This is a genomic window from Mesorhizobium sp. P2_F8, from assembly GCF_056403655.1.
On the sequence record NZ_JBFUFB010000001.1, the window covers coordinates 560,365 to 618,035 of the forward strand.

Genomic DNA, 57,671 nt, shown 5'->3' on the forward strand with positions numbered 1-57,671 from the left:
GGTCGGGCCGGTGTCGGATTGATGCCGTAGAGCGCGGCACCCGGCCGGGCGAGATCATAGTGAAAGCGCTGCCCAAGAAAGATGCCGGATGAATTGGTGAACGAGGCCGGCGCCTCGGGCAACAGTGCGCGCAGCCGCTCGAACGCCAGTCGCTGCCGCTCGTTGGCCGGATGCTCCGGCTCGTCGGCGCAGGCCAGATGGCTCATCACAAAACGGACGTCGATCCCATCGAAGGCACCGGGATCGGCGGCAACGCGCTCGACATCCCGGGGCGCCATGCCGAGCCGCGACATGCCGCTATCGACCTGGATCGCCGCCGGCAGCCTTCGGCCGGCGCGGCCAGCCGCCGCACGCCAGGCCGCCAGTTGTCCGGGGCTGTTGACGACGGCGGAAAGGTTTGCCGCCACGGCGTCCGGCTCGGCACCGGGCGGAATGCCGTTCAGCACGAAGATGTCGGAACCCGGCCCGAGCGAGCGGCGCAAGGCGATGCCTTCGCCCAGAAGCGCGACGAAGAAGATATCGCAACCTTCGCCGGCGAGTGCCGCCGCCACCCGGCTCGCGCCGAGGCCGTAGCCGTCGGCCTTGACCACGCCGGCGCAGCGCACGCTGCCCAGGTGCGCTTTCAACCGCCGGTAGTTTTCACGGATCGCGCCAAGGTCGATGGTCAGGATGGCGCCCGCCACCGCTTCGCCTGTGGCAGCGATGTCCTCGGGCAGCGACCTCTTGGGGGCGTCGTTCATGGCGACCCTTCTCGTGGCGGATAGTGCATGTCGCCCAAAAGTGGTCCCGGTTTCGGGAGAACGACATGCATAAAACAACGGCCTGAAGCGTATCGCTTGAATCCGTTCAAACGCGACGCGCTTTAGACATCAATAGGACCGCCAGGCCGGCGCGGCAACTGTCGTCGTTTCGTGTCGAGGCTATTGCGTCAGATGCCGGAACGCCGCCACTACTTCCTCGTAGACATGGCGCTTGAACGGCACGATCAGGTCGGGCAGGTCCTGCATCGGTCGCCATGCCCATTTGTCGAATTCGGCGGTGTGGCCGCCCGGCGGCGGATTGATCTGGATCTCGCCGACATCGCCGTGAAAGCGGAAGGCGAACCATTTCTGCGTCTGGCCGCGATACCTGCCCTTGAAGGCGATGCCGACGAGGTGGTCCGGCAAATCGTAATTGATCCAGTCCGGCGCCTCGGCGAGCAGCGAGACGCCACGCATGCCGGTCTCTTCGTAGAGCTCGCGCTCGGCCGCCTGCAACGGCTCCTCGCCCTTGTCGATGCCGCCCTGTGGCATCTGCCAGAGCTGTGTCGTGCCGGCGAATTCGCTGTCCGGTTCGGCAATGCGATGCCCGACCCAGACCAGGCCGTCGGCGTTGAGGATCATCAGCCCGACACAGGGACGATAAGGCAGCGTTTCGCGATCAACTGTCTTCTTAGCCATCTTGCCCTCGTGCCGGCCGTTGCTGGAAATTCGATACTTGGGAGGATCGCTAGCCTTTTTGCGGATCGATGGCCACCGCCGAAATCGGCACGATCTCGATGCCGCGCTTCTTGGCCTCGGTGACCCAGGTCGACACCGTGTCGACCGTCAGGTCGAAGGCCGAGCCTATGCCGACGGCAAAGCCTTTGGCGCGCGCGGTGGCTTCCAGCCCGTCGAGTTTCTTCAGGATGGCGCCGCGATCCTGCACGGCATCGATCGCCGTGTCGCCGGAGACGAAGGGCACGCCGTCCTTCAACGCCAGGTCCGGCGCCAGGCTACGTGCCGACGAGCCATCGTCGATATAGGCCAGGCCCCGCTTGCCGAGTTCGGCCATGAACGGCTCCATCGCCGTAGCATCGGCGGAAAAACGCGCGCCCATGTAGTTCATGACAGCGGTGTAGTTTGTCGTCCGCGACAGCGCCCAGTGCAGGTTCTTCAAATTCTCATCCGCGCTCGCCGCCACCGTCAGCGTGTTGCGGCCGGGGTTGATGTTCGGATAGTCGAACGGTTCGAGCGGCACCTGCATGACGATCTCGTGGCCACCCTGCCGCGCCGCCTGCATCCAGCGGCCGATGCTGTTGCCTTGCGGCGCGAAGGCCAGCGTCACCTCCGCCGGCAGCTTGGCGATGGCCGCCTGGGTGCCTGTCTGCGAAACCGCAAGCCCGCCGATGACGATCGCCACCCGTGCACCACGCGCGCCCGACCACGGCCGCGCATAGACGTCGAACGGGCGCCGGCCATCGGCTGCCCGGGCAGGCAATGGCCCGGTCTCGCTGGCTTCGATCAGCGCCTTGTCGGGAATATGGGCGATCTTCAGGTTCTGGCCCATGGTTGACGGGTCGCGAATGACGATCCCCGCCTTGGGCGGACCGTCGCCCTCCTCCGTCTGCACATGGATGATCTGCGGCCCGTCGGTTTTGGCGGGCGCTGCCGGCTTGGCTGCGGCCACCGGGGCCAATGCGGCCGGCGCGGCAGCAGGCTCGGCCGCCGCCGTCACTTTCGGCGTCGAAACGGCGACCTCTTGCGGCTTGCGGAACGGCTTTTCCCTAAGCGCGATCGCACCGGAGACGCCTACCACCGCCAGAACGACCACGGTTGCCGCGATCGCGCCGGCGCTGACCTTGCCGGCCGCGCGCGGCGATCGGACGGTCTGTCCAAGCGGGCGTTCGATGTCCTTGCCTATGTCAGCCAAGCTGCATCCCCGGGGCGCATGCTCCGAAGACGAAACCCCTTCGAAATGACATGCGCGAATTCATCAATCCTGGCGCACCCCTGGCGCCCGCACCCCAGGGCCTCGCCTTGCCCCGAATCAAACTGCCGGAACCTTTCGGTTCCGGCAGCATCGCATTGCTTCCATCAGGCGGCCAGACCTGTTGTCGGCCCCTGGCATCGGACCCAAAAGTGGAATCCGGTTTTGGGAAAATCCGATGCCAAAACAAAAAACTGGAGCGGCGCTTGCGCCGCTCCAGAGCTTTACTGGTTGAGAACGGCCTTTTCCGGATTGGGCGGGAAAGCCGGATCGGTCTTCTGGCCGCGCAGCAACTGCTCGGCATAGATGAGCTGCAGATCGTCCTTCGGATCCGGCGGCACATAGGCTGCCGAGCCTGAACCGGTCGAACTCTCGTCGGCGCCCTTGATATGGCCCTTGAGGTCGGATTCGCCGCGCGTCAGGTCCCTGCCCTGAAGTTCCGGCGGCAGCGGCTGGTCGACCTTGATGTCGGGCGTGATGCCCTTGCCCTGGATCGACTTGCCGGACGGCGTGTAATAGAGCGCCGTCGTCAGCCGCAGCGCACCGTTTTCGCCGAGCGGAATGATGGTCTGCACCGAGCCCTTGCCGAAGGACTGCGTGCCGACCACCGTGACGCGGCGCAGATCCTGCAACGCGCCGGCGACGATTTCCGACGCACTGGCCGAGCCACCATTGACCAGCACGATCATCGGCTTGCCGTTGATGTCGTCGACCTGCTTGGGCTTGGCGTCGAAACGGGTGACGTCCTTCGGATCGCGACCGCGCGTCGAGACGATCTCGCCGCGGTTGAGGAAGGCATCGGAGACGCTCACCGCCTGGTCGAGCAGGCCGCCCGGATTGAGGCGCAGATCGAGCACATAGCCCTTGAGCTTGTCGTTCGGCACCTGCTTCTTGATGGTGTCGATGGCATTCTCGAGGTCGTCATAGGTCTTTTCGGTGAAGGAGGTGATCTTCATGTAGCCGATGTCGTTTTCGACCCGGAACTTGACCGCCTTGACCTTGATGATATCGCGCACGACCGTCAGTTCGATCGGCTTGTCGGCGCCCTGGCGCAGGATGGTGAGCTTGATCGGCGTGTTGACCAAGCCGCGCATCTTCTCGACCGCGTCGTTGAGGGTGAGGCCGCGAACCTCCTCGCCGTCGATCTTGGCGATATAGTCGCCGGCCAGCACGCCTGCCTTGGCGGCCGGCGTGTCGTCGATCGGCGTGATCACCTTGACCAGGTCGTTTTCCATGGTGACCTCGATGCCGAGGCCGCCGAACTCACCCTTGGTCTGCACGCGCATGTCCTGCGCCTGCTCGGCGTTCATGTAGGAGGAGTGCGGGTCAAGCGAGGCAAGCATGCCGTTGATGGCGTTCTCGACCAGCGACTTGTCGTCGGGCGGCGTCACATATTGCGCCCGCACCCGCTCGAAGATATCGCCGAAGATGGCCAGTTGCTTGTAGGTCTCCGACCCTGCAGCGTTCGCCGCCGAGCCGGGTGTGCCATAAACAAGGCTCATGGCGGACGCGCCCATCAGCGCACCGGCAAACAGAAGCGACAGTTTCCGCATCATTTCACGTCCTTCCAGAAAAACGGTCCGCCCACCATGGGGCCGGATCGACGGGTTTTCCATCCTTGCGGAACTCGACATAGAGTTCCGGTGTGGCATTTACATTCTTCGAAACCGAGGTGCTCGCCACCCGGGCCTCTCCCATCGCGCCGACCGGCTCTCCTGCGAGCACTGATTGGCCAGTCGCGACGCTGATTCTGCTCATCCCCGCCAAAACGACATGATAACCGTCGCCTGCGTTCAGGATCAAGAGTTGACCATACGAGCGAAACGGCCCCGCATAAAGCACATTCCCATCCGCCGGCGCGGTGACGATGGCTCCCGATTGTGTCGCAACCATGTCGCCAAGCATCACCGCCCCGTTACCGTCCTCGGCGCCGAATCGTCGTTTGATGCGGCCGGTCACCGGCAATGCGATCTGCCCCTGCAGTGCCGAAAAGGGTGCCGCTGCGGCAAGTCGATTGCCTTCCGGTACAGGCAGGGACGCCAATTCCGCTGGGGTCTCCGCCGGCGCTGACGTCTTGTCGCCGTCCGCCGTCTTCTGCTCGGCGGCCTTGGCCGCATCGGCCGCCTTGCGGCTCTTGTCGGCTTCGAGCGAGGCGATCAAGTCCTTCAGGCTGCCGGCCTTGGCCGCCAGCGCTTCCGACCGCTGCTTTTCCGCGGCCATTTGCGTTTGCGTGTCGGCTTCGAGCTTCTGCTTGGCCTCCAGCAGCATGCCGAGCCGCTTCTTTTCCGCTGTCTGGTCGCCAACCGCCGCCGTCAACCGCGCCCGCTCGGCCTCGATCGAAGCCGTCACGCGCGACTGCTCCTTGAGATCGGCCAGCAGGCTATCGGTCTGTTGGCGCAGTTCCGGCACCACGGCGCCGAGCAGGATAGCGCTACGCACTGACGACAGCGCGTCCTCGGGCTTGACCAGGATCGCCGGCGGCGGATTGAGCCCCATGCGCTGCAGGGCGCCCAGCACTTCGGCCAGCACGTCGCGACGTGCCGCAAGCGATGTCCGGATCTTCTGTTCCTGGCCCTTCAGCCCTTCCAGCTTGGCGCCGATATCCTCGATGTCCTGGCCGAGTTTCTGTTCGGTCATGGCCGACTGGATCAAGGCGGCGGTGATCGAGGCATGGTCCTTCTTGATCGTCGCGATGTCGGCGGCGAGCTTGGCCAGGCGCTCGGACGACAGCGTGATCTCCTTCGAGACCTGTTCGTATTCGGCGCGGCTCTGGTCCGGATCGGGGGCAAGGTCGAGCGTGTTCTCAGCCCGCACCGCATGCAACGACAGCACGAGCACCGCTGCCGCGATGCCGCAGCGCGCGCACCATGAGGCCGTCCCTGATGATTTCCCGTCTTCAGACATTGAAGCCCGACTCTATGCGTGGCTTCGTTAACGAACAATCAACCATGTTCGAAAGCCCCCCTAAACCATGTGCGAGAGCCTCAATTGGCGCAGTCTGGTGGCGCATTGGGGCGGAAATCCGTATGGTCGCGCCAAACCACCGGTTACGAACGATGATAGGGATGGCCGGAAAGGATGGTCGCCGCCCGGTACAGCTGCTCCCCCAGCATCACGCGGACCAGTTGGTGCGGCCAGGTCAGCAATCCGAACGACATCACCAATTCTGCCTGATCGCGCAGCGGCTGATCGTGCCCGTCGGCGCCGCCGATGGCGATGACCAGCGCCTTGCGGCCGCCATCACGCAGCCGGCCGATGCGCCCTGCAAAGTCTTCGGAGGAAAAATTCTTGCCGCGTTCGTCGAGCAAGATCAGTGCGGTGCCGGGCTGCAACTGCCCCTGCAGCTTCTGGCCTTCGTCGCGCCGGCGCTCGTTGGCGGTCTGCGCGCGCCCCTCGGCGATTTCGGCCACGCCGGCAAACTCTAGCCCCACCGCTGGGCCGCTTTTGGCAAAGCGCTCGAAATAGCGGTCGGCGAGCTGCTTCTCGGGGCCAGCTTTCATCCGGCCCACGGCATGAACTGATACCTTCATCCTCGCCCCTATAAGCCGCCAATGCATGCCATGACATGCATCAAAAAAAGGCGGCTTAGTGGATAGTCCCTTCCTCGAGGTCCGGCGCCTGCCACATCTTTTCGAGATTGTAGAATTCGCGGACTTCGGGACGGAAGACATGGACGATGATGTCGCCTGAATCGATCAGGACCCAGTCGGCGCCTGCCAGCCCCTCGACGCGCGCCGTGCCGAGACCGGCATCCTTGAGCGCCTTGAGCAGGTGATCGGCGACAGCCGAGACATGACGGTGCGATCGACCCGACGCGACGACCATGTAGTCGCCGAGACTCGATTTCCCCTGAATGTCGATTGAGACGATGTTTTCGGCCTTGGAGTCTTCCAGACTGGCAAGGACTGTCTTGATGGCGCGGGACACGGCGTCGTTTACGCTGATCCCGGCCGGCGAAGGCATGATATCGGCCTTCTTCCGCAGTGCTGTTCTCAGTGTATTTCCTTTCGCAGCAAGAACAACCAAATCACCCCCAAAAGCAGGTGACACCGCTTAAATAGGCAGAGTTCCGTTGCAGTTTCAAGACGGCGCCCTGTCGCGCACGAACGTATTGTCGGTCCCGCGGTTCCACCGCATGCCGAAAAAGATCGGAACCCATGGCGCCTGCGTGGGTTATCGGGTCGCCCACCAACCGGATTTTCCCCATGCCTATCGACCCGCAGAACACCCTTCTCACCGTCCAGGCCGGCCTTGCGCAACTCAGCACGCTGATCGTTTCCTACGCCTTCTCGGCCATCGGTGCCGTCATCCTCCTGGTTGTCGGCTATATCGTTGCCGGCCTTGCCGAGCGTTCCATCTCCGCTGGCCTCGGCCACATCCATGGCTTCGACGCGACGTTGCGGCATTTCTTCTCCAAGATCGTCCGCTATGCCATCCTGATCCTCGTCACCATCATGGTGCTCGGCCAGTTCGGCGTGCAGACGGCGTCGATCATTGCCGCCATCGGGGCCATCGGCCTTGCTATCGGCCTCGCGCTGCAAGGCACGCTGCAGAATATCGCGGCCGGCATCATGCTCCTGGCGCTGCGACCGTTCCGTATCGGCGAATCCGTCGAGGTCGGTTCGATTGCCGGCTCGATCGAGGAGATCGGCCTGTTCGCGACGAGGCTCAGGACCGCCGACGGCGTCTACATCCTGGCGCCCAATTCGACGCTGTGGAACCAGCCGGTGCGCAACTACACTCGCAACGGCGTCCGCCGCGGCGACATCACGCTCTCGATCGGCTCCTGGAACGACATCGACCGCGCCCAGAAGACGCTGCTTGCCATCGCCACCACCGAGCGCCGGGTCAAGCGCGAGCCGGCGCCGATCGCTTTCGTCGCGACATTGGGTGAAAGCACGGTCTCCATCGCCTTGCGCTACTGGACATCGGCCGCGGATTTCTTTGCCACCCAGGCCGATCTCACCAAGCGTGCCAAGCAGGAATTCGACGCGGAAGGCATATCGATCCCGCTGCCGCCACCCGAAGCGCCGGCGCCGGAAGCCCGCCGGCAATGAAGCATGATCCCGAAGGCGGCTTTCGGTTTCGGAAAAGATCATGCTCTAGCCAATCAGTTGCCCCGGTTCCGGGGCTGCTCGTCCGGTCCGAAGGCGAGTTCGACCGGCAACGGCGCCTGCGCTGTCATCGGCGCGAAACTGCCGGTCTCGGCGGCAGGGACGGCCCGAGTCGTCACCACGCGCAAAAGCACGAACAGGCAGAAGGCGCAGGCGATGACGATCGCCACGTAGATGAAGGCCTGCGTCCCGAAGACGGCCGACAACGCGGTCACGATGCCGGGCACGATGAAGCCCGAAAGCGACCAGGCAAACAACAGCGAGCTGGACAGCGCCACCAGGTCATCCTTGCCGGCGCGGTCGGCGGCATGCGCACTGGCCAGCGAATAGATCGATTCCGAGGCGCCATCCCAGACGATGTAGATCACCACAAGAGTCGTCAGCGCGCCGCCATCGAACCCGAGCGCGAGCAGGCCGGCGACCATGGCGAGCGCGGCCGCGGCGATCAGCACATAGCGGCGGTCGGTCCGGTCGGAAATCCAGCCGAGCGGGATCTGCAGGATCAGGGTGCCGACCGGCATTGCCGAAAGCAGCAGGGCGACGTCGGCCTGGCTGTAGCCCTTGGCGGTGGCATGGATCGGCGCGAAGCCGGCGATCGACATCGACAGGCCGCCGACGGCAAGCATGCCGGCGACGCCGACAGGCGAAATCCGCCAGGCCCGGCCGAGCGCCACCGAGGCCGCTTGCGGTGGCGGCGGCTGAGCAAGCCTGGTCAACCCCACGGGCAGGATCGACAGTGCCGTGAAGACGATGCCGATCAGCGGCGCGTCCGCGGTTCTGATGTCGACAAAAGCCAGCGTCGCATAGCCGATGCCGAGCCCGGCGACATAGGCAACGTAGAAGAACGCCATCACCCTGCCACGGATGGCATTGGCAACGGCATCGTTCAGCCAGCTCTGCGCGACGATGAACAGGCCGCATATGGCAAAGCCGTAGAGCGCGCGGGCGGCGATCCAGAGCAACGGATGCGGGCCGGCGCCGACAGCGGCATTGGCCAGCGCGATCAGCGCCGACAGCACCATGAAGGCGCGGGCATGGCCGACCCTTCGCACCAGCGGTCCCGTCAGGATACAGCCGGCGAGGCCGCCGGCCGAAAGTCCCGTGATGATCAGGCCGGCCCAGGTCGGATCGAAGCCCTCGGCGCCAAGCCGGACCGGGATATAGGCAAACATCAGCCCATTGCCGACAGCGATCAGCGCCATCGATGCGATGACGCTGGCAATCGCGATCAGCGGCGTGGGCTCATGGTCCTGCCCGGCTTCGGCGCGGTGTTTCCTGGGGATCGACATGCCTGCTCAGGATTGCCCATGAAACGGGCAAAGGAAGCGATAAAAGCGACATCGCCGGGTGAGCGGGCTCAACCCCTGGCCAGCTTGCGGATCGCGCTCGACGACAGCGACGAGCGCGGGCCGTGGATGAAGGTCCAGGCCGGCGCCTTCATGCGGGCGAGCCTTGGCGCATCCCCTTCGTCGACGCGGGCATAGTCGAAGGTCTTGGCGACGACCGACGACAGAAACGACAGCGTCGCGCCCGGACGGTCGATGACGGCGATCGGGAAGGTCATGACGATCTCGCGCCAGCGCTGCCAGCGATGGAAATCGCGCAAGCTATCGGCGCCCATGATCCAGACGAAGTCGACGCCAGGATTGCGCGCCTTGACCAGCGCCAGCGCGTCGGCGGTGAAGCGAACGTGATGCGCCGCCTCGAACGCGGTGACCTTGATCTTCGGGTTCTTGGCGATCTGCTCCGAGAGCTGCAGCCGCTCGCCGAGCGGCGCCAGTTCACGCGTGCTCTTCAGCGGATTGCCAGGCGTCACCATCCACCACAACTGGTCGAGCGCCAGGCGTCTGAGCGCGATTTCGGCGACAAGGGCATGGCCGGCGTGAGGCGGATTGAACGAGCCGCCGAACAGGCCGATAGCGAGCCCCTTTTCGGCATGCGGCATCTTGAGGTAGCGGGAAGAAATAATGGGCTGGGGCAATGACAGCATGGCGCTAGTCGCCCCCCTCTGCCCTGCCGGGCATCTCCCCCTCAAGGGGGGATCCTGCAAGGCCGGCAATTGGCGAAATCATACATGACAGCCAATCTCTCCCCTTGAGGGGGAGATGCCCGGCAGGACAGAGGGGGGTGGCAGGGCGCAAGGGCCTCAGGCTCTAACGACGAAAAGCTTCAAGGCCTCACCTGTCCCGACCCGTGCACGCGGTACTTGAAGGAGGTCAGTTGCTCGACGCCGACCGGCCCGCGCGCATGCATCTTGCCGGTGGCGATGCCGATCTCGGCACCCATGCCGAACTCGCCGCCATCGGCGAACTGCGTCGAGGCATTGTGCAGCAGGATCGCCGAATCGATCTCGTTGAAGAACTTTTCCACCGCCTGCGGGTCCTCGGCGACGATCGCCTCGGTGTGATGCGAGGAGAAGGTCTCGATGTGGTCGATCGCACCTGCCACGCCATCGACCAGCTTCACCGCGATGATGGCATCGAGATACTCGGTCACCCAGTCGAGATCAGTGGCCGGCCTGGCGTCGGAAAATGCCTTCAGCACCTCGGCATCGGCATGGATTTCGCAGCCGGCGACGCGCAGGGCGTCGAGGATCGGCACCAGATGCGTGGCGGCGACAGCGCGGTCGACCAGCAGCGTCTCGGCGGCGCCGCAGACGCCGGTGCGCCGCATCTTGGCGTTGACGGCGATCCGCACCGCCATGTCGAGGTTGGCGGAGCGGTCGATGTAGAGATGACAGATGCCTTCGAGATGGGCGAACACCGGCACCCGCGCCTCGGTCTGCACTCGCCCGACAAGGCTTTTTCCGCCGCGCGGAATGATGACGTCGAGCGTGCCGTCGAGCCCTTTGAGCATCTCGCCGACAGCGGCGCGATCGGTGGTCGGCACCAGTTGGATGGCGTCTCCCGGCAGGCCGGCTGCCTTCAGCCCCTCGACCAGGCAGGCATGGATGGCCGCCGACGAATTGAGCGAATCCGAGCCGCCGCGCAGGATCACCGGATTGCCGGCCTTGAGGCAGAGCGCGCCGGCATCCGCCGTGACGTTCGGCCGGCTCTCGTAGATGACGCCGACGACGCCGAGCGGCGTGCGCACGCGCTCGATATTGAGGCCGTTCGGCCGGACCCACGCGGCGATGACGTCGCCGACCGGGTCGCGCAGTTCGGCGATTTCCCTGATGCCTTCGGCCATGGCGCGGATGCGCGCCGGATTGAGCTTCAGCCGGTCCATGAACGAAGTCGAAAGCCCGGATTCCTCGCCATTCGAGACATCGATGGCGTTGGCGTCGAGAATATCCTGTTCCCGGGCGACGATTGCCTCGGCCATGGCGACAAGTGCAGCGTTCTTGGCGGCGGTGGTGGCGATGGCCAGCGATCGGGCGGCTGCGCGGGCGCGGCGGCCGATATCGGCCATCAGCGCCACCGTGTCGTCCCCGGATTTTTCATGCAGCTTCAGCATGGCTCATCCTCCGCTCGATACTTCGTCACCGGCCCGTACCTGGTCGTCAGCCTGTACTTGGTCGCCAGCCCGTACTTGGTCACCAGCCCGTACTTGGTCACCAGAATGGCTCACCACGAGGTCGTCGCGGTGGATCATCGCCGAACGCGCCTCGTAGCCGAGCACGGTTTCGATCTCGGCCGTCTTCAGCCCTGCGATCCTTACGGCATCGGCGGCATCGTAGGCAACCAGCCCGCGCGCGATCTCGCGGCCCTCGGGCGACAGGATAGCCACGGTGTCGCCGCGCGAGAAATTGCCGCTGACCAGCTTGACGCCGGCCGGCAGCAGCGACTTGCCCGACAGCAGCGCGCCGATTGCGCCGGCATCGACCGTCAGCCGGCCGGCCGGTTCGAGCTGGCCGGCGATCCAGGTCTTGTAGCCCTTGACCGGATTGCTGCTCGGCCGGAAGAAGGTGGCGCGCTCGCCGCGTTCGATCGCCATCAGCGGCGACAATCGCGTGCCCGACGTGATGATCATGGCGGTGCCGGCGGCGGTGGCAATCTTGCCGGCATCGAGCTTTGTCCGCATGCCGCCGCGCGACAGTTCGGACGCGGCGGCTCCCGCCATCGCCTCGATGTCGGGCGTGATGCGATCGACCACCGGAATGAACTTTGCACCGGGGTCCCGCGCCGGCGGCGCGGTGTAGAGCCCGTCGATATCGGAAAGCAGCACCAAAAGGTCGGCGCCCATCATGGTGGCGACGCGCGCGGCCAGCCGGTCGTTGTCGCCATAGCGGATTTCGGAGGTGGCCACCGTATCGTTCTCGTTGATGACCGGCACCGCCTTCATCTTGAGCAGCGTCGAGATCGTCGCCCGCGCATTGAGGTAGCGGCGGCGCTCCTCGGTGTCGCCGAGCGTCAGCAGGATCTGCCCTGATTTCAGGCTTCCCTTGCCGAGCGCATCCGACCAGGCGCCGGCGAGCGCGATCTGTCCGACGGCGGCTGCGGCCTGGCTCTCCTCGAGCTTCAAGGCCCGCTTGCCCAGTCCAAGGATGGTGCGGCCAAGCGCGATGGCACCGGAGGAGACGACGAGGATTTCGGCACCACCTTGCGCAAGCACGGCAATGTCGTCGGCCAGCGAGGCCAGCCAGTCGCGCTTCAGGCCCGTCGCGCGGTCGACGAGCAACGCCGAGCCGATTTTCACGGTGATGCGCCGGTATCTCTTCAGCGACTGCATGGTCCTACTTGTCCCAGCGCGTCTCGACCGGGGCCGAGGCTTGCGCCCGCGCCTCGCCCACCACCGCCATCAGCGCCCGCAGCACTGCCTCGACGCCTTCACCGGTGACCGCCGACAACAGCATCGGCGCCCGGCCGGCGGCGCGTTTCAGCGAGGCGACCTTCTTCTTGCGCGCATCGGCGTCGAGCGTGTCGACCTGGGAAAGCGCGACGATCTCGACCTTGTCGGTCAGGCCGTTGCCATAGGCATCGAGTTCGGCACGCACGGTCTTGTAGGCCTTACCCGGGTTTTCCTCTTGAGCCGAGACCAGGTGCAGCAGCACGCGCGTGCGCTCGACATGGCCAAGGAAGCGGTCGCCGATGCCGACGCCCTCATGCGCGCCTTCGATCAGGCCGGGAATGTCGGCGATGACGAATTCGCGCGCGTCGATGCGGGCGACACCGAGACCGGGATGCAACGTCGTAAAGGGATAGTCGGCGATCTTTGGCTTGGCCGCAGTCACCGCAGCGAGAAATGTCGACTTGCCGGCATTGGGCAGCCCGACCAGCCCGGCATCGGCGATCAGCTTCAGCCGCAGCCAGATATTGAGTTCCTCGCCCGGCAGGCCGGGATTGGCGCGGCGCGGCGCCTGGTTGGTCGAGGTCTTGAAATGCTGGTTGCCGAAGCCGCCATTGCCGCCCTTTGCGAGCAGAAAGCGCTGGCCGACCACCGTCAGGTCGCAGATCAGCGTCTCGTTGTCTTCCTCGAACACCTGCGTTCCGGCCGGCACTTTCAGCGTGACGTCGGCGCCCTTGGCGCCGGTCATGTTGCGGCCCATGCCATGGACCCCGGTCTTGGCCTTGAAATGCTGCTGATAGCGATAATCGATCAGCGTGTTCAGCCCGTTGACCGCCTCCAGCCAGACATCGCCGCCACGGCCGCCATCGCCGCCGTCCGGTCCGCCGAACTCGATGAATTTTTCGCGCCGGAACGACACCGAGCCGGCGCCGCCGTCACCGGAGCGTATGTAGACTTTGGCTTGATCGAGAAATTTCATGGGCTGTGCAGTTTCTGCTAGTGGCTTTGCGGCATTGCTCTAAATCTAGCGCCTTGCTCTAAACCAAGGCGCGGCGAAGGGCGAGGCCGTTTTATGACAATGGCCGCTTAGGACCGGCTGGAGAGATGTCGGAATGAAGCTTGTAACCTACAACGTCCAGTACGGCATCGGCCTCGATGGGCAGTACGATGTCGGTCGCATCACTGACGCCGTGCGCGGCGCCGACGTGATCGCGCTGCAGGAGGTCACCCGCAACAATCCCCGGAATGGCGGCCGCGACATGGTCGCCGAGATCGGCGAGGCGCTGCCCGACTATTTCGCCGTCTATGGCAGCAATTTCGAGGCCAATATCGGCTCGCGCATCGACAACGGCCGCGCCATCACCACGACCTTCCAGCTCGGCAATATGGTGCTGTCGAAAACACCCATTCATCTGTCGCGCAACCTGCTTTTGCCGCGCAGCCGCAGCTTCGAGATGATGAACTTCCAGCGCGGCGCGCTGGAAGCGCTGATCGAGACGTCGCTTGGTTTCATCCGCTTCTATTCCATCCATCTCGATCACCGCAGCCCGGTCGAACGCGCCCGCCAGATCCAGTTCCTGCGCCGACGCCTGCTGAACTATGCGCTCGAAGGCGGCGCCTTGTCCGGCGTCGCCGAGATCGGCCTGCCGGAATTGCCGCATCCCGAAGCATTCGTCGGCATGGGCGATTTCAACATGCTGGCCGGCTCACCCGAATATGTCGAACTCGCCGGCCGGCCGGACCATGAATTCGGCATGCCGCTGACCGCCGACTTTGCCGTCGATGCCGCCATGCGCCTCAACGTCACCGGTGACGATCTGGTCAGCTGGGTCGACCCCAAGCAGCCCGCCAATGCCAGCCGCCACAAGCGCATCGACTACGTCTTCACCAGCGCTTCGCTGGCCAAATCGCTGAAGCGTCTGTGGGTCGACCGCCAGGCCGTCGGTTCGGACCACCTGCCGGTATGGGTCGAACTGGGCTGACTTTTTCAAACCTATGATTTCTATGCGACGCGAGATGTGTCGAGATTCAGGTCAGGCCGAGCCGAGAATGGTGGCTTCCGAGAACCGGAGCGGAGCGTACTTAAAGTACGTGAGCACCGGAAGCGCAGGAAGCCGCCATTCGCAGGCCGGCCTCACCTGAATATCGACGCATCTCAGAAATGCACCCAGTTCCTGAGGCTCGTCCAGGTCTTCCTGTCGAGCCGGTAGCGCTCGACCGGCACCTGACCGGCGACGATCGAGTTCAACATGCCCTGGCCGGCATACTGGAAGCCGCACTTGTGGATCACCCGGCGCGAGGCCGGGTTGATGACCCGCGTCGAGGCATGCAGCACCTGGATCGACGTCTTCTGGAAGGCGAGATCGACCAGCGCGTGGGCTGCTTCGGTCGCATAGCCCTTCTTCCAGTGAGGCTCGCCGATCCAGTAGCCGAGTTCCAGCCCGCGATCGGTGGTGTTGAGACCGGCGCAGCCGACGAAGGTGTCGGTGCCGGCCAGCGTCAAGGCATAGGCAATGCCGGCGCGGCGCGACTTGGTCATGGCAAGGAAGGCGCGGCCCTCGGCCTCACCATAGGGGTGCGGCATGCGGGCCAGCATTTCGGCGACATGGCGATTGTCGGCAAGTTCGACCAGTTGCGGAATGTCGCCTTCGCGGGGCGCCCGCATCACCAGCCGCTCGGTGACCAGGACCGGGCAGTCTATCGCGTAACTTTCGTCTTCGGTGTCTTCCGCTTCGGCAACCATGTGAAAGTCCTCCAGGCCAAGAAAAAGGGGAGATGGAAACCCATCTCCCCTGATCCTTTTCCTGGCTTTGCCAGACACCGGTTCCCGAGATGGGCGCCGGTGTTCTAGTGCGGAACCGGCTACTCCGCGGCTTTGGCAATGGGGTTGACCGATACGTAGGTTCGGCCGTTGGCTTTTTTGTTGAACGTCACGGCGCCGGTCTCGAGCGCGAAAAGGGTATGGTCCGTGCCCATGCCGACATTGACGCCGGGATGCCAGGTCGTGCCGCGTTGACGAATGATGATGTTGCCCGGGATGACGGCTTCGCCGCCGAACTTCTTCACGCCCAGACGCTTGGAATGCGAGTCGCGACCGTTGCGCGACGAGCCGCCAGCTTTCTTGTGTGCCATCTAACTAACTCCGTTGCGCCGCAAGGCGCCTAAAAGGCCTTATGAACGCGTTCGCGTTCCGTTTCAAGTCCGATTCCGGCGACCTTATCGCCAGAAGATTACTTCGCCGCCAATTCCTTGGCCTGCTCGCGCCAGTCCTTGATCTGGTCGGCGCTGAAGGGCATGTGCTCGTCGATCTTGGCGACATCCTTGTCGGTCAGCTTGGCGAGCTGGGCGAAGGTGATGATGCCCTGCTCGGCGAGGTCCTTGGCAGCGACCGGGCCGATGCCCTTGATCACGGTCAGGTCGTCCGGCTCGCCCTTCGGCGCCTTGAACAGCGGCGCTGCCGCGGTCTCGGCTGCCTTGGCCTTGGGCTCCTTCTTCGGCGCGGCTTCCGCCTTCGCTTCGGTGGCAGCCTCTGCCTTGGCTTCCTTCTTCGGCGCCTTGACGGCTGCCGTCTTCGTCGGCTTGGCGCCACCCAGCAGGATCTCCGAGATCCGCACGGTGGTCAAAAGCTGGCGATGGCCGATCTTGCGGCGCGAATTCTGCCGGCGGCGCTTCTTGAAAGCGATGACGGTGCGGTTCTTGCCCTGCTCGACGACTTCGGCGGTGACCACCGCGCCATCGACGAACGGCGCGCCGAACGTGACATTCTCGCCCTCGCCATGCGCGAGAACGTGTCCGATCTCGACGATATCGCCGACACTGGCTTCGACTTTTTCGATCTTCAGGAGATCGTTGGCGGCAACGCGATACTGCTTGCCACCCGTTTTAATGACTGCGAACATTTTTTGCCTTTCGCTGTTCGGTCGGCCTTGATGAACCGCCTCTGGCGGTTCGGCCGTCTTTTTGTCAGTCTGCGGGTTCAAAAAACAAGCGGCGCGGAAGAACCCTCCACGCCGATTGCGCGCTGTCCCTAACCGAAGGTTGGGTGCAAGTCAAGGCGAAGCCGTTTGCCAAGGCGGTTATTAGCTCGGCAAGCATCTGGCCATGTCGACGCGACCGCACGGCGTTGCCGTCGTCGCCACGCGAGGATCTGTCGGGCGGCCGGAAATCCGCGTGGGCTTGACCGCAGGCACCAGTGCAAATCCACCGCTTGTCCCGGAAGCCAAATAACTCGCGGATTGGCCTTGTAACCTGCCCGTTCAGCCGTTATCTAGTGCGCCGCGCCGGCAACGGCCGACCATGACCGCGGAGAGGTGGCAGAGTGGTCGAATGCACCGCACTCGAAATGCGGCATGGGTGCAAGCCCATCGGGGGTTCGAATCCCTCCCTCTCCGCCAGTTTCGCAATGGGCCCTCTAACCATCTGAAAAGCCTTCACTTCCTAGGCTCCCTCCAAATGGCGGTGCCGCACGGAAGTTCGACGCGAACCCAACAGAGAGCTCGCCGGCTGTTCAGGGCTGCTCTACGCGCTCATCCCTCGGACAAGCGGGCGCGACGATCACTCCGGCACGCCGGAGATGCCCAAGGCCTCGACGTAACGCTCGGCGAACACCTTGTCCAGCCACGGGTTGATCTGTCTCTGCAGGGTGAGCGTGAAGGTCGGAAACGCCTCCATCAGCCGCCGCGCCGCTGCCTGTGCCTCGTCCAGCCGGTTGAGTTTGACCAGCGCCATGATCACCACCCGGTGCGAGGAGCCGTAGTTCGGCATCTCGTGCAGCGCACGTTCTCCCCATGCCAGCGCTTCCTCGTAGCGCTCGAGCATCAGGTAGCTCATTCCGATGCCGGAGAGTGCGATGCCCTTCTCGGGGTCGACCGGGCTCAGCCGCATTGCCCTGTGAAAGTGCTCGATCGCGACGAGCGGGCGGCTGGCATGTGCGTTCACCCAGCCGCTGCCGGTATGGCCCTGCGCCGAATTGGGGTTGAGCAGCAGGGATCGTTCGATCGCGCCCAGCGCCATCTCGTAGTCCTTCGCGCTGTAGGCGATCACCTGCGCGGCGAAGCGCAGGCTCGTGGGGTCGTCGCGCGCTTCCGCCAGGACCTCGCGCGCCATGCGCACGGCGACTCGGACATCGTCGGGCTCGTGCCAGCACTGGCTCACGGACAGGCTGCGAATATAGGCGCCGAGTCCCTTTGCCAAGTTGAAGCCAGGGTCGATGCTGAGCGCCTCGTTGATGAGCCGGCGCACGTCGGCAAAGCCTTCGCGCGTCATGCTGTAGAAGCGCGGCAGCGCGCGTAGGTAGAGGTCGTAGGCGCTGATGTAGTCGGTCGGCTTCATGCGCGCCTGCTTGATCTCCTGCAGCCGGATGCTCGGCTCGACAGCGCCGACGACGCTCTCGGTCACCTTGTCCTGAAGGTCGAAGATGTCGCTCAAGTCGCCCTCGAAGCGGTCGGCCCAGACATGGTGTCCGCTGATCGCGTCCACCAACTGCCCACTGATGCGCACCCGCGATCCTGCTCTGCGGATGCTGCCTTCGAGCACGTAGCGGACGCCCAGTTCGCGCCCGACCTGACGCAGGTCCACCGCCCGGCCCTTGTAGGTGAAGGACGAGTTGCGGGCGATCACGAAGAAGGAGTTGACCCGGCTCAATCCCGTGATGATGTCCTCCACCAGCCCGTCGGCGAAGTACTCCTGATCGGGGTCGCCGCTCATGTTGGTGAAAGGCAGAACCGCTATCGAGGGTTTCTCGGGCAGGGCGGGCGGTGCAGCCACCGAGGCGCTGGCGTCTGTCTCGACGCGGTAGGCGCGCACAGGCCGCTCGATATTCTTGAGGCGCAGCTCGCCGAGCGGCGTGAAGCCGCAGTCGAGCTTGCCCTCAAGGTGGTCGTAGGCGGTGCCCGAGACGACCACGGTGCCGGGATCGGCGACGCTTTCGAGGCGAGCGGCGATGTTGACACCGTCCCCGTAGAGGTCGCCGTCCTCCTCGCAGACTACGTCGCCGAGATTGATGCCGATGCGCAAGCGTATCCGCTCTTCCTCGGGCGCCTCCGCCTCGTGTTCTGCCAGGGCCTGCTGGATCGCCATCGCCGAGGTCACCGCGTTAACGACGCTCGCGAACTCGCACAGCATGCCGTCGCCGGTGAGCTTGACGATCCGACCCTGGTGCTCGGAGACCAGCGGTTCGAGGAGGTCCTTACGGTAGATCTTCAGCCGCTCGAGCGTGCCGCGCTCGTCGCGCTCCGTCAGCCGCGAATAGCCGACCACGTCGCAAGCCAGGATCGCCGCGAGGTGGCGCTGCGTGGTCATTTCACTGCTCAGCCAGGCGCCTGCACGCGGGCCGCCCCGCATCCATGCCCTGCCGACTTCCAGACGCCTCCCGTGCATGGTATCCATCTCTCCCAGTCTCCGACCGTCGCCGATACAGAACGGAGAACGCAGCTTGACCTTGCCTTCACAAGATTTCGCTATTCCGCTTGCGAGGCGTGGAGCGTTCCAGTCGCCGCGCTACAGCCAACCGACGACACGCCCACGCAGCCTCTGGGTACGCTGAAACGCCGCTCCTCCCAGAAGGTCGGAGATATTTCCTGTCCTGTGTAACCGGTTGACGCCACCGTGACGGTGCTTTTGTATCGGGCAGGCATCACAACAGACGTTCGCGCTTAGAATGGCCTGATGACCAGGGCACGGCTTCCGACAGGTGCCGGCGTACGAATTCGCAAGGTCTGCAAAGTTGTCAGGTGCGGCGCAATGGCTTGATCGCCTCGCCCACGCGGCGGGCGATCTCCAGCTCGAGATGCTGGCGCCTGCGTAGCTGTGCCCGCTTGTTCGGTTTGTATTCAGCCGGATCACGCTGCGTTTTCGTAAGGGGCAGATCGAACATCGTCAGGTGGACCCGGCTGCCCCCGGATTCGGCCCAGAAGCTGTCGTAGTCTGCGGAAATGCGGTGGCGCAGGGCAAAGTCGTTTGCAAAGACATGGCCCGCGTTCGACGCGGCAACAAGACCGGAAATGTCGAGGGAGCGTGCGAGCGCCTGGGCCACCAGCAGCAACAGTGTTTTGGGTCGCAGTCCTTCCATGGCCTTCGTCAGCGTGCGCGCATCATCAAGACCTTGCACTCCAACCGATGCGGACTTGAGCGCACCTATCCAAAGCACGTGTCCCTGCCCGTTGAGCCGCAGGAGCGGTCTATCCACAATCGCAAGGCCCATCTCGGTGATTGGTCGCCCGGCCAGGCGCAGGAGCAGGCGACATTCAGCCTCCCTGTACAACTTGTCCTGGCCGGTCAGTTCAACCGTGACGTTGCCCGCCGTGGTCGAGAGATCCAGCAACTGTTGGCCGCCAGTGTGGCTCCTGATCAGGGCGGCGTCGGTGAAGAGTTGCGCCGCCGCGACGTAATGACCGACGACGGCGACCCGGCGATGTCCGCGCCTCAGCGAGGTCGTCAGGTAGCATCGGACGGGCTTCAGGGGAATGTCTGGATACTTCTCGAGGATCGCCGCGAAGGGTTCGGCACCGAGTTTGGACTGGATGGCGGCGATGTCGCGGCGGAATATCCAACGAAGCGCCGCCCACTTGATCGTATGGACGCATCGGTTCAGTCCGCGTCGAAAGCCGGAGGTCTGCCGTTTGCGATGAACCCGCGGCGGCGATGGCGACATTGCCCCATTCAAATGCTCACCCTTCGCATTCTCCGTGCCTCATTGTTGGAATCTTTAGCTTATCGGTGCTGCCCCGCGACATTACGGATTTGTAAGGTGGCCACGAAAATGGCCGGCTTGCGGATCGGTTTCGCCGCCGGAAAATGGCAGTGCGCCTGTTCCCGTCGGATGCACGAAGAGTGCGACAATGAGATGCGCTGCTGCCGACGCGTGTGGCCCTCAGCCCTCAGCCACCCGACTGGTGGCCCGCGATTGCGGCAAGAAAAACCTGGCCGAATTCCTTGAGCTTCGCCGCCCCGACGCCATTCACTTCGGCGAAGGCGTCGAGATCGGTTGGCCGGCGCTCGGCCATGTCGATCAGCGTGCGATCGGAAAACACCACATAGGCTGGCACCTGCCGCTCCTTGGCGAGGCGCAGCCGCAGCGTCTTCAGCGCGGCCAGCAGCGAAGCATCCACGCCTTCCATGTCCGCGGCCTGGGCGGACCGCATCTTGCCGCGCAAGGCGGGGCTGCGCACTTCGACGCGGTAGTGGAACGGCATTTCGCCACGGCCAAGCGCATGGCCTTTTTCGACGATGGCGAGGCCGCCATGGCCGCTGGGATCCGGTATCAGGAAACCACCCGCGACGAGCTGCCGGATCAGCGACAGCCAGAAATCCTTCTTGTGCTCCAGTCCGCTGCCGAAGCTTGAGAGCCTCTGGTGGTTCCTGGCCAGCACCTTCTCGGTTTCATGGCCGAGCAGGATATCGATGACATGGCCGGCACCGAAGCGTTCTCCGCTCTGCGCGACAGCCGCCAAGATGATCCGCGCCTCCGCTCCGCCATCGGCGCGCGGCGCCTGGTCGAGGCAGGTGTCGCAATTGCCGCAAGGCGGCGCTTCCTCGCCAAAATAGCCGAGCAGCACCTGGCGGCGGCAGTGCGCTGTTTCGCAATAGCCGATCAGCGTGTCGAGCCGGCCATGCGAGCGCCTCTTGTGCTCGGCCGGCGCATCCTCGTCGTCGATGAACATCCGCCGCATGCGGATATCGCCAAGGCCGAACAGCATATGCGCCTCGGCTGGTCGCCCGTCGCGACCGGCGCGGCCGATTTCCTGATAATAGGCCTCCAGACTGCCCGGCAGATCGGTGTGGAAGACATAGGCGACATCAGGCTTGTCGATGCCCATGCCGAAGGCGATGGTTGCCACCATGACGACACCGGACTGGGTCATGAAGCTGTTCTGGTTGGCATCGCGCGCATCCTTGCTCATGCCGGCATGGTAGGCGAGCGCGGTGACGCCGTTCTTCTCGAGGAAGGCCGCCATTTCCTCCGTCTTCTTGCGCGACAGGCAATAGACGATGCCGCTGCGGCCGGGGTGGCGCTCGACGAAGCTCAGCAACTGCCGCTTGCTGTCCTGCTTGGCGGCGATGCCAAGCTTGATGTTCGGCCGGTCGAAGCCCAGCACCAGGGTTTCGACACGCTCGGCGAACAGCCGCGCCTCGATGTCGGTGCGTGTGCCCTCGTCCGCCGTCGCCGTCAGCGCGATGATCGGCACGTTGGGGAAGATGCCGCGCAGCCGCGACAAATCTTCATATTCGCGCCGGAACGCCGGCCCCCATTGCGAGATGCAATGCGCCTCGTCGACGGCGATCAGGCTGACGTCGAGCCTGGCCAGCGCGTCGAGCATCCGCTCGGTCATCAGCCGCTCCGGCGCGAGATAGAGCAGCCGCGTCTGGCCTGCCGCGACGCGACGCCAGGCGGCGACATTGGCCTCGCGGTCGATCGAGGAATTGATCGTATCGGCGGCGACGCCGGCGAGCCGCAAGGCGGCGACCTGATCCTGCATCAACGCCACCAGCGGCGAAACGACGATGGTTAACCCGCCCAGAACCAGCGCCGGCACCTGGTAGCAAAGCGACTTGCCTGCACCCGTCGGCATGACGGCCAACACATGACGCCCGGCCAGCAGCGCGTCCATGACATCGGCCTGGCCGGGACGAAAATCATCGAAGCCGAACACGTCCTTCAGGACGCGCCGCTTGGGGTCCTCGGCCCGAACGCTCGCTGCCTGTGCCTGCATCAGTCGGACACCGGGCCGGAAACGATTTCTGATGGATTGGAGAGGATGTGGAAACCGATCAAAACGACTCTCCGCGTGACGCTTTGGAGTAGCGCAGCCATCATCCAACCACAACGGCCCTTTGCGGGAACCTCGGTTCGTTGACATCGTCGGGCTGCATCATCCGCGGCGATGGGCCCCATGCTAGAGGCAGAAGCTGTCCCTTCCCCTGCGACACCTGCACCCCGCTGGATTCCCTAACCTGCTGCGATGTAAGCTTGTCCAGACCAAGGCCAGGGAGGACGCTCTATGCTGCAGACCAGACAAGATGCTCTCGGCGAGCGGTTTCAGCTGCAGCGTACCGCCTTCGAGGCGCAGCCTTTCCCGGACATTGGCGTCCGCAAGGACCGCCTGAAGCGCCTGCTGGCGCTGACTGAACGGCATGAGGCTGATATCTGTGCGGCGATCGACGCGGACTTTGGTGGCCGCTCCGCGCACGAGACGCGCCTGGCAGAACTGTTTGTCGTGCGCGCCGGCATCCGCCATGCGCTATCCCATCTGAAAGGCTGGATGCGCGAGCGTCGCGTTGCCACCACCATGCCGTTCCTGCCGGGCAGAAACCGCCTCGTCGCGCAGCCGCTCGGTGTCGTCGGGATCGTCTCGCCCTGGAACTATCCCTTCCAGCTTGCCGTCGCACCGGTAACCGCGGCACTCGCCGCCGGCAATCGCGTGCTCGTCAAGCCGTCCGAACTGACGCCGGCTTTTTCGGCGTTGCTGGCGCAACTGGCCGGCGCGCATTTCGCGCCCGACGAACTCAGCGTCATCACCGGCGATGCGGAGATGGGAAAGGCCTTCGTGTCGATGCCTTTCGATCATCTGCTGTTCACCGGTTCGACCGCGGTCGGCCGCCAGGTTGCGATCGCCGCCGCCGCCAACTTGACCCCGGTTACGCTCGAACTCGGCGGCAAGTCGCCGGCGATCTTCGATCCGTCCTGCGACCTCGATGCGGCGGCAGCCAGCGTCGCCTATGGCAAGCTGTTGAATGCCGGGCAGACCTGTATCGCGCCGGACTATCTGTTGGTGCCGCAAGGGCAGGCAGGCACCGTCGCCGCGAAGCTCGCGACGGCAATAGCGCGGCTCTACCCGACCTTGCGCGACAATCCCGACTATACCGCCATCATCAGTGACCGGCACCACCAGCGCCTGCGCGAGATGATCACTGAGGCCCGCGATACCGGCGCCGATGTCGTCGAAATCAACCCGGCCGGCGAGGAACTCGGCACCGCCAGCCGGAAGTTGCTGCCAACCCTGGTCCGCAATGCCGGCCCGAACCTGCGGCTGATGCGCGAGGAGATTTTCGGGCCGGTGCTGCCGATCGTCGAGTATGCAGGGATAGACGAGGCGATCGACCATGTGAACCGCGCGGACCGGCCGCTGGCGCTTTACTGGTTCGGGCGCGACAGCGGCAACCGTCAACGCATCCTGCGCGAGACCGTCGCCGGCGGCGTCACCATCAACGACTGCATGCTGCATCTGGTGCAGGAGAACCAGCCCTTCGGCGGCGTCGGTGCCAGCGGCATGGGTGCCTATCACGGCGAATGGGGTTTCCGCACCTTCAGCAAGCAGAAGCCGGTTTTCCTGCAGTCGCGGCTGAGCGCGGGAGGCTTGCTGCGTCCGCCCTACGGCAAGACGTTCGAGCGGATTTTCAGCCTGCTCCGACACATCACCTGACCTCGAGCAATTCCAAAAAAAGTGTCAAACGGTTTCCCGGGAAAAGCGCGTAGCGCTTTCCCTCAGGGAATTGCGTCAAAACAAAGAGATAGAGCGGTTCTCCGTTTCCGTGAAACGATGAAACCGCTCTGGAACAGCCATCGGTTGTACGGCGCGTTAAACCTATGTTCACGATGATACGGCAGGCTCCACATCCTGCGGTCATGTCTTGAGTACCGCGGCGCCAAAAGCGCCCAGGCAACAACCCGCGCCTCTTTGGGGCGCGGGTCATTCCGCGCGCTCGATCTCCCAGCCTTGGCTAAGCAAGTCCTGGACTAGGCGAGAAAATCGGCGCGGTGCGGCGTAAAACTGTCGACCAGCCGCCCCGCCTCCAGTGCCTTGACGCCGTGCACCAGATTGGACGGCACGATGAAGCTGCCGCCAGCCGCGATGATTTCGGTTCGGCCATCGATGGTCACCTCGAAGCGGCCCTCCGCGACATAGCTCGCCTGGACATGCGGGTGCGAATGCAGGGCACCGACTCCGCCCTTGTCGAAGCCGAATTCGACCATCATCAGTTCATCGGTGTGCAGGAGAACGCGCCGCCTGTTGCCATCCGGTGTCGCCGTCCAGGCGCCCTCGCCGGCATGCGCGAAGATCTTCGGCTCAGCCATCGTCATCTCCTCATCGCGCCAGCCAGCCGCCATCCACCGGCACCACCGCGCCATGCATGTAGTTCGATGCCGCCGCCAGCAGGAAGACGGCGGCGTCGCCAATGTCTTCCGCTACGCCCCAGCGCCCGGCAGGGATACGGGCCAGGATAGCGGCACTGCGGTCGGGATCGGCACGCAGCGCCTGCGTGTTGTTTGTCTCGATATAGCCGGGCGCGATGGCGTTGACGTTGATGCCTTTTGCCGCCCATTCGCAGGCGAGCAGCCGGGTGATGCCGAGCATGCCGTGTTTCGAGGCGGTGTAGGACGCGACGCGGATGCCGCCCTGGAAACTCAGCACCGAAGCGATGTTGACGATCTTGCCTTGCCGTCCGCCAGCAAGCGCGCGTCTGGCGAAGGATTGGCAGAGCAGGAAGGCCGTCTTCAAATTGACGTCCATGACGTCGTCCCAGTCGGTCTCGCTTAGATCGACGGCATCGGCGCGCCGGATGATACCGGCATTGTTGACCAGCCCGTCGAGCGGGCCGCTTTCGTCCCAGATCCGTTCCAGCATCGGGCCGGCGGCTGCCGTGTCGGCAAGGTCAGCGCTTACCGCCTCGAATTGCCCACCGGCTGAGGCAACCTTGCTTGCCGTGTCGTCCATCGACGAGCGGCCGACGCCGATCACCGCGCCGCCGGCACGCGCGATCGAGACGGCTATGCCTTGACCGATGCCGGTGTTGGCGCCGGTGACGAGGATGCGCTTGCCGGCCAGGCTGAAGGCGGAAAGGTCGCTCACCGCAAGTCGTCCACTGCCACCGGGTCGACATCGGTATAGTCGACATTGTCGCCGGCCATCGCCCAGATGAAGGCGTAGTTCGAAGTGCCGGTGCCAGAGTGGATCGACCAGCCCGGCGACAGCACCGCCTCCTCGTTGCCCATGACGATATGACGGGTCTCGTCCGGCTCGCCCATGAAGTGGAAAACGCGCGCCGTCTCGGCCAGGTCAAAATAGAGATAGGCTTCCATGCGCCGGTCATGCACATGGCAGGGCATTGTATTCCACACCGAGCCCGGCGCCAGCTGCGTCATGCCGACCACGAGCTGGCAGGTTCTTGCGCCCTCGGCATGGATGAACTGGAAGATCGAGCGCTCGTTGCAGCTATCCTTGCTGCCGAGGTCGAGACGCTTGGCGTCACCGATGCGGATAAGCCGGCTCGGCCAGGCCTGATGCGCCGGCGCGCTGAGCAGGTAGAATTTGGCCGGCGCGGCATTGTCCGCCGAGACGAATGAGACGTCCTTGCTGCCCATCCCGAGATAGACCATGTCGCGCGCCTGCAATTCATGAGGTTGGCCGCTGGCCGTGACGACACCGGCGCCACCGATGTTGACGGCGATGAGCTCGCGGCGGTCGAGAAAATCCTTGGTCCCAGTTGGCTTGATCGCCTCCAGCTGAAGCGGTGCGTCAGTCGGCACGGCGCCGCCGACGATCATGCGATCGTAGTGGGTGTAGGTCAGGCTGATACGACCGGGCTGGAACAGGTCGTCGATGAGGAAATTGTGCCGCAGTTCGTCGGTTCCCATCGCCGCCGCGGCAACAGGATCGATGGCGAAGCGCGATGTGTAGTCGGTATGGCTCTGGCTCATTGCAGTCCTGACTTGAGATGGGTCATTCGCCGGCAGCGCCCTTGACCGAACTGGCATAGAAGACCTGCCTTGCATGCAGCCGCTCGCGGTAGCGCTGCTGGCTGGCGCTGAGGTGCGCGCGCATCGCCTCGCGCGCGGCTTCGGCGTCGCCTGACGTGATCGCATTGAGGATCACCAGATGCTCGCGCTGCAGCCCGCGCTGATATGTGTCGGATTGCACCAGCTCGGTCGACCAGGGCGAGGTCACGTCACACGGAATGGCGCGCCGGCCGAGCACGTCGAGCATCTCGACATAGAAGGGATTGTTGGTGGCGCTGGCGATCGCCCGGTGGAAGGCGAGGTCGGCCGGCCCGGTCGGCTCGCTGGCGAGCAGCAGCCGTTCGAACTCGAAGAAGGCTTCCTGGACCGCCGCCTCCTGCGCGGCGTTGCGGCGGATGGCGGCGAGCCCGGCCGATTCGATCTCGATCGCCAGGCGCACTTCGAGCACGTTGAGGGCGATCGAATCCTTGCTGCCCATGTCGGCGGCCAGCGCGCCGAACATCGTCGAGATGTGCTCGGTGACGAAGACGCCGGCGCCCTGGCGCGGCTCGACCAGCCCGTCGGCGGCAAGCTTGGCCAGGGCCTCGCGGATGACGGTGCGGCTGACGCCGAAGGTCTCGGTCAGCTGGCCTTCGGTCGGCAGTTTGTGGCCGGGCAGGATCTCGCCTGCCTGCAGCTGCTTGCGGATCGCCGCGACGACGGTCTCCGACAGCTTTGGTTTTCTCTCGACCCTGAGGTCGGTTGCGGTATCCGATGCCATGTCGCCCCCTATTTGAACACGCCGGCAACCAGAGCGAGATGGCCGGAATATAGGTCACAAGCCCGAGGACCACGAGGCTCGCGCCAGATCGAGAGCATCGCTTCCCACCGGTTCAGAGCCGGTACGCCTTCTTGGCAAGCGTGTAGGCAAGGTCCCGCGCTAGCTCGTGCGCCTCGTCCTCGCGCAGCCGATGCTCGGCGACGAGACGCGCCAGGAACGCGCAGTCGACCCGCCGCGCCACATCATGGCGCGCCGGTATCGATGGAAAGGCGCGGGTGTCGTCGTTGAAGCCGACGGTGTTGTAGAAGCCGGCCGTTTCGGTGGTCATCTCGCGGTAGCGGCGCATGCCTTCCGGGCTGTCGTGGAACCACCAGGCCGGCCCGAGCTTCAGCGCCGGGTAGGTGCCGGCGAGCGGTGCCAGTTCGCGCGCATAGCTGGTCTCGTCGAGCGTGAAGAGGATGATTGTCAGGTCCCGTTCCAGGCCGACGCAATCAAGCAGTGGCTTCAGCGCCGTGACATAGTCGGTTCGGGTCGGGATATCGAAACCCTTGTCGCGGCCGAACTTCTGGAAAATAGACGGCGAATGGTTGCGCCACGAACCGGGATGGATCTGCAGCACAAGCCCGTCATCCCGGCTCATCTTGGCCATTTCGGTCAGCATCTGGGCGCGGAACAGCCGCTTTTCGCGTTCATCGTCCGAACCATGGCGCACACGGTTGAACAGTTCCTCGGCCGCCGCATCCGAAAGATTGGCGGTCTCGGCCGTCGGATGGCCGTGATCGGACGACGTCGCGCCATAGCTTTTGAAGAAAGCGCGCCGCTGACGGTGGGCATCGAGATAACCAGCCCAGTTGCCGGTGTCGCAGCCGGTGATTTCGCCAAGCTTGTCGAGATTGGCCGAAAACCCCTCGAAGTCCGGATCGACGACGGCGTCCGGCCGATAGGCGGTGATGACCTTGCCCTCCCAGCCGCTGTCACGGATCATCTGGTGCCATTGGAGGTCGTCGAGCGCGCCTTCCGTCGTTGCGATGACCTCGATGTTGAAGCGCTCGAACAGCGCGCGCGGGCGGAAATTCTCCCATTGCAGCACCGTCGCGATGGTGTCGTAGTGACGGTCGGCAGTCGCCGCGTTCAGCGGTTCGTCGATGCCGAACAGATGCGCCAGCACATGGTCGAACCACAGCCGGGTCGGCGTGCCGCGGAAAAGGAAATAGTTCTCGGCAAAGCGACGCCAGATCGCCCTGCCATCGGTCTCCACCGGCGCGCCGTCCAAGGTCGCCACGCCGAGATCCTCGAGGCCAACGCCCTGGCTGAACAGCATGCGGAAGATGTAATGGTCGGGCACGATGAGCAATTGCGCCGGATCCGGGAACGGCTCGTTCAGCGCATACCAGCGCGGATCGGTGTGACCATGCGGGCTGACGATGGGCAGGTCCTTGATCCCGGCATAGAGATCGCGGGCGATGGAGCGCGAATGCGCGTCGGCGGGAAACAGCAAATCCGCATTGGTCAGTGCCACGACGATCCTCCCAGGGCCGCTATCGGTAGGGTCGGCAAGAAATAATGTCAACATACAAAAATTGGATTGTTGTATGATGACTTTTCCTGCCATTGTGTGGCAAGAAATCGGATGTTACGTCGCTTGCCGACCCATCTCAGAGGCGATCTCATGCCGTCCAACCAGACTAGCCGCGCCACGCCAACCAGGCGCCTTTCCGCGATGACGGCACATACTTTGCCGGCGTCGGCCGCGACTCCTTCGTATGATCGCAGCCTCGTCGTCCCCGGTATCGTGCATCTCGGCGTCGGCGCCTTCCACCGCGCCCATCAGGCAGCCTATGTCGACGACTGCCTGGCTGCAGGAGACACGAGTTGGGGTATCGTCGGCGTTTCACTGCGCAGCGCCGACACACGCGATGCGCTCTCGCCGCAGGACGGGCTCTACACGCTGGCGATCAGGAGCAGCGGCGAGGAAAAGCTTCGCGTCATCGGCTCCATCGCGTCGATGCTGGTGGCGCCGGAGGACCCGGGCGCGGTGCTGGCCGCGCTGACCGATCCGCGCACCCGCATCGTGACGTTGACGATCACCGAAAAGGCCTATCTCAGGGCCGCCGGCGGCGGGCTGGACATCGCTCATCCCGATATCGTCCACGATCTGGCAAATCCGCAAATGCCGAAGACAGCGCATGGTTTTCTCGCCGAGGCGCTTGCGCGGCGACGCGCCGCCGGCACGCCGCCCTTCACCGTGCTCTGCTGCGACAACCTACCGGCCAATGGTGCGACGCTGCACCGGCTGCTGATCGCATTCGCCGAATTGCGCGATGCCAGGCTCGCCCAATCAGGCGATGCCAGGCTCGCAGCGAAGGCCTATAGCGGCCTCGCCAGTCACATCGCGCACCAGGTCGCTTTTCCCTCCAGCATGGTCGATCGCATCGTGCCGGCCACCACCGACGCCGACCGGGCGCGGATTGCTGCCGAACTCGGCGTCGAGGACGCCTGGCCGGTCATGACCGAGCCGTTCTGCCAATGGGTGATCGAGGACAATTTTCCGAAGGGCCGGCCAGCCTGGGAACGGTTCGGCGTCACCATGGTCAGCGATGTCGGCCCCTTCGAGGACATGAAGCTCAGGCTGCTCAACGGCGCGCATTCGGGCATCGCCTATCTCGGCCTGCTCAGCGGTCACGCCACCGTCGATCGCGCCTTCGCCGACCCGGCAATCCGGCAGTTCGTCGATGCATTGTGGGTCGAAGCCATTTCGACGCTGCCGGAGGATGCCGGGCTCGATACGTCAGCCTATACGCCCGAGCTTACCGAGCGTTTTTCGAACACCGCTCTTGCCCACCGTACGGCGCAGATAGCCAATGACGGCAGCCAGAAATTGCCGCAACGCATCGTCGCATCGGCCTTGGAGTGCCTGGAAGCCGGCACCGAAATGGTCCATCTCACGCTGGTGGTCGCCGCCTGGATCGCCGCCTGCGCAGCGCGGGGAAAGACCTTGCCGGAGGGCCATTTCACCGACCCACTCGATGCGGCATTAACGGCGCTTTTGAGCCAGCAGCTACCGGCGAATGAGACCGTGACGGCCGTGTTCGACCTCGCCGGCTTCGCCAGCGACCACGCCGAGCGTCAGACGCTGATTGAACTCGTGGCTGTCCATCTCGTGCACCTGCGACGGGATGGTCCGACACTGGCCTTCGCCGCGTTGGGAATAGGAAGTGAATAGTCGAGGCGGGACCCGATACGGCTCAGATCGCGACGCAAAGGCAGGACGAGCGCCACCCACACGATCATCGAAGCGATACCTGAAAGATTGGCCAGCCAAGCCAGATCGACGCCCGGAAACACCGGAAAGCCGATGTAGATAGGCGCCAAGCTGATGGCACTGACCACCACCAGGCTGGCAGCCGCCAGTCTGCCGCTGCCGATCCAGAGGAACCCACCGAACGGACCGCCAAAGGCGGATACCAAAGCGGTCGACCAGCGGGATCGCGAAGCTGTTTCTCGCGCAGCTGTTTCTTCCGTCATCGGCCACCCCCCATACCCAAGGCAGCCGGACTGTCCGCCAAACAAAAAAGCGAGGCAAGGCCCCGCTTTTCACTCATCTGAAGCGAATTTTAGGCCGGCAGGATGGCGCCTTCCAGCGTCGTAAGCTGGCTAAGGAACTGTTCGGCCTTGCTGCGGGCCTCGTCGTCCTTGGCGTCGGCGGCGTCTTCCTTGGCTTCCTGGATGCGGCGGGCGAGATCGGCGCGGTCGACATCATTCACCGCCACAGCCGACTCCGCCAACAGCGTGCAGCCAGCCGGAACGATGTCGGCGAAGCCGCCGAACACGACATAACGCTCTTCCTCGCCCGACGCGGTCTTAACAGTGACCACACCCGGCTTGATCGTGGTCATGACCGGCGCGTGATGCGCCATCACGGTCATCTCGCCTTCTGCACCTGGAATGACGACGGATTCGACCTGCTCGGAAACAAGCAGGCGCTCCGGCGAGACCAGTTCGAACTTGAAAGCTTCGGCCATGATCAATCTAGCAAACGGGGAATAGTGAGTAGCGAGTAGTGAAGAAACTCGCTCGTCTCATAAGCCCCTATTCGCTACTCCCTATTCGCTATTCGCTTCTTATGCCGCTTCGGCCGCCAGGCGCTGTGCCTTCTCAACCGCTTCCTCGATGCCGCCGACCATGTAGAAGGCGGCTTCCGGGAGGTGGTCATAGTCGCCGTTGCAGAGACCCTTGAAGCCCTTGATGGTGTCGGCCAGGTCGACCAGCTTGCCAGGCGAGCCGGTGAACACTTCGGCGACGAAGAAGGGCTGCGACAGGAAGCGCTCGATCTTGCGGGCGCGTGCCACCGTCTGCTTGTCCTCTTCCGACAGCTCGTCCATGCCCAGGATGGCGATGATGTCCTGCAGCGACTTGTAGCGCTGAAGGATCGACTGCACCTGGCGCGCGACGGCATAGTGCTCGTCACCGACGACCAGCGGATCGAGCATGCGCGAAGTCGAATCCAGCGGATCGACGGCCGGGTAGATGCCCTTTTCGGCGATGGCGCGGTTGAGCGTCGTGGTCGCGTCGAGGTGGGCGAACGAGGTCGCCGGCGCCGGGTCGGTCAAGTCGTCGGCGGGCACGTAGATCGCCTGCACCGATGTGATCGAGCCCTTGGTGGTGGTGGTGATGCGTTCCTGCAACGCGCCCATGTCGGTGGCGAGCGTCGGCTGATAGCCCACGGCCGACGGGATACGGCCGAGCAGAGCCGACACTTCCGAACCCGCCTGCGTGAAGCGGAAGATGTTGTCGACGAAGAACAGCACGTCCTGGCCCTGGTCGCGGAAATATTCCGCAACCGTCAGGCCGGTCAGGCCGACGCGGGCGCGGGCGCCCGGCGGTTCGTTCATCTGGCCATACACCAAAGCGGCCTTGGAGCCTTCACCGCCGCCCTTCTTGTTGACGCCAGACTCGATGAACTCGTGATAGAGATCGTTGCCTTCGCGAGTGCGCTCGCCGACGCCGGCGAACACCGAGTAGCCACCATGCGCCTTGGCGATGTTGTTGATCAGCTCCTGGATCAGCACGGTCTTGCCGACGCCGGCGCCGCCGAACAGGCCGATCTTGCCGCCCTTGGCGTAGGGAGCCAGGAGGTCGAGCACCTTGATGCCGGTGATCAGGATCTGTGCTTCCGTCGACTGCTCGACATAGGTCGGAGCCGGCTGGTGGATGGAGCGCATTTCGATCCCGTCGACCGGGCCTTCTTCATCGACCGGCTCGCCGATGACGTTGATGATGCGGCCGAGCATGCCCGGGCCGACCGGAACGGTGATCGGCGCGCCGGTGTCGCGCACTTCCTGGCCGCGCACCAGACCTTCGGTCGAGTCCATGGCGATGCAGCGCACGGTGTTTTCACCCAGATGCTGGGCCACTTCGAGCACCAGGCGGTTGCCGACATTGGTCGTCTCGAGCGCGTTCAGGATCGCCGGCAGGTGATCGCCGAACTGCACGTCGACAACGGCGCCGATGACCTGGCGGACCTTGCCGACAACGCCGGTTGCCTTGGTGGCCACTGCGGATGTCTTGGTCGCTGCGGCCTTGGCCGGTGCTGATGCCGTCTTGGCCGGAGCTGCCTTCGCGGCTGCTGCCGGAGCCTTTGCCGCCTTCGCGGGGGCTGCGGTCTTCGCGGCTGCGGCCTTGGGGGCTGCCGTCTTGGGTGTTACCTTCTGGGGGGTCGCTGCTTTCGCCATCGTCTTTACCCTTTTTCGTCCTTTGTTTCTCACGCGGTCCGCTCGCGGGTCGATGACCCGCAAACCGCGCCTAGAGCGCCTCGGCGCCCGAAATGATTTCGATCAGTTCCTTGGTGATCTGCGCCTGCCGCTGGCGGTTGTAGGTGATCGACAGCTTGTTGATCATCTCGCCGGCATTGCGCGTCGCATTGTCCATGGCGCTCATCTTGGCGCCCATTTCGCCGGCCGCGTTTTCGAGCAGCGCCCGGAAAACCTGCACCGAGATGTTGCGCGGAATGAGGTCGGAGAGGATTTCGCCCGGCTCCGGTTCGTATTCATAGACGGCGCTGCCGCCATCCACCGCCTCGGCCGGAGCCGAAGCGATACCGGATGGAATGATCTGCTGCGCGGTCGGGATCTGGCTGATCACCGACTTGAACTGCGAATAGAACAGAGTGCAGATGTCGAAGCCGCCCTCGTTGAAGAGGTGGATGACTTTCTTGGCGATCGCGTCGGCATTGACGAAGCCGAGCGTCTTGACCTCGCGCAGATCGACACGATCGAGAATCATCGACGCATAGTCGCGGCGCAGGATATCGAAACCCTTCTTGCCGACGCAGATGATCTTGACCTGCTTGCCGTCGGCCAAAAGCTTGCGGATATGGTCGCGGGCAAGGCGGGCGATCTGCGAATTGAAGCCGCCGCACAGGCCGCGCTCAGCGCTGCAGACGACGAGCAAATGCACGTCGTCCTTGCCGGTGCCGGTCATCAGCGCCGGGGCATCGCCGCCGCCGCCGATTGCCTGGGTGATGTTGGCCAGCACGGAACCCATGCGCTCCGAATAGGGGCGCGCCGCTTCGGCAGCCTCTTGCGCACGGCGCAGCTTCGCCGCGGCGACCATCTGCATCGCCTTGGTGATCTTCTGCGTCGCCTTGACCGAGGCGATACGGTTACGAAGGTCTTTTAATGAAGGCATGCTTCAAACCTGATCCCGTCTTGTCTCATCCCGACTGGCGCTTCGCTCAGGCGAAGGTCTTGGCGAAAGCGTCGATCTCGGCCTTCAGCTTGGCGCGCAGACCGTCCGACAGCGCCTTTTCCTTGCGGATGGCATCGAGCACGTCCTTGCCCGCCGCACGCATGTGGCTGAGCAGGCCATGCTCGAACTTGCCGACCTGGTTGACCGGCAGCTTGTCGAGATAGCCGTTGACGCCGGCGAAGATCACCGCGACCTGCTCTTCCGTCTTCAGCGGCGAGAACTGCGGCTGCTTCAGGAGTTCGGTCAGGCGCGATCCGCGGTTGAGCAGGCGCTGCGTGGCGGCGTCGAGATCGGAGCCGAACTGCGCGAACGCCGCCATTTCGCGGTATTGCGCGAGCTCGCCCTTGATCGAGCCGGCAACCTGCTTCATCGCCTTGATCTGTGCGGCCGAGCCGACGCGCGACACCGACAGGCCGACGTTGACGGCCGGACGGATGCCCTGGAAGAACAGGTTGGTTTCGAGGAAGATCTGGCCGTCGGTGATCGAGATCACGTTGGTCGGGATATAGGCCGACACGTCGTTGGCCTGCGTCTCGATGATCGGCAGGGCGGTCAGCGACCCACCGCCCAGATCGTCGTTGAGCTTGGCGGCGCGCTCGAGCAGGCGCGAGTGCAGGTAGAAGACGTCGCCGGGATAGGCTTCGCGGCCCGGCGGGCGGCGCAGCAACAGCGACATCTGGCGGTAGGCGACGGCCTGCTTCGACAGATCGTCATAGCTGATCAACGCATGCATGCCGTTGTCGCGGAAATACTCGCCCATGGTGCAGCCGGCGAACGGCGCCAGGTACTGCATCGGCGCCGGGTCGGACGCGGTGGCGGCGATGATGATCGAATATTCGAGCGCGCCGCGCTCTTCCAGCACCTTGACGAACTGCGCCACGGTCGAGCGCTTCTGGCCGACGGCGACGTAGACGCAGTAGAGCTTTTCCTTCTCAGGGCCGTTGTCGTGCACCGACTTCTGGTTGAGCATCGTATCGAGGATGATGGCGGTCTTGCCGGTCTGGCGGTCGCCGATGACCAGTTCGCGCTGGCCGCGGCCGACCGGGATCAGTGCGTCGATGGCCTTGAGGCCGGTCGACATCGGCTCGTTCACCGATTTGCGCGGGATGATGCCGGGCGCCTTGACGTCGACACGCTTGCGCTCGACTGCCTTGATCGGGCCCTTGCCGTCGATCGGATTGCCGAGCGCGTCGACGACGCGGCCGAGCAGACCCGGACCGACCGGAACGTCGACGATGGCGCCGGTGCGCTTGACGATGTCGCCTTCCTTGATGTCGCGGTCGGCGCCGAAGATGACGACGCCGACATTGTCGGCTTCGAGGTTGAGCGCCATGCCGCGAGTGCCGCCGGGGAATTCGACCATTTCGCCGGCCTGGACATTGTCGAGGCCGTAGACGCGGGCGATACCGTCACCGACGGACAGCACCTGTCCAACTTCGGAGACCTCGGCCTCCTTGCCGAAATTCTTGATCTGGTCTTTCAGAATTGCGGAAATTTCCGCGGCGCGGATGTCCATCAGCCGACCTCTTTCAGTGCAAGCTTGAGCGAATTGAGTTTGGTTTTGAGCGACGTATCGATCTGGCGCGAGCCCATCTTGACCACCAGCCCGCCGAGCAGCGACGGATCGACGGTGATTGAAATGGCCACGTCCTTGCCGGCAACGCCCTTCAGCGCCGCCTTGAGTTCGTTCTGCTGGGCATCAGTCAACTCGTGCGCCGACGTCACGTCAGCAGCGGTCTCGCCACGGTGTTCGGCGGCGATCTGGCGGAACGCCCTGATCATGCCGGGGATGGCGAACAGACGGCGGTTACGGGCCACGACGCGCAGGAAATTGCCGGTGAGGCCAGTGATCCCTGCCTTGTCGGCGATCGCCGCGATGGCCTTGGCCTGATCCTCGCTGGAAAACACCGGGCTGTTGATCAGCCGGGTAAGGTCGGCACTGCTCGCAAGCATCGCCTCGAAACTGTTGAGGTCTGCCTCGACCTTGGCGACCGAATTTGCCTGCAGGGCGAGTTCGAACAGCGAACCCGCGTAGCGTTCTGCGACACCTGAGATTGGCGATGACGATTGGGCCACGGACCGTCTTTTCTCTTGTCTGACAGGCCGCAGATTGTTGGCGCGAGCAAAAACTCTGGCTAAATCTTTGACCTTACTGCATTTTTCCAAGCACGGAGACGCGGCTTCCGCTATCCCCGGCCGAAAGTCGATTGCCGTCTAGCACAGGCATTTTAAGACCGCAATGCGTCGTTCCGCATGGTTTTCAGGCACTATTGTCGCATCCGGCAAAAGAGTCCCGCCTTCCGCCCCGGAAACCCCGGGGATTCAAGGCAGAAAGCCGAAGGCAAAGGCGAGCGGCAACGCCGCCAATGCCAATTCCACCACAATGGACACCCAATTGAAAGGCGTATTAGCGCCATCCGACATCATCGACAGCAGCCGACCGAAGGCAGTGAACAGCCAGGAGAAGCCAAGCGTCATGTAGATCAACGGCTGCGCCAGCAGGATGCAGCACAGGCCGACGCCGAGATAGAAGCCCGACATCCTGCCGCGCCCCTCGGCGATCGCCGCCACCTTCTCGGGCTTGACCTGCAAACGCAGGATACGAAAGGCCAGGCTGGGCGCCAGAAAAAACAATAGTCCGAGCAGCGTGGTGACGACGGCGCTCGACCACGCCAGCCATTCACCCTGGCTCATCGGCCATGGAAACGCAAAATCCATCTTGCTTCCCCCTCACGCAATTCTAGTTGCATTGAATGTCGCCAATGGCGGAAGTCAAGCGCGCAGCCGGAAAGGCGGGGTTCGGCAAGGCCGCCCTGGAATGCCGCCGCCTGATACGAGCTTCACGCTTGGAAGCCGCGACTTGGCAGCCGATTCGGTTGGCAGGGAAACAATTCCTTGGACAAGAGATACGCGGACAATTTCTTCGATAGTATAGATCGCTGTCTTGCCGCGGCGTAACGCAAGTATTTTGCTTCGAATGTTCCTTTCGTCGACTTCTTGTTTATTTTAGCAACTTCACATGTTGTGCGATCACCTGTGAAATCTGCGCGGACGGGAGTGCGGCAGGCGGGATCTCTAAATTCGGAGACGATCATGCCGGATCTTTGTCGGACATTGCATCTGGCCAGCATCTGGATCGCAGCGGCCGCCCTTGCCGGGATCGCGCAGGGTGCGCGCGCGGACTGTATCGCCGAACGGCCGACGGCCATGGCTCCCGCCGATCCCTTGCTCTGCCAGCAGCTCGAGGCCACGATCAAGAAGCCGTCGGCGCTGCCCCTGGGCGACTACGAGAACAAGCTCAACCAGTATCTCGGCAGTTACTGTTATCGCAACGAAGCTGCCGGATGGGTGCACGACAAATATGTGCGCCAGGCCGGACCCCGCATCGCGACCTTGGTCAACGGCGCCTGGCAGGGCAAGGATTTCGGAACCCATGCGCCTGTCATGATCTGGTATTCGCCGGAGATGACGGACTGGCTTCGCAAGAATCGCTCCGCCGAAGGCGAGGTCGATCATCCGCCGCCGGTTCCCGACGGTGCCATCATGGTCAAGGAGATGTTTTCGGAGCCGGCGTCGGATTGCCGGACGGTCGATCCTCTCAAACTTTTTCCAACCAGCGGCGCCGCGATCATGATCCGCGATGCCAGCGCCTCTTACGACGGCTGGTTCTGGGGCTGGTACGGCTTTGGCAGCCAGAGCGGCTGGACACCAGATTGGCCAGCCCTGCCAGCCGACAACAACAGCCTGCCCAACATGGGCTTCGCCCAGTACTGCATGAACTGCCACGCCTCGGCGGCCGACAATCTGACTTTCGCATCGCCCAAGAACATCGCGGGCGAGCCGGGCAAGCCGCTCAACTATCTCGCTCAGGATTTCTTCAAGGGAGCGCCGGCAGAAACCTTGCACCAGACCGTCGTTTTGCCGGTCAATGCCAACCCGCGTCTTGGCCAACCGCTCTACAGTCCCAACGCCGACGTGATCGCCGCGCTGCAGGCCTATGTCCGCGAGATGCCGACCTATGAGACGGTCTCGCGGATGCCTTCCGAAACCTACGACAACACCTGGGTCGGGGCCAAGGGTCCCGATGCGTCCGATACGTTCCTGACCTCGAGCCAATGCCTGGGCTGTCATGATGCCGGCAGCACCGGGTTGCAGTTCGACATGACCAAGCCAAACCCACATGGCGATGGCTTGATTAATCTGTCTCCGCTGGCGACCTGGCGAACCTCGCCGATGGGGCTGGGAGGCCGCGACCCGATATTCTTCGCGCAGTTGGCCAGCGAAACCCAAAGCTTTCACCCCAAAATGTCCGGTGTGGTGCAGGACGTTTGCCTCGGCTGCCACGGCATCGCAGGGGAACGGCAGTTTCACATCGACGAGAAGGCGCGCTCGGGCAAATGCGAATTGTTCACGCGCGACATGGTCGATGCAACGCCCTGGCCGGCCGACAATCCGAGTGCCGCGCACGCCAATTACGGCATGCTTGCCCGCGATGGCATCACCTGCACATCCTGTCACCGCATGGTGCTCAACAGCAAGGCCAGCGACCCGCTCGGCGATCAGCCGCAGAACGCCTGCGTCGACGAGCGGCAGGCGCTGCTCAATCCGCACGCGACGGGCTTTGCCAAGACCTTCACCGGCAGCTTCATGGTCGGTTCGCCCGATACGCTCATCGGCCCCTTCGAGAAACCGGAAGTCGGGCCGATGCATACAGCACTCGGCATCAAACCGGTCCACGACGCCACGATCATGAGTTCCGAGGTCTGCGGGACGTGCCACACGGTTCATTTGCCGGTTCTGCAGGGCACCAACACCCTGGCGCGTATCTACGAGCAGACGACCTATCCGGAATGGGCGTTCAGCGCCTATCGAACCGGCAGCACTCCGGACGGACCGCTTCCACTGGGTGCCGGCGCCACGCCGCGCAGCTGCCAGGGTTGTCACATGCCATCGACGGAACAGGACGGATCGCCGACGATGAGCAAGATCGCCAGCATCCAGGAAAATCTCAATTTCCCGCAGACCGAGTCCAGCAACGCGCCGGATCTTTCGGTTCGCGAGGGATTTGCCCGCCACACGCTCGTCGGTCTCAACGTCTTCCTGGTCAAGATGGCGCAGCAGTTTCCCGAAGTTTTCGGCATCCGGACGCGCGATCCGATGATGGGCAAGAAGGCGCTCGATCCTCTCGTCCTCACCGAGCAGGCGATGCTGGACCAGGCCTCGCAGGCAACCGCCACCGTGGCCGTCAGCGATCTTGCCATGACCGCCGACGCGCTTGACGCCAAGGTGACGGTGAAGAACCTGGCCGGTCACAAGTTTCCCTCCGGGGTGGGTTTCCGGCGTGCGTTTCTCACCTTCAGCGTGCTCGACCAGAATGGCGAGCAGCTTTGGGTCTCCGGTCGCACAAATGCTGCCGGTGTGATCGTCGGCGCCGACGGCAAGCCGCTTGATGGCGAGCTCTGGTGGAAGGATGATTGTTCCGGCCGCGTCCACCCTGGCGAACGGCCGCATCAACCGCATTACCAGAAGATCACGCGACAGGATCAGGTTCAGATCTATCAGGAACTGGTCTCAACGCCGCCCGCCGACACACCCAATCCGGTCTGCAATGCGCAATCCAAGCCGGAGGGCGAACTGACGACCAGCTTCCTGTCGATCTGCACGGAGGTGAAGGACAACCGGATATTGCCGGCGGGCTTCCTGCCGGTCGAAAGCCGGCTCGAAATCGCCAAGGCATTGGGGGCCGATGAGGAACTCGCCGTCGATGTCGGCGGGACCGCCGTCGAGGACGATCCCGACTACGTATCCGGCGGCAGCGACACGCTGAGCTACTCGATACCGCTTGCCGATCTGCCGAAGGGCGCACGCCCTGCCAGCATCGAGGCGGACCTCTACTACCAGGCGACGCCTCCGTCCTATCTGCAGGATCGCTTCTGCACCGCCAAGGGCCCCGACACCGATCGCCTGTATTTCCTGGCCGGGCATCTCAATCTCGCCGGCACGCAGGCAGACGGATGGAAGCTGAAAGTGGTCGGCAGCGGCACTGTCGCCATCCAGCCCTGATCTCTGACTTCCCAAGAGAAATCGCTGCGCGATTTCCCTCGAATTGCTTCAGGGCAGCATGAAGGCCACCGCCGCCTCGGCATGGATGCGCGTCGTGTCGAAGACAGGTATGTCGAAGTCCGGCTGGCCGATCAGCATGGTGATCTCGGTGCAGCCCATGATGACGCTGTCGGCAGCTTCTTCTCGCCTTAAGCGTTCGGTCTCGGCGATGTAGGCCGCTTTCGACGTTTCGGTGACGACGCCCTGGCACAGTTCCTCGTAGATGACGCGATGCACCATGTCGCGGCCGGCGGCATCGGGCACAATGGGCTGCAACCCATGTTTGTCGGCGAGCCGGCCCTTGTAGAAATCCTGTTCCATGGTGAAGCGCGTCGCCAGCAGCGCCGGGCGCTGCATGCCGGCACGCTTGACGGCGACTGCGGTAGCGTCGGCTATGTGGATCAACGGGATCGATACCGACGCCTGCACCTGGTCGGCCAATTTGTGCATGGTGTTGGTGCACAGAAGCAGGCCCTCCGCGCCGCCCGCCTCAAGCTTGCGTGCCGCGTCAGCCAGAAGCACGCCGGCGCCGTCCCAGTCGCCATGATGTTGCCGCTCGGCGATCTCGGCAAAGTCGAACGACCACAGCAGCAGTTTGGCCGAATGCAGGCCGCCGAGACGCTCGCGCACGATCTCGTTGAGCAGCCGGTAGTAGATGGCGGTCGATTCCCAGCTCATGCCGCCCAGAAGGCCGAGGGTTTTCATGTGTGATCTTCCTGTCTTGCCGGCTTGGAGGAATCGCGCCCTTACAAAAAACTCTGCGGGTCGATATCGACCTGCACCCTGACCGAGCCGCGCTGTTTTGGCCCGTTGGCCAGCATGGCGCGGATGAATCCTTGCATGTCGGCGCGCCGTTCACCCTGGATGAGTAGGCGAAAACGGTGGCGCCCGCCGAGCAATGACAGCGGCGCCTCCGCCGGTCCCAGCACGAAAAGATCGGTGGCCTCGGGTGCGGCGCGGCGCAGGCCGCGTGCGTGGCCTTCGGCTTCGGCCCGCGTCACCGCGCTGACGATGACGCCGGCGAGCCGGCCGAACGGCGGCAGGGCCGCCAGTTCGCGCTCGGCGATCTCGCGCTCGTAAAAAGCCTCGGCGTCGCCGGAGACGATCGCCCGCATCACCGGATGGTCGGGTTGAAAAGTCTGCAGCAGGCCGAGGCTCTTCTTGCCGGTCCGGCCGGCGCGGCCGGTCACCTGGCTCAGCAGCTGGAAGGTGCGCTCGGCGGCGCGCGGATCGCCATTGGCGAGGCCGAGATCGGCATCGACGACGCCAACCAAAGTCATGTTCGGGAAGTTGTGACCCTTGGCGACAAGCTGCGTTCCGATGACGATGTCTGCCTCGCCATTGGCGATCGCTTCCAGCTCCAGCCGCAACCGCCGCACGCCGCCCATCAGGTCGGACGACAAGACGATGGTGCGCGCGTCCGGGAAATGCGCGACGACCTCTTCGGCAATGCGCTCGACGCCGGGTCCGCAAGCGACCAGATGGTCCAGCGTACCGCATTCCGGACAGGCTTCGGGGCGGCGCTCATTGTGCCCGCAATGATGGCAGACCAGCTGGCCGCGAAACCGGTGCTCGACCAGCCAGGCCGAGCAGACCGGGCAGCCGAAGCGATGGCCGCAGACGCGGCACAGCGTCAGCGGCGCATAGCCGCGCCTGTTGAGGAACAGCAGCGATTGCTCCTTCTTCCCCACCGTCTGGCGCATCTGGTCGAGCAGCACCGGCGACAGGAAGCCGCCACGTGCCGGCGGCGCCCGCCGCATGTCGACCGCCTTGAGATGAGGAAGAGCCGCCTCGGCAAAGCGGGCGGAAAGCACCGCCCTGTTGTAGCGGCCCTGGCTGGCATTGACCCGGCTTTCGACCGATGGCGTTGCCGACGCCAGCACCACCGGAAAGCTGCCGATATGGCCGCGCACCACCGCCATGTCGCGTGCATTGTAGAAGACGCGGTCTTCCTGCTTGTAGGCCGGGTCATGCTCCTCGTCGACGACGATCAGGCCAAGCTCCCTGAACGGCAGGAACAGCGCCGAGCGAGCACCGGCGACGACGCGCACGCCGCCTTCCGCCACTTGCCGCCAAACGCGTTCGCGCATCCGCGGCGGCAGGTCCGAATGCCACTCGCCCGGCTTGGCGCCGAAACGTTGCTGGAAACGCTCGAGAAAGGCGTGCGTCAGCGCGATTTCCGGCAGCAGGATCAGCACCTGCTTGCCCTGGTCGAGGGCGGCCGCCACCGCTTCGAAATAAACCTCGGTCTTGCCCGACCCGGTGACGCCGTCGAGCAGCGCGACATTGAACACACCGGCCGCGACATTGGCGCGCAGCATCCGCGCCGCGTCGCTCTGGTCCGGCATCAATTCCGGCACGGCGTAGCTTGTGTCGGGCGCGGCCACCACCGGGCGCGGCGGGATCATCACCGTCTCGAACACGCCTTGCGCCCTAAGGCCATCGATCACCGTCGACGACACGCCTGCCGCGTGCGCCAGGCCGGAGCGCGTCCAGGCAAGTCCGCCTTCGGCCGTCTCCAGCACGCGCTCTCTCGCACCCGTCATCCGGTCGGGCGTCAAGAGGGTGCGCTGCAGCCCCTCGATCCATGGTTCGGGGTCGAAAGCTTCGGGCGCCCTGAGCAGCATGCGCGCCACCATGCCGGGCGGCGACAGCGTGTACTGCGCCACCCAGTCGACGAAGCGGCGCATCGCGCGGTCGATCGGCGGGCAATCGAAAACCTGTTCGATCGGGCGCAGTTTTTTCGCGTCGACCGTCTCGACCGCGCCATCCCAGACGATGCCGGCGACCTGGCGCGGGCCAAGCGGCACGCGCACGATCGAGCCCGGCACCACGCGCATGCCGGCCGGCACTGCATAGGTGTAGGGGCGTTCGGCGGGCATCGGCACCAGCACGGGTGCGGCTGCGACAAAGGGCGAATCTTCGATCATGAAGCGTGACCTTGCCCCGACTTTGGTCTAGATCAAAGGGCAACGCTGAACGTGCCTTTCCCAGCACGACGAAATCGTCAGGAGACCGCCATGAAATTTTTTGTCGACACCGCAGACGTCAAGGATATCCGTGAGCTCAACGATCTGGGCCTGCTTGACGGCGTCACCACCAACCCGTCGCTGATCCTGAAATCCGGCGGCAAGATCGCCGAGGTCACCAAGCAGATCTGCGACATCGTCAAGGGTCCGGTCTCGGCTGAAGTCACCGCCACCGAATATTCCGAGATGATGCAGCAGGCCAAGGTTCTGGCAAAGATCGCCGACAATGTCTGCATCAAGGTGCCGCTGACGCTCGACGGCCTAAAGGCCTGCAAGACGATCCGCACCGAGATGAACCGCCTGGTCAACGTCACGCTGTGCTTCTCGGCCAACCAGGCGCTGCTCGCGGCCAAGGCCGGTGCGTCCTTCATCTCGCCCTTCGTCGGCCGCATCGACGACATGGGCGTCGACGGCATGGAACTGATCCAGGAGATCCGGCAGATCTACGACAATTACGATTTCCAGACCGAGATCCTGGTGGCTTCGGTTCGCACCGTGAACCACGTCAAGCAGGCAGCACTGATCGGCGCCGATGTCGCCACCGTGCCGGCGGCGACGCTGAAGGCACTGGTCAAGCACCCGCTGACCGACAAGGGCCTGGAACAGTTCCTCGCCGACTGGGCAAAGACCGGCCAATCCATTGGCTGAGATGGCGATCGGCTGACATAGCGATCGGCTGAGGTCACACCGCTTCCAATAAAAAGGCCGGGCAACCGGCCTTTTTTATTGTGCTCCCGAAGACGTCGGCAAGGGCGCGCCTGCCGATCAATCGGTGCCGTCATCGTCAGGCGCGCTCATCTGCGGGCGCCGGCCCATGATGATCTCGCGTTTGCCGACATGGTTGGGTGCACCGACCAACCCTTCCTTTTCCATGCGCTCGACCAGCGATGCGGCGCGGTTGTAACCGACACCGAGGCGGCGCTGGATGTAAGACGTCGAGCACTTCTTGTCGCGCACCACCACCTTGACCGCCTCGTCATAGATGGAATCATTGTCTTCGACTGCAACCGATCCCTTATCGAAGACCGCACCCTGATCGCCTTCGGCTTCTTCCTCATCCTCGTCGGCTGTCACGGTCTCCAGATATTTGGGGCGGCCCTGCGCCTTCAGATGCGCCACGACATGCTCGACTTCCGCATCGGAAACAAACGGACCATGCACGCGCGAAATTCGCCCGCCACCCATCATGTGCAGCATGTCGCCCTGGCCAAGCAGCTGTTCGGCGCCCTGTTCGCCCAGGATGGTGCGGCTGTCGATCTTGGACGTCACCTGGAAGGAAATCCGGGTCGGGAAGTTGGCCTTGATCGTGCCGGTGATGACATCGACCGAAGGGCGCTGCGTTGCCATGATCAGGTGGATACCGGCAGCACGCGCCATCTGCGCAAGACGCTGGATGGCGCCTTCGATCTCCTTGCCGGCGACCATCATCAGGTCGGCCATCTCGTCGACGATGACGACGATATAGGGCATCGGCGCGAGGTCGATTTCCTGCTGTTCGAAAAGCGGCTCGCCGGTGCCCTTTTCGAAGCCGGCCTGCACGGTCATCACGACCGTCTCGCCCTTGTCGCGGGCGGCAGCCGCGCGCTCATTGTAGCCGTCTATGTTACGCACACCGAGCCGCGCCATCTTGCGATAGCGGTCCTCCATCTCGCGCACTGCCCATTTGAGCGCGGTGACCGCCTTTTTGGGATCCGTGACGACCGGGGTCAGAAGATGCGGGATGCCGTCATAGACGGAGAGCTCCAGCATCTTGGGGTCGACCATGATCAGGCGGCACTCTTCCGGCTTCAGCCGGTAGAGCAACGACAGGATCATCGTGTTGATGGCGACCGACTTGCCGGAGCCGGTGGTGCCTGCCACGAGCAGGTGCGGCATCTTCGCCAACTCGGCGATGACAGGCTCGCCACCGATCGTCTTGCCTAGACAAAGCGCCAGCTTGCAGCTGGTCTTGCGGAAGCCTTCCGATTCGATCAGCTCGCGGAAATAGACCGTTTCGCGCATCTCGTTCGGAAGCTCGATGCCGATGACATTGCGGCCAGGCACGACGGCGACTCGCGCCGAAACCGCCGACATGGAGCGGGCGATATCATCGGCGAGCCCGATGACACGAGAGGATTTGACACCAGGCGCTGGCTCGAACTCATAGAGCGTGACGACTGGGCCTGGGCGAACATGAATGATCTCGCCGCGCACGCCGAAATCTTCGAGCACGCTTTCCAAAAGATCGGCGTTCTGCTCGAGCCGCTCCTGCGACATGTAGAACCCCTGCCCCTCCGGTGGCTGCTGCAACAACTCTTCGGAGGGGAGCTGATAGGAATCCCCCGCCATTGAAGGCGCGATTTTGCCGGCCAGAGGCAAGCGTGGGGACGTGGACGCGGCCCGCACGGCGACGTCTCGACTCCGAACGATTGGCACGGCAACGGCATCCCTTGCCGCAGCGGGGATTGCGGCGGTCTCTGCCTGCAGAGGCGCATTGCTCGCCGGCACGTGCGGCTGGGCGACAGCTTCGTTCGAGTTGGACGGCCAGACATCGGGTGAAGGTTTCGAGGGCTGGCCCGGAAGCCATTCGATGACACGAAACAGCGAGGTGGCGTCGGCCGCCATCGATGGGTTGATACCAATTCGCGCAGCGGCTGCCGGCGCCGGAGTGGCCGGGCTGGCTGGCCGGGCCTGGGACGAGACGTCGACAAGGTAGGGCGCCATGACCTCGAAGAAGGCGTGATCGGAGAGATGAGGCCAGCGCAGTGTCTCGGGGTTGGCTGTCTTAGTCGCCGCGCTACCTGCAGGGACGGTTGCCATGCGCACGGATGCTCGTCCCGCTGCTGCGGTCATCGGAGGTACCGACGGCGCACGTCGTGCCTTGTCGTTGGCACGCCCCGGCGCAGCAGACGCTGCAGCCGGCGGCGACGTCCTTGATGCGGCCGGTTCGCTGCTGCCCTGCAACCGGGCTGTTTCCAAATTGCGGCTTTTCACCGAAACCGGCAATGCCAGCAGCGAGGGAGCAACTGGTGCCTTGTCAACGATGGGCTGTGTGACGGCCTGCTGCGTTGGGAGCGCGTCTGGAGCGCCCTGTTCGACGACAGGGTCGCTCTGCTGGCGATGCTTCTTGGTCTCGTAGTCAGGCGTGCGCGTAAAACGCACGTTGGGCGCGAGGAAGAAATATTCCTGCCAGGCAGGACTTTCGATGTCGCCGATTTTCGGGGACGCGTGGCTCGTCCCATGGTCAACCCTCGGCTCCATATAGGGCCGCCTGCTGCCGCCAAGATCAACAACCCGCGCGGAATAGCCGGCCTGGTGTATGCCGGACTGCCGGCCGTCCTGTCCCTGGTGAGTTGGGCGATCATGGCCGCCTGTCGCGGCTGAAGGAGCTTGCCGACCGGCCCTGCCACTCACGCCCTCGAAACGCTCTACCCCAGGGTCATCGGGAGAAGTTGCCTTCAATGAATTGACCCGGGAAAAACGCTTGGATTCCATTCTCACGACTCGCTCTGAAACACCTGCCGAGCAATAGGGAGCGAGTGGTTAACAGTTGCTTCCCGGCGGCGCGATCGTCGACGATCTTGGGACAGCAATGTCATCGTACCGGTCGCAACGAGCGACCGTTCTCAAGCAGCACTCACGCCGGCGCAATCTGCCTTGGGGAGCCACAAGGGGTGAGGCGCGCTATCTCTGCGGTAATTTCGGCGGTCTGACTTTGGGCGCGCGTGATCAATGTCACGATTGCCCGTCATACCCGCTTTCTGAGGCGAGAGCGTTCGAAACGATGATGCGCTAGCCGGCCGTCTTGCCGTACTTGACTAGGTCCTGGGCGATGGACAGTTGCAGCGCTTCGGCCAGTTCGCGCGCGGCACGGTTCTCGGCATCGATCTGCGCCCGGTATGCGGCGAACTCCTGACGCGGCCTGTCGAAGGACGAGGTGATCGAGCGCCTGCCGGACGCGATCTTTGCACCGGTCTTGGCATCGCTCAGCGTATAGTTGGCGGTCAACGTCACGGAGCCGGCCGTCGGCTCGTCTTCGTCGGTTCCGACCTGCACGAGTGCCGCGGATTCGACGGCTTCGCCCACGCCGAGGAAGAGCGAATAGGCCGGCGAGGCCGGTTCGCCGGCGCCTCGTCCAAATCCGAAGATCAAATTGTTGCGCACCTGCTGCCCGAAACGCGTGTTGACCGGCTTGATGCCGATCGACGCCAGTTCGGAATTGGCGCTGCCAGTCGAGCTGGTCGACAGCGGCGCGCTTGAATAGAGCGGCCGCACCGTGCAGGCCGAGGCCAGCGCAAGCGAGCCGAGCAGGCCGGCAAGCGCCACGCGGCGCAGCAAACGGCCCAGCTCTGTCTTTCGGTCAGGCAACGACATTGACGATCCTCTGCGGCACGATGATCACCTTGCGCGGAGCCTTACCTTCGAGTGCTTTCTGCACGAAGTCGAGACACAGTACCGCTTTTTCGACCGCACCTTGGTCCGCGTCGCGGGCAATTGTCAAATCCCCCCGCTTCTTGCCGTTGACCTGTACCGGATAGGTGACTTCGTTGTCGACAACCAGTGCCGGATCGAAGACCGGCCACGGCCGTTCGGCGACCAGATCGGTGCCGCCGAGCGTTTCCCAGCACTCCTCGGCCAGATGCGGCATGACCGGCGCGATCAGATGCACGAGTATCTCCACGGCCTGCCGGCAAGCGCCTTTCAGCGCCGCATCAGCCTTGCCTTCGGCCACATCGTTGAGCGGCGTGGTCAGCGCATTGGCCAGTTCGTAGATGCGGGCGATGGCGCGGTTGAAGGCGAGCTTCTCAATATCCTCGCCGACCGCCTTCAGGATCTTGTGCGCCGCCTTGGAGACCGCTCCCGCCTCGCCGGCATTGGCCGCCACGGGCCCGACGCCGGCCAGCGTCTCGGCCGCGGTCGACACCAGGCGCCAGATGCGCTGGATGAAGCGATGCGCTCCGGCGGCGCCATCGTCGGTCCATTCGACATCGCGCTCGGGCGGTGAGTCCGACAGCATGAACCAGCGCGCCGTGTCGGCGCCGTAGCCGTCGGTAATGTCTTCCGGGCTCACCGTGTTCTTCTTCGACTTCGACATCTTTTCCAGCGGGCCGATCGTCACCGCCTCGCCGGTGGCGATGTCGATGGCGCGGCGCTTGCCGTCGTCGTCCTCCAGCCGCACTTCCGTAGGCGCCAGCCAGCGGCCATTCGATGCCGAGCCGACGCGATAGGTTTCGTGCACCACCATGCCTTGCGTGAACAGGCCCTTGAACGGCTCGGCCAGATCGACATGGCCGGTCTCGCGCATGGCGCGGGTGAAGAAGCGCGAATAGAGCAGATGCAGGATCGCGTGCTCGATGCCGCCAATATACTGGTCGACCGCCAGCCACTCATTGGCTGCCTTGGGATCGGTCGGCTCATACGCTCTGGGCGCCGTGAAGCGTGCGAAATACCACGACGAATCGACGAACGTATCCATCGTGTCGGTTTCACGACGCGCATCCTTGCCGCATTGCGGGCATTTGACATGGCGCCAGGTCGGATGGCGGTCGAGCGGATTGCCCGGCCGGTCGAAATCGACATCGTCGGGCAGCCTGACCGGGAGGTCGGCCTTCGGCACCGGCACCACGCCGCAATCCTCGCAATGGATCATCGGGATCGGGCAGCCCCAGTAGCGCTGGCGCGAAATGCCCCAGTCGCGCAGGCGGAAATTCACCTTGCGCTCAGCCATCGGCCGGTTGCCGATGGTCTTCTGCTCCAGCAGTTTCGCGACCTCGTCGAACGCCTGATCCGGCTTCATGCCGTCGAGGAAGCGCGAATTGATCATGACGCCGTCGCCGACATAGGCTTCATCGATGATCTGGAAGCTCCCTGGATTCTCGCCTTCCGGCATCACCACCGGGATCACCGGCAGGCCGTATTTGTTGGCGAAGTCGAGGTCGCGCTGGTCGCCGGACGGACAGCCGAAGATTGCGCCGGTGCCGTATTCCATCAGCACGAAATTGGCGACATAGACCGGCAGCGTCCAGCTTTCGTCAAACGGGTGAACGACGCGGATGCCGGTGTCGAAGCCTTTCTTCTCAGCCGTCTCCAGCGCCGCCACCGAGGTGCCCGTATGACGGACCTCGTCGATGAACTTGGCCAGTGCCGGATTGGTCTCGGCAGCCTTCCTGGCCAGCGGATGATCGGCGGCGACAGCCATGAAGGAGGCGCCGAAAATGGTGTCGGGCCTTGTCGTATAGACTTCCAGCTCATGCTCGCCGCCGATGGCGTCGGCCAGCGGCCAGCGAATCAGCAGGCCCTCGGAGCGGCCGATCCAGTTCTGCTGCATCAGTTTCACTTTTTCCGGCCATTCGGTGAGGCCGTCGAGCGAATCCAGCAGGTCCTGCGCGAAATCGGTGATCCTGAAGAACCACTGCGTCAGTTCGCGCTGTTCGACCAGCGCCCCCGAACGCCAGCCGCGTCCGTCGATGACCTGCTCGTTGGCGAGAACGGTCATGTCCTCCGGATCCCAGTTGACCTTGGAGGATTTGCGCGTCACCAGGCCCTTCTCGACGAAATCGAGGAACAGCATCTGCTGGCGGTGGTAGTAGTCGACATCGCAGGTGGCGAATTCGCGCGCCCAGTCCAGCGACAGGCCCATGACCTTGAGCTGCTCGCGCATGGTGGCGATGTTCTGGTAGGTCCATTCCTTGGGATGGACCTTGTTCTGCATCGCCGCGTTCTCGGCCGGCATGCCGAAGGCGTCCCAGCCCATCGGGTGCAGCACGTTGAAGCCCTTGGCCCGCTTGTAGCGCGCCACCACGTCACCCATCGTGTAGTTGCGGGTGTGGCCGATGTGGATGCGCCCCGACGGATAGGGGAACATTTCCAGCACGTAGTATTTCGGGCGCGGATCGTCATTATGCGCTTCGAAAAGCTTCCTGGCGTCCCAGGCCTTCTGCCATTTGGGCTCTGACGCGCGCGGATTGTATCGTTCGGTTGCCATGGGACGTTTTTCACTTAAAAGCATGCGAACTGCGGGCGACAGCTCGGCAGTTCATTGGATATGGTCCGGGTGTTCACCATGGTTTGGCAAACCCGTCAACCATATGGGTCTCGCGTCGGTCAAAAACGCGGATCAAAACAGCGGGATTTGCATATGGGTGACGCCGTTCAGCAGTTTTTCGCGGTCAAGGCCAAGATCGCCGCCGCCGAGCGCGAAGCCGGCCGCGATCCTGGCGCGGTAACGCTGGTCGCGGTTTCCAAGACCTTTGACGCCGCTGACATAAGCCCGGTCATCGAGGCCGGCCAGCGCGTCTTCGGCGAAAACCGCGTGCAGGAGGCGCAAGGCAAATGGCCGGCGCTGAAGGAGACTTTTGCCGACATCGAGCTGCATCTGATCGGTCCGCTGCAGTCGAACAAGGCAAAGGAGGCGGTGGCGCTGTTCGATGTCATCGAGACGGTCGATCGCGACAAGATCGCCGTCGAACTCGCCAGGGAGATCGCCAGACAGGGCCGCGCGCCGAAGCTCTATGTCCAGGTCAACACCGGCTCCGAGCCGCAGAAGGCCGGCATCGAACCGCGCGATGCGGTCGCCTTCGTCACCCGCTGCCGTGGTGTCCACGGCCTCGCCATCGAAGGCCTGATGTGCATTCCGCCGGCCGACGAGAACCCAGGTCCTCACTTCGCCTTGCTGGAGAAGATTGCGCATGAGGCCGCCGTCGCCAAACTGTCGATGGGCATGTCCGGCGACTACGAGACGGCGGTCGCCTTCGGCGCCACCAGCGTCCGGGTCGGCTCGGCGATCTTCGGCAGCCGCTGACACCGCGGACTTTAGGCCAATCTGGCAGCCTCGTTGTACCAACACTGGAAACGAAACGTATCGTTCCTATTTGCTTGGTGTCATCACCATTCTCCTGGAGCCTCCACTATGCGTTACAACCAGCTTGGAAATACGGGGATGTTCGTCTCCGAACTTTGCCTCGGCACCATGACCTTTGGCGCCGCCGGCGAAAACGCCCAATGGGGCCTGATCGCCAGCCTCGACCAGAAGGGCGTCAACGAGATCGTTGCGCGCTCGCTCGCCGCCGGCGTCAATTTCTTCGATACAGCCGACGTCTACTCGTTCGGCGAGTCCGAACGGCTGCTCGGCCAGTCGCTGAGGGATCTCGGCGTCGACAGGCAGAAGGTGGTCATCGCCACCAAGGTGCATGGCGCCATGGGCGACGGTCCCAACCAGCGGGGCTCGTCACGCGGCCACATCATGGACTCGGTCGATGCCAGCCTCGAGCGGCTGCAGCTCGACCATATCGACCTCTATCAGCTGCACGGCACCGACATGGTGACGCCGATCGACGAGACGCTGCGGGCGCTCGACGATCTGGTTGCCAGCGGCAAGGTCCGCTATGTCGGCGTTTCCAACTGGCAGGCCTGGCGCATCGCCAAGGCGCTCGGCATCGCCGACCGCAAGGGCTTTGCCCGTTTCGAGACCATCCAGTCCTATTACTCGATCGCCGGCCGCGATCTTGAGCGCGAAATCGTGCCGCTCGTCAATGAGGAAAAGCTTGGCCTGATGGTATGGTCGCCGATGGCCGGAGGCCTGCTGTCCGGCAAATACGGCCCCGGCGCGCCCGGCAATGGCGAGGGCCGCCGTGCCTCCCTCAACTTTCCGCCGGTCAACGAGGAGCGCGCCTGGGCGGCCGTCGCCGTCATGCGCGAGATCGCTGGGAAGCACGATGTGAGCGTTGCCACGGTGGCGCTCGGTTATGTCCTGGCTAAGCCCTTCGTGATGAGCGTCATCATCGGCGCCAGCCGCATGGAGCAGCTCGAACAGAACCTTGCCGCCACCCAGCTGAAGCTCGACGCCGACGATCTTGTCCGTCTCGATGAGGTCAGCGCCCTGCCGGCCGAATATCCCGGCTGGATGGTGGAGCGCCAGGCCGCCGGCCGTCGCCCGGCGCCGTTCACGCCGAAAGCATAGCCGCCGCCAGCACAGACACCTCGGGAGCCCACGAACTCCCGAGAGCCGTCTCGCCTTAGGTCAGCCGCACGCTCTCGCCAAGGAAATCGAGAAAGGCCCGCACTCGCGCCGGCAGATGCCGGCCCTGGCCGACATAGACGGCGTGGGTGGCCTCCTCGTCGCCCGGATTGAAATCCTCGAGCAACCGCACCAGCCGGCCGGCCCCGATATCGGCTGCCACGTGCCAGCGCGCCAGCCGGGCAATGCCCGCGCCCGCCAGTGCCATCAGCCGCATCGCCTCGCCATCGCTGACCAGCGTGTTGCCGGTGATCGGAACCATGATGGCGTTGCCAGCCGCGTCACGGAACGGCCAGCCGTCGACATGCCGCACGAAACCGAAGCCCATGCGGTTGTGCCTGTCGAGATCGGCCGGTGTTAGAGGCGTGCCATGCGTCTGGAGGTAGGAAGGTGCTGCAACGACCGCCACCTGGCTTTGCCCGAGCTTGCGCGCCACCAGCCGCGATTCGCCGAGCGGCCCGGCGCGGATGGCGACATCGGCGCGTTCCGCCATCAGGTCGATGACACTGTCAGTCAGCACCAGATCGACCGAAATCTCGGGGTAACGTTCAAGAAAGCGTGGCAGGAGCGGGATCAGCCGATGCACCCCGAAGGGAACGTAGGAGTTGACGCGCAGCCGTCCGCGTGGCGCCGCCCCTGCCGCGGCTTCCTGCTCGGCCGCCGCCATGTCGGCCAGGATGCGCATGCCGCTGTCGTAGAACGCGGTGCCTTCCGGTGTCAGTTGCAGTTTTCGCGTCGAACGGCTGACCAGCCGCGCGCCAAGCCGAGCCTCCAGCCGCGCGATCAGCTTGCTGACCGCCGACGGCGTCATGCGCAACGCGCGTGCCGCGGAAGAGAAACTACCTTCCTCGACGACGCGCACGAACACTTCGATCTCGCCGGAGCGATTGATGTCGGGCCTAGCCATCTGTGAATCTATTTCACAGAAAATGTGCCCGGCGCAAGTCTGGTTCACAATGCATGGCGACACAATCTTTCGGGTCGGGGCGCGGGACGGCGCTCTTCCTCATAGAAGTGGAAATCGCCATGCCTCTTGCTCTTTACGCCCTCGCTGCCGGCGCCTTCGGCATTGGCGTCACCGAATTCGTCATCATGGGTTTGCTGCTCGACGTCAGCAAGGATCTCGGCGTCTCGATCTCGGCCGCCGGCCAGCTCATTTCGGGCTATGCGCTCGGCGTCGTCATCGGCGCGCCCCTGCTGACCATCGCCACCGGCAACTGGCCGCGCAAGACCGTGCTTCTGGCGCTGATGGCAATCTTCACGCTTGGCAATCTCGCCTGTGCCTTGGCGCCCGACTATTGGACGCTGATGGGCGCCCGCGTCATCACCGCCTTTGCCCATGGCACCTTCTTCGGTGTCGGTTCGGTGGTCGCCACCGGGCTGGTCGCGCCCAACAGGAAGGCCTCGGCGATCGCGCTGATGTTCACCGGCCTGACCATCGCCAACATCCTCGGCGTGCCCTTCGGCACCTGGCTCGGCCAGGCCTTTGGCTGGCGGGCGACCTTCTGGGCGGTAACCGTGGTTGGCCTGGCGGCCTTCGCCGTCATCTTGGCTCTGGTGCCGCGCAGCCAGACGGCGCCTGAAAAGAGCGACCTGCGCGCCGACCTCGCCGTGCTGCGGCGCACGCCAGTGCTCCTCGGCCTCGCCACCACCGTGCTCGGCTATGCCGGCGTCTTCGCCGTCTTCACCTACATTGCTCCATTGCTGACGCAGATCAGCGGTTTTGGCGAAGCAGCCGTGTCGCCGATCCTGCTCGTCTTCGGCGGCGGTCTCATCGCCGGCAATATCGCCGGCGGCAAGGTCGCCGATCGCTGGCTGGTGCCGGCCGTGCTGGGCAGCCTCGTGGTGCTGGCCCTGGTGCTCGCAACCATGACCTTCGCCATCCACAGCCAGGTGATGGCCGTGATCTATGTCGGCCTGCTGGGTGCCGCCGCTTTCGCCACCGTGGCGCCGCTGCAGATGTGGGTGCTGGAGAAGGCGCAAGGTGCGGGCCAAAGCCTTGCTTCGTCCTTCAACATCGCCGCCTTCAATCTTGGCAACGCCGCCGGCGCCTGGCTTGGCGGCGCGGTGATCGCCCAGGGCCTCGGCTTGGGTTCGCTCACCTGGATCGCCGCCCTGCTGCCGCTCACCGCACTCGCCGTGGCGGGACTGGCACTGCGTCTCGATCGCAGCCCTACGATCGGCGAGCCTCTCTCGGTCCGCTCGTAAAGCCGGCCAAACCGGATCGCCTTCGACATCCCTTTCCAAACCACCAGGAGCCACGAAAATGGACTATCGACGTCTCGGTGCATCGGGCCTGAAAGTGCCCGCACTCTCATTTGGCGCGGGAACCTTTGGCGGCTCCGGCCCGCTGTTCGGCGCCTGGGGCAACAGCGACGCCAGGGAAGCGCGGCGGCTGGTCGACATCTGCCTCGAAGCCGGCGTCAATCTGTTCGACACCGCTGACGTCTACTCGAACGGCGCGTCGGAAGAAGTGCTTGGTGAGGCGATAAAGGGCCGCCGCGATGCCGTGCTGATCTCGACCAAGACCTCGCTGCCGATGGGCGACGGCCCGGCCGACTACGGCTCGTCGCGTTCGCGGCTGATCAAATCCGTGGACGATGCTCTGCGGCGGCTCGGCACCGATTACATCGACCTGCTGCAGCTGCATGCCTTCGATGCCGGCACGCCGATCGAGGAGGTGCTGTCGACGCTGGACGAGCTGGTGCGCTCCGGCAAGCTTCGCTATGTCGGCGTCTCCAACTTCTCAGGCTGGCAAGTGATGAAGTCGCTGGCACAAGCCGACAGGCACGGCTATCCGCGCTATGTCGCGCACCAGGTCTACTATTCGCTGGTCGGCCGCGACTACGAGTGGGAGCTGATGCCGCTTGGCCTCGACCAGGGCGTCGGCGCGCTGGTGTGGAGCCCACTCGGCTGGGGCCGCCTGACCGGCAAGATCCGCCGGGGAGCAAAACTGCCGGAAAAGAGCCGGCTGCACGACACCGCCAGCTTCGGCCCACCGGTCGAGGACGAGCATCTCTACCGGGTCATGGATGCCCTTGACGCGGTGGCCGAAGAAACCGGCAGGACGGTGCCGCAGATCGCCATCAACTGGCTGCTGCAGCGCCCGACCGTGTCCTCGGTCATCATCGGCGCCCGCAACGAAGAACAGCTGCGCCAAAATCTCGGCGCCATCGGCTGGACGTTGACGCCGGAGCAGATCGGGAAACTCGACGCGGCCAGCGAAGTCACCGCACCCTACCCATATTTCCCCTATCGCCGCCAGGAAGGTTTCGCCCGGCTGAACCCGCCGGCGGTCTAAAAGGTCCGCTAGGCGACAGACGACACGAGCATTTCGCCCACCACTAAGGTCCGCTTTCCACCCGTTGCGGACCTTAGAACCACCGACCATAATGCGGAATGACAACTCTTCCGACTGCTGTTTTGCCGATATTTGCCGCAGCCGGATGGTTTCCCGGGCGCAACGTGCCCGTATCCCCAGCGGTTCCGGCCAATCATCCGGTGGCTGCCATTGTCAGCGGGTTCGGTGGCCTCAATGTCGGCGAGCTCGGCCCGGGGCTGGAATGCGCCCGGAGCGACGTCCTCTTTCGCTGGTCTACAGACGAAGGCTACCAAGAAATTTTCGAAATTGGAGACTTGCTTCAGACGGAGTTGGCCTGCTTTGCCAGCGCTCACAGTGGTCATGAAAGCCTTTATATCGATAGAGAGGGGCGGGTGTTTGCGGTCTTCCCGGACATGCCCGGCATAGGCTTAATGGGCCACACTTTTGGCGAAGCTATGGAGCGCGCCCTGTTAGGCCGAAAGGCGTCACCTCTTCTTCTGCCAACCCATGAGAAAGTGTCATGGTACGGCGAGATATTTACGCGTGGAGACCCTCAGATCCTGAGTATCGAGGAACTGACAACGGAATAGGACGACCCGACCGCTGCTTTTCACCAATCTCGGCCAGACGGTCGATTGAGTTTTGACCCTAATGCAGCACGAACTCGCCGTCGACCTTGCGCCATTCGTTCGGCGCGATCAGCTTCTGATGCGTGTAGACAACCGAATGCAGGGGGCCGTCGAGCCTCGTCTTCCAGAATTCGATGAACCGGATCAGCACCGGAAACTTCGGAGCGATGTCGTAGTCCTGCCAGATGTAGCTCTGCAGCAGGTGCGGATGATCGGGAAAATGGTAAAGAATCTTGGCCGTGGTCAGGCCATATCCCCTAAGCATCAGGTCCATTTCGGAATGGTCGTGCATTGCAGTCCCCCTTGGACGGTCCCTTGGTTGAGTCTCCGTTCCTCCCAACGCTGGATTGTGCGCGCCGTTGCTTAACTGTCTATTGATTTTTCCTGATCAAGAACGGGTTTTCCGCGCGAAAACATGCAGTTAGCAGCGGCATCGCTTGAGTGCTGACAGTGGGCGACAGTCTGTCTGCGGCATCCCGCCGCGCAAACCCAATGTCTAATATTGCCGTAACGGAGGAACTGGTAATAATGCCGCCGAATTCGCGGCCGCGTCGCCGCGATCCCGCCGGCGTTTCAAGCCGGCGGATTGGTTCGGGAGGAAAGTGAAGAATGTCCGAGGTTCATGTCCATCGCGTCCAGCCGGCGTGGAAGAAAAACGCACTGATCGACAATGACACCTACCTGAAATGGTATGCCGACAGCGTCAAGAACCCGGATAAGTTCTGGGGCAAGCACGGCAAGCGCATCGACTGGTTCAAGCCCTTCAGCAAGGTCAAGAACACCTCTTTCGACGGCAAGGTCTCGATCAAGTGGTTCGAGGATGGGCTGACCAACGTCTCGTACAACTGCATCGACCGCCACCTGAAGAAGCGCGGCGACCAGACCGCCATCATCTGGGAAGGCGACAATCCCTACGACGACAAGAAGATCACCTATAACGAGCTTTACGAGCATGTCTGCCGGCTCGCCAATGTGATGAAAAAGCACGGCGTCAAGAAGGGCGACCGCGTCACCATCTACATGCCGATGATCCCGGAAGCGGCGTATGCGATGCTTGCCTGCACGCGCATCGGCGCCATCCACTCGATCGTCTTCGGCGGCTTTTCGCCCGACGCGCTCGCCGGCCGCATCGTCGACTGCGAATCGACCTTCGTCATCACCGCCGACGAAGGCCTGCGCGGTGGCAAGGCCATCCCGCTGAAGGAGAACACCGACAAGGCGATCGATATCGCCGCCAAGAATTTCGTCATGGTCAACAAGGTTGTCGTCGTGCGCCGCACTGGCGGCAAGGTCGGCTGGGCGCCGGGCCGCGACGTCTGGTACCACGACGAAGTCGCTTCAGTGAAAGCCGAATGCAAGCCTGAGAAGATGAAGGCCGAGGATCCGCTGTTCATCCTCTACACCTCGGGCTCGACCGGCAAGCCGAAGGGCGTGCTGCACACCACCGCCGGCTATCTCGTCTATGCCTCGATGACGCACCAATATGTCTTCGATTACCATGACGGCGACATCTACTGGTGCACCGCCGATGTCGGCTGGGTCACCGGCCACAGCTATATCGTCTACGGGCCGCTTGCCAACGGCGCCACCACGCTGATGTTCGAGGGCGTGCCGAACTATCCGTCGCAGTCCCGCTTCTGGGAAGTCATCGACAAGCACAAGGTCAACATCTTCTACACCGCGCCGACGGCATTGCGCGCGCTGATGGGCGCCGGCGATACCCATGTCACCCGGACATCGCGCAAGTCGCTGCGCGTGCTGGGTTCGGTCGGCGAGCCGATCA

Annotated in this window: 48 protein-coding genes and 1 tRNA gene (2 of these 49 only partly in view); 13 read left to right on the top strand and 36 right to left on the bottom strand. The window is 63.9% G+C overall.

Annotated features, from left to right (window positions below; genetic code table 11):
* From alr to rsfS, 7 genes are all read right to left on the bottom strand, one after another.
* Positions 1-740: the 5' portion of an alanine racemase gene (alr, locus tag AC1DZP_RS02720; RefSeq protein WP_477300040.1), read on the bottom strand. The gene continues 400 nt to the left of window position 1, outside the view; the window shows 740 of its 1,140 coding nt (coding positions 1-740); it begins with the start codon at positions 738-740; the stop codon falls past the left edge of the window.
* 180 nt (positions 741-920) lie between these two features.
* Positions 921-1,439: an RNA pyrophosphohydrolase gene (locus AC1DZP_RS02725; protein ID WP_477227653.1), complete on the bottom strand. Its 519-nt coding sequence runs from the start codon at positions 1,437-1,439 to the stop codon at positions 921-923.
* Between the two features lie 49 nt (positions 1,440-1,488).
* Complete coding sequence (locus tag AC1DZP_RS02730; RefSeq protein WP_477300041.1) at positions 1,489-2,670, bottom strand: divergent polysaccharide deacetylase family protein; 1,182 nt, start codon at positions 2,668-2,670, stop codon at positions 1,489-1,491.
* Positions 2,671-2,951: 281 nt separating this feature from the next.
* Entirely contained in the window at positions 2,952-4,283 is a 1,332-nt protein-coding gene (locus AC1DZP_RS02735; RefSeq protein WP_167365099.1) for a S41 family peptidase, read from the bottom strand.
* 1 nt (position 4,284) lies between these two features.
* Entirely contained in the window at positions 4,285-5,631 is a 1,347-nt protein-coding gene (locus AC1DZP_RS02740; RefSeq protein ID WP_477300042.1) for a murein hydrolase activator EnvC family protein, read from the bottom strand.
* A 143-nt stretch (positions 5,632-5,774) separates the two neighbouring features.
* Entirely contained in the window at positions 5,775-6,257 is a 483-nt protein-coding gene (rlmH, locus tag AC1DZP_RS02745; RefSeq protein WP_477300043.1) for a 23S rRNA (pseudouridine(1915)-N(3))-methyltransferase RlmH, read from the bottom strand.
* Positions 6,258-6,312: 55 nt separating this feature from the next.
* Positions 6,313-6,690, bottom strand: coding sequence for a ribosome silencing factor (gene rsfS, locus AC1DZP_RS02750; RefSeq protein ID WP_477300044.1), 378 nt, complete (start codon positions 6,688-6,690; stop codon positions 6,313-6,315).
* A gap of 242 nt (positions 6,691-6,932) precedes the next feature.
* Between rsfS and AC1DZP_RS02755 the strand changes: the two genes are divergently transcribed.
* Positions 6,933-7,784 carry a mechanosensitive ion channel family protein gene (locus AC1DZP_RS02755; protein WP_477300045.1) on the top strand — a complete coding sequence of 284 codons (852 nt, stop codon included), beginning with the start codon at positions 6,933-6,935 and terminating at the stop codon, positions 7,782-7,784.
* Between the two features lie 53 nt (positions 7,785-7,837).
* On the opposite strand, the gene AC1DZP_RS02760 is transcribed toward AC1DZP_RS02755, so the two are convergent.
* From AC1DZP_RS02760 to obgE, 5 genes are all read right to left on the bottom strand, one after another.
* Complete coding sequence (locus AC1DZP_RS02760; RefSeq protein WP_477300046.1) at positions 7,838-9,130, bottom strand: MFS transporter; 1,293 nt, start codon at positions 9,128-9,130, stop codon at positions 7,838-7,840.
* Positions 9,131-9,198: 68 nt separating this feature from the next.
* Positions 9,199-9,786, bottom strand: a complete 588-nt coding sequence (locus AC1DZP_RS02765; RefSeq protein ID WP_477300188.1) for a nicotinate-nucleotide adenylyltransferase — start codon at positions 9,784-9,786, stop codon at positions 9,199-9,201.
* 224 nt (positions 9,787-10,010) lie between these two features.
* Positions 10,011-11,297, bottom strand: coding sequence for a glutamate-5-semialdehyde dehydrogenase (locus tag AC1DZP_RS02770; RefSeq protein WP_477300047.1), 1,287 nt, complete (start codon positions 11,295-11,297; stop codon positions 10,011-10,013).
* Between the two features lie 3 nt (positions 11,298-11,300).
* Positions 11,301-12,512, bottom strand: coding sequence for a glutamate 5-kinase (gene proB, locus AC1DZP_RS02775; RefSeq protein WP_477300048.1), 1,212 nt, complete (start codon positions 12,510-12,512; stop codon positions 11,301-11,303).
* A gap of 4 nt (positions 12,513-12,516) precedes the next feature.
* Positions 12,517-13,548 carry a GTPase ObgE gene (gene obgE / locus AC1DZP_RS02780; RefSeq protein ID WP_477300049.1) on the bottom strand — a complete coding sequence of 344 codons (1,032 nt, stop codon included), beginning with the start codon at positions 13,546-13,548 and terminating at the stop codon, positions 12,517-12,519.
* Positions 13,549-13,681: 133 nt separating this feature from the next.
* Here obgE and AC1DZP_RS02785 point away from each other — a divergent pair, with 133 nt between their 5' ends.
* On the top strand, positions 13,682-14,551 hold the full coding sequence (locus AC1DZP_RS02785) for an endonuclease/exonuclease/phosphatase family protein (RefSeq protein WP_477300050.1): 870 nt from the start codon (positions 13,682-13,684) through the stop codon (positions 14,549-14,551).
* Between the two features lie 173 nt (positions 14,552-14,724).
* Here the strand turns inward: AC1DZP_RS02785 and AC1DZP_RS02790 are convergent, their stop codons facing one another.
* From AC1DZP_RS02790 to AC1DZP_RS02800, 3 genes are all read right to left on the bottom strand, one after another.
* On the bottom strand, positions 14,725-15,312 hold the full coding sequence (locus AC1DZP_RS02790; RefSeq protein WP_457151829.1) for a GNAT family N-acetyltransferase: 588 nt from the start codon (positions 15,310-15,312) through the stop codon (positions 14,725-14,727).
* A gap of 119 nt (positions 15,313-15,431) precedes the next feature.
* Positions 15,432-15,701, bottom strand: coding sequence for a 50S ribosomal protein L27 (rpmA, locus tag AC1DZP_RS02795; RefSeq protein ID WP_013529063.1), 270 nt, complete (start codon positions 15,699-15,701; stop codon positions 15,432-15,434).
* A gap of 98 nt (positions 15,702-15,799) precedes the next feature.
* Entirely contained in the window at positions 15,800-16,468 is a 669-nt protein-coding gene (locus AC1DZP_RS02800; protein WP_095084424.1) for a 50S ribosomal protein L21, read from the bottom strand.
* Positions 16,469-16,873: 405 nt separating this feature from the next.
* Here AC1DZP_RS02800 and AC1DZP_RS02805 point away from each other — a divergent pair.
* A tRNA-Ser gene (locus AC1DZP_RS02805) sits at positions 16,874-16,963 on the top strand.
* Between the two features lie 160 nt (positions 16,964-17,123).
* Here AC1DZP_RS02805 and AC1DZP_RS02810 read toward each other — a convergent pair.
* The 3 genes from AC1DZP_RS02810 to recQ all read right to left on the bottom strand — a co-directional run bounded on the left by AC1DZP_RS02810 (position 17,124) and on the right by recQ (position 22,279).
* A complete protein-coding gene (locus AC1DZP_RS02810; RefSeq protein ID WP_477300051.1) occupies positions 17,124-18,956 on the bottom strand; it encodes an adenylate/guanylate cyclase domain-containing protein in 1,833 nt (610 codons plus the stop codon).
* A gap of 340 nt (positions 18,957-19,296) precedes the next feature.
* On the bottom strand, positions 19,297-20,220 hold the full coding sequence (locus AC1DZP_RS02815; protein ID WP_477300052.1) for a DUF535 family protein: 924 nt from the start codon (positions 20,218-20,220) through the stop codon (positions 19,297-19,299).
* Between the two features lie 226 nt (positions 20,221-20,446).
* Positions 20,447-22,279, bottom strand: coding sequence for a DNA helicase RecQ (gene recQ / locus AC1DZP_RS02820; RefSeq protein ID WP_477300053.1), 1,833 nt, complete (start codon positions 22,277-22,279; stop codon positions 20,447-20,449).
* Between the two features lie 288 nt (positions 22,280-22,567).
* On the opposite strand from recQ, the gene AC1DZP_RS02825 reads away from it, so the two are divergent.
* Positions 22,568-23,989 (top strand): coniferyl aldehyde dehydrogenase, encoded by a 1,422-nt coding sequence (locus tag AC1DZP_RS02825; protein WP_477300054.1) that lies wholly within the window; start codon positions 22,568-22,570, stop codon positions 23,987-23,989.
* Positions 23,990-24,303: 314 nt separating this feature from the next.
* On the opposite strand, the gene AC1DZP_RS02830 is transcribed toward AC1DZP_RS02825, so the two are convergent.
* From AC1DZP_RS02830 to uxaC, 5 genes are all read right to left on the bottom strand, one after another.
* Positions 24,304-24,642 carry a cupin domain-containing protein gene (locus tag AC1DZP_RS02830; protein WP_477300055.1) on the bottom strand — a complete coding sequence of 113 codons (339 nt, stop codon included), beginning with the start codon at positions 24,640-24,642 and terminating at the stop codon, positions 24,304-24,306.
* Positions 24,643-24,652: 10 nt separating this feature from the next.
* On the bottom strand, positions 24,653-25,417 hold the full coding sequence (gene kduD / locus AC1DZP_RS02835; RefSeq protein ID WP_477300056.1) for a 2-dehydro-3-deoxy-D-gluconate 5-dehydrogenase KduD: 765 nt from the start codon (positions 25,415-25,417) through the stop codon (positions 24,653-24,655).
* Positions 25,414-26,265, bottom strand: a complete 852-nt coding sequence (gene kduI, locus AC1DZP_RS02840) for a 5-dehydro-4-deoxy-D-glucuronate isomerase (protein WP_477300057.1) — start codon at positions 26,263-26,265, stop codon at positions 25,414-25,416. The genes kduD and kduI overlap by 4 nt, the downstream gene beginning before the upstream one ends.
* A 22-nt stretch (positions 26,266-26,287) precedes the next feature.
* On the bottom strand, positions 26,288-27,064 hold the full coding sequence (locus AC1DZP_RS02845; RefSeq protein WP_477300058.1) for a FadR/GntR family transcriptional regulator: 777 nt from the start codon (positions 27,062-27,064) through the stop codon (positions 26,288-26,290).
* 112 nt (positions 27,065-27,176) lie between these two features.
* Positions 27,177-28,637, bottom strand: coding sequence for a glucuronate isomerase (gene uxaC / locus AC1DZP_RS02850; RefSeq protein ID WP_477300059.1), 1,461 nt, complete (start codon positions 28,635-28,637; stop codon positions 27,177-27,179).
* 96 nt (positions 28,638-28,733) lie between these two features.
* On the opposite strand from uxaC, the gene AC1DZP_RS02855 reads away from it, so the two are divergent.
* Positions 28,734-30,287, top strand: coding sequence for a mannitol dehydrogenase family protein (locus tag AC1DZP_RS02855; RefSeq protein WP_477300060.1), 1,554 nt, complete (start codon positions 28,734-28,736; stop codon positions 30,285-30,287).
* Between the two features lie 391 nt (positions 30,288-30,678).
* Here AC1DZP_RS02855 and AC1DZP_RS02860 read toward each other — a convergent pair whose 3' ends face one another.
* The 6 genes from AC1DZP_RS02860 to AC1DZP_RS02885 form a co-directional block, all read right to left on the bottom strand.
* On the bottom strand, positions 30,679-31,086 hold the full coding sequence (locus AC1DZP_RS02860; RefSeq protein WP_457153767.1) for a F0F1 ATP synthase subunit epsilon: 408 nt from the start codon (positions 31,084-31,086) through the stop codon (positions 30,679-30,681).
* A 99-nt stretch (positions 31,087-31,185) separates the two neighbouring features.
* Positions 31,186-32,796, bottom strand: coding sequence for a F0F1 ATP synthase subunit beta (gene atpD / locus AC1DZP_RS02865; protein ID WP_167392057.1), 1,611 nt, complete (start codon positions 32,794-32,796; stop codon positions 31,186-31,188).
* Positions 32,797-32,866: 70 nt separating this feature from the next.
* A complete protein-coding gene (locus tag AC1DZP_RS02870) occupies positions 32,867-33,751 on the bottom strand; it encodes a F0F1 ATP synthase subunit gamma (RefSeq protein WP_095084179.1) in 885 nt (294 codons plus the stop codon).
* A 46-nt stretch (positions 33,752-33,797) separates the two neighbouring features.
* Entirely contained in the window at positions 33,798-35,327 is a 1,530-nt protein-coding gene (gene atpA, locus AC1DZP_RS02875; RefSeq protein WP_457153764.1) for a F0F1 ATP synthase subunit alpha, read from the bottom strand.
* Positions 35,327-35,887 (bottom strand): F0F1 ATP synthase subunit delta, encoded by a 561-nt coding sequence (locus tag AC1DZP_RS02880; RefSeq protein WP_477300061.1) that lies wholly within the window; start codon positions 35,885-35,887, stop codon positions 35,327-35,329. The genes atpA and AC1DZP_RS02880 overlap by 1 nt, the downstream gene beginning before the upstream one ends.
* A 246-nt stretch (positions 35,888-36,133) precedes the next feature.
* Positions 36,134-36,529 carry an AGROH133_08824 family phage infection protein gene (locus AC1DZP_RS02885; RefSeq protein ID WP_095084176.1) on the bottom strand — a complete coding sequence of 132 codons (396 nt, stop codon included), beginning with the start codon at positions 36,527-36,529 and terminating at the stop codon, positions 36,134-36,136.
* 375 nt (positions 36,530-36,904) lie between these two features.
* Here AC1DZP_RS02885 and AC1DZP_RS02890 point away from each other — a divergent pair, with 375 nt between their 5' ends.
* Positions 36,905-39,874, top strand: a complete 2,970-nt coding sequence (locus AC1DZP_RS02890) for a hypothetical protein (RefSeq protein ID WP_477300062.1) — start codon at positions 36,905-36,907, stop codon at positions 39,872-39,874.
* A 48-nt stretch (positions 39,875-39,922) separates the two neighbouring features.
* On the opposite strand, the gene AC1DZP_RS02895 is transcribed toward AC1DZP_RS02890, so the two are convergent.
* Positions 39,923-40,618, bottom strand: a complete 696-nt coding sequence (locus AC1DZP_RS02895) for an aspartate/glutamate racemase family protein (RefSeq protein ID WP_477300063.1) — start codon at positions 40,616-40,618, stop codon at positions 39,923-39,925.
* A gap of 41 nt (positions 40,619-40,659) precedes the next feature.
* Positions 40,660-42,843: a primosomal protein N' gene (locus AC1DZP_RS02900; RefSeq protein WP_477300064.1), complete on the bottom strand. Its 2,184-nt coding sequence runs from the start codon at positions 42,841-42,843 to the stop codon at positions 40,660-40,662.
* Between the two features lie 90 nt (positions 42,844-42,933).
* On the opposite strand from AC1DZP_RS02900, the gene fsa reads away from it, so the two are divergent.
* The gene (gene fsa, locus AC1DZP_RS02905; RefSeq protein WP_095084171.1) at positions 42,934-43,590 is read left to right on the top strand and encodes a fructose-6-phosphate aldolase; all 657 of its coding nucleotides are present in this window, start codon (positions 42,934-42,936) and stop codon (positions 43,588-43,590) included.
* A 117-nt stretch (positions 43,591-43,707) separates the two neighbouring features.
* Here the strand turns inward: fsa and AC1DZP_RS02910 are convergent, their stop codons facing one another.
* The 3 genes from AC1DZP_RS02910 to leuS all read right to left on the bottom strand — a co-directional run bounded on the left by AC1DZP_RS02910 (position 43,708) and on the right by leuS (position 49,906).
* A complete protein-coding gene (locus AC1DZP_RS02910) occupies positions 43,708-46,416 on the bottom strand; it encodes a DNA translocase FtsK (RefSeq protein WP_477300065.1) in 2,709 nt (902 codons plus the stop codon).
* 297 nt (positions 46,417-46,713) lie between these two features.
* Entirely contained in the window at positions 46,714-47,295 is a 582-nt protein-coding gene (gene lptE, locus AC1DZP_RS02915; RefSeq protein ID WP_095084169.1) for an LPS assembly lipoprotein LptE, read from the bottom strand.
* Positions 47,282-49,906 (bottom strand): leucine--tRNA ligase, encoded by a 2,625-nt coding sequence (gene leuS, locus AC1DZP_RS02920; protein ID WP_477300066.1) that lies wholly within the window; start codon positions 49,904-49,906, stop codon positions 47,282-47,284. Before leuS ends, lptE begins: the two co-directional genes overlap by 14 nt.
* A 153-nt stretch (positions 49,907-50,059) precedes the next feature.
* Here leuS and AC1DZP_RS02925 point away from each other — a divergent pair, with 153 nt between their 5' ends.
* Entirely contained in the window at positions 50,060-50,722 is a 663-nt protein-coding gene (locus AC1DZP_RS02925) for a YggS family pyridoxal phosphate-dependent enzyme (RefSeq protein ID WP_477300067.1), read from the top strand.
* Between the two features lie 108 nt (positions 50,723-50,830).
* Positions 50,831-51,880 (top strand): aldo/keto reductase, encoded by a 1,050-nt coding sequence (locus tag AC1DZP_RS02930; protein ID WP_477300068.1) that lies wholly within the window; start codon positions 50,831-50,833, stop codon positions 51,878-51,880.
* A 55-nt stretch (positions 51,881-51,935) separates the two neighbouring features.
* Here the strand turns inward: AC1DZP_RS02930 and AC1DZP_RS02935 are convergent, their stop codons facing one another.
* Positions 51,936-52,844 (bottom strand): LysR family transcriptional regulator, encoded by a 909-nt coding sequence (locus tag AC1DZP_RS02935; protein ID WP_477300069.1) that lies wholly within the window; start codon positions 52,842-52,844, stop codon positions 51,936-51,938.
* Between the two features lie 119 nt (positions 52,845-52,963).
* Between AC1DZP_RS02935 and AC1DZP_RS02940 the strand changes: the two genes are divergently transcribed.
* The 3 genes from AC1DZP_RS02940 (at position 52,964) to AC1DZP_RS02950 (ending at position 55,849) form a co-directional block, all read left to right on the top strand.
* Complete coding sequence (locus tag AC1DZP_RS02940; RefSeq protein ID WP_477300070.1) at positions 52,964-54,145, top strand: MFS transporter; 1,182 nt, start codon at positions 52,964-52,966, stop codon at positions 54,143-54,145.
* Positions 54,146-54,203: 58 nt separating this feature from the next.
* On the top strand, positions 54,204-55,238 hold the full coding sequence (locus AC1DZP_RS02945) for an aldo/keto reductase (RefSeq protein WP_477300071.1): 1,035 nt from the start codon (positions 54,204-54,206) through the stop codon (positions 55,236-55,238).
* 98 nt (positions 55,239-55,336) lie between these two features.
* On the top strand, positions 55,337-55,849 hold the full coding sequence (locus AC1DZP_RS02950) for an SUKH-3 domain-containing protein (protein ID WP_477300072.1): 513 nt from the start codon (positions 55,337-55,339) through the stop codon (positions 55,847-55,849).
* Between the two features lie 58 nt (positions 55,850-55,907).
* Here AC1DZP_RS02950 and AC1DZP_RS02955 read toward each other — a convergent pair whose 3' ends face one another.
* Positions 55,908-56,180, bottom strand: a complete 273-nt coding sequence (locus AC1DZP_RS02955) for an usg protein (protein ID WP_457150557.1) — start codon at positions 56,178-56,180, stop codon at positions 55,908-55,910.
* A 317-nt stretch (positions 56,181-56,497) separates the two neighbouring features.
* On the opposite strand from AC1DZP_RS02955, the gene acs reads away from it, so the two are divergent.
* Positions 56,498-57,671, top strand: partial view of an acetate--CoA ligase gene (gene acs / locus AC1DZP_RS02960; RefSeq protein ID WP_477300073.1) — the 5' portion only. Its footprint extends 782 nt past the window's final position; only the first 1,174 of its 1,956 coding nucleotides appear in the window; its start codon is at positions 56,498-56,500; its stop codon lies off the right edge, out of view.

Bases quoted from the DNA above. Each gene is read 5' to 3' on its own strand.
- AC1DZP_RS02770 (WP_477300047.1), bottom strand. From the start codon at position 11,297: ATGCTGAAGCTGCATGAAAAATCCGGGGACGACACGGTGGCGCTGATG.
- uxaC (WP_477300059.1), bottom strand. From the start codon at position 28,637: ATGTTGACATTATTTCTTGCCGACCCTACCGATAGCGGCCCTGGGAGG.
- AC1DZP_RS02735 (WP_167365099.1), bottom strand. From the start codon at position 4,283: ATGATGCGGAAACTGTCGCTTCTGTTTGCCGGTGCGCTGATGGGCGCG.
- AC1DZP_RS02895 (WP_477300063.1), bottom strand. From the start codon at position 40,618: ATGAAAACCCTCGGCCTTCTGGGCGGCATGAGCTGGGAATCGACCGCC.
- AC1DZP_RS02885 (WP_095084176.1), bottom strand. From the start codon at position 36,529: ATGGATTTTGCGTTTCCATGGCCGATGAGCCAGGGTGAATGGCTGGCG.
- AC1DZP_RS02825 (WP_477300054.1), top strand. From the start codon at position 22,568: ATGCTGCAGACCAGACAAGATGCTCTCGGCGAGCGGTTTCAGCTGCAG.
- leuS (WP_477300066.1), bottom strand. From the start codon at position 49,906: ATGGCAACCGAACGATACAATCCGCGCGCGTCAGAGCCCAAATGGCAG.
- fsa (WP_095084171.1), top strand. From the start codon at position 42,934: ATGAAATTTTTTGTCGACACCGCAGACGTCAAGGATATCCGTGAGCTC.
- obgE (WP_477300049.1), bottom strand. From the start codon at position 13,548: ATGAAATTTCTCGATCAAGCCAAAGTCTACATACGCTCCGGTGACGGC.
- recQ (WP_477300053.1), bottom strand. From the start codon at position 22,279: ATGCAGGCACAGGCAGCGAGCGTTCGGGCCGAGGACCCCAAGCGGCGC.
- rsfS (WP_477300044.1), bottom strand. From the start codon at position 6,690: ATGCCTTCGCCGGCCGGGATCAGCGTAAACGACGCCGTGTCCCGCGCC.
- AC1DZP_RS02900 (WP_477300064.1), bottom strand. From the start codon at position 42,843: ATGATCGAAGATTCGCCCTTTGTCGCAGCCGCACCCGTGCTGGTGCCG.
- AC1DZP_RS02785 (WP_477300050.1), top strand. From the start codon at position 13,682: ATGAAGCTTGTAACCTACAACGTCCAGTACGGCATCGGCCTCGATGGG.
- AC1DZP_RS02765 (WP_477300188.1), bottom strand. From the start codon at position 9,786: ATGCCGCATGCCGAAAAGGGGCTCGCTATCGGCCTGTTCGGCGGCTCG.
- rlmH (WP_477300043.1), bottom strand. From the start codon at position 6,257: ATGAAGGTATCAGTTCATGCCGTGGGCCGGATGAAAGCTGGCCCCGAG.
- proB (WP_477300048.1), bottom strand. From the start codon at position 12,512: ATGCAGTCGCTGAAGAGATACCGGCGCATCACCGTGAAAATCGGCTCG.
- AC1DZP_RS02950 (WP_477300072.1), top strand. From the start codon at position 55,337: ATGACAACTCTTCCGACTGCTGTTTTGCCGATATTTGCCGCAGCCGGA.
- AC1DZP_RS02800 (WP_095084424.1), bottom strand. From the start codon at position 16,468: ATGTTCGCAGTCATTAAAACGGGTGGCAAGCAGTATCGCGTTGCCGCC.
- AC1DZP_RS02845 (WP_477300058.1), bottom strand. From the start codon at position 27,064: ATGGCATCGGATACCGCAACCGACCTCAGGGTCGAGAGAAAACCAAAG.
- AC1DZP_RS02790 (WP_457151829.1), bottom strand. From the start codon at position 15,312: ATGGTTGCCGAAGCGGAAGACACCGAAGACGAAAGTTACGCGATAGAC.
- AC1DZP_RS02935 (WP_477300069.1), bottom strand. From the start codon at position 52,844: ATGGCTAGGCCCGACATCAATCGCTCCGGCGAGATCGAAGTGTTCGTG.
- kduI (WP_477300057.1), bottom strand. From the start codon at position 26,265: ATGAGCCAGAGCCATACCGACTACACATCGCGCTTCGCCATCGATCCT.
- AC1DZP_RS02930 (WP_477300068.1), top strand. From the start codon at position 50,831: ATGCGTTACAACCAGCTTGGAAATACGGGGATGTTCGTCTCCGAACTT.
- AC1DZP_RS02890 (WP_477300062.1), top strand. From the start codon at position 36,905: ATGCCGGATCTTTGTCGGACATTGCATCTGGCCAGCATCTGGATCGCA.
- AC1DZP_RS02830 (WP_477300055.1), bottom strand. From the start codon at position 24,642: ATGGCTGAGCCGAAGATCTTCGCGCATGCCGGCGAGGGCGCCTGGACG.
- atpD (WP_167392057.1), bottom strand. From the start codon at position 32,796: ATGGCGAAAGCAGCGACCCCCCAGAAGGTAACACCCAAGACGGCAGCC.
- AC1DZP_RS02855 (WP_477300060.1), top strand. From the start codon at position 28,734: ATGCCGTCCAACCAGACTAGCCGCGCCACGCCAACCAGGCGCCTTTCC.
- AC1DZP_RS02940 (WP_477300070.1), top strand. From the start codon at position 52,964: ATGCCTCTTGCTCTTTACGCCCTCGCTGCCGGCGCCTTCGGCATTGGC.
- AC1DZP_RS02870 (WP_095084179.1), bottom strand. From the start codon at position 33,751: ATGCCTTCATTAAAAGACCTTCGTAACCGTATCGCCTCGGTCAAGGCG.
- AC1DZP_RS02815 (WP_477300052.1), bottom strand. From the start codon at position 20,220: ATGTCGCCATCGCCGCCGCGGGTTCATCGCAAACGGCAGACCTCCGGC.
- AC1DZP_RS02760 (WP_477300046.1), bottom strand. From the start codon at position 9,130: ATGTCGATCCCCAGGAAACACCGCGCCGAAGCCGGGCAGGACCATGAG.
- AC1DZP_RS02810 (WP_477300051.1), bottom strand. From the start codon at position 18,956: ATGGATACCATGCACGGGAGGCGTCTGGAAGTCGGCAGGGCATGGATG.
- AC1DZP_RS02860 (WP_457153767.1), bottom strand. From the start codon at position 31,086: ATGGCCGAAGCTTTCAAGTTCGAACTGGTCTCGCCGGAGCGCCTGCTT.
- AC1DZP_RS02740 (WP_477300042.1), bottom strand. From the start codon at position 5,631: ATGTCTGAAGACGGGAAATCATCAGGGACGGCCTCATGGTGCGCGCGC.
- AC1DZP_RS02925 (WP_477300067.1), top strand. From the start codon at position 50,060: ATGGGTGACGCCGTTCAGCAGTTTTTCGCGGTCAAGGCCAAGATCGCC.
- AC1DZP_RS02910 (WP_477300065.1), bottom strand. From the start codon at position 46,416: ATGGAATCCAAGCGTTTTTCCCGGGTCAATTCATTGAAGGCAACTTCT.
- atpA (WP_457153764.1), bottom strand. From the start codon at position 35,327: ATGGACATCCGCGCCGCGGAAATTTCCGCAATTCTGAAAGACCAGATC.
- AC1DZP_RS02755 (WP_477300045.1), top strand. From the start codon at position 6,933: ATGCCTATCGACCCGCAGAACACCCTTCTCACCGTCCAGGCCGGCCTT.
- rpmA (WP_013529063.1), bottom strand. From the start codon at position 15,701: ATGGCACACAAGAAAGCTGGCGGCTCGTCGCGCAACGGTCGCGACTCG.
- AC1DZP_RS02945 (WP_477300071.1), top strand. From the start codon at position 54,204: ATGGACTATCGACGTCTCGGTGCATCGGGCCTGAAAGTGCCCGCACTC.
- lptE (WP_095084169.1), bottom strand. From the start codon at position 47,295: ATGTCGTTGCCTGACCGAAAGACAGAGCTGGGCCGTTTGCTGCGCCGC.
- AC1DZP_RS02725 (WP_477227653.1), bottom strand. From the start codon at position 1,439: ATGGCTAAGAAGACAGTTGATCGCGAAACGCTGCCTTATCGTCCCTGT.
- AC1DZP_RS02955 (WP_457150557.1), bottom strand. From the start codon at position 56,180: ATGCACGACCATTCCGAAATGGACCTGATGCTTAGGGGATATGGCCTG.